Annotated in this window: 52 protein-coding genes and 1 pseudogene; 21 read left to right on the forward strand and 32 right to left on the reverse strand. The window is 73.8% G+C overall.

Features of this window, described 5'->3' with window-relative positions; translation table 11 throughout:
- Positions 1-78 precede the first annotated feature (78 nt).
- From ACFVUY_RS40290 to ACFVUY_RS40350, 13 genes are all read right to left on the reverse strand, one after another.
- Entirely contained in the window at positions 79-873 is a 795-nt protein-coding gene (locus ACFVUY_RS40290; RefSeq protein ID WP_387690676.1) for an MBL fold metallo-hydrolase, read from the reverse strand.
- A 209-nt stretch (positions 874-1,082) separates the two neighbouring features.
- The gene (locus ACFVUY_RS40295) at positions 1,083-2,045 is read right to left on the reverse strand and encodes an alpha/beta hydrolase (protein ID WP_387737003.1); all 963 of its coding nucleotides are present in this window, start codon (positions 2,043-2,045) and stop codon (positions 1,083-1,085) included.
- Complete coding sequence (locus ACFVUY_RS40300) at positions 2,042-2,743, reverse strand: indole-3-glycerol-phosphate synthase (RefSeq protein WP_380546407.1); 702 nt, start codon at positions 2,741-2,743, stop codon at positions 2,042-2,044. The genes ACFVUY_RS40295 and ACFVUY_RS40300 overlap by 4 nt, the downstream gene beginning before the upstream one ends.
- Positions 2,740-3,477, reverse strand: a complete 738-nt coding sequence (locus ACFVUY_RS40305) for an N-(5'-phosphoribosyl)anthranilate isomerase (RefSeq protein ID WP_387690680.1) — start codon at positions 3,475-3,477, stop codon at positions 2,740-2,742. The genes ACFVUY_RS40300 and ACFVUY_RS40305 overlap by 4 nt, the downstream gene beginning before the upstream one ends.
- Positions 3,474-4,619 carry an acyl-CoA dehydrogenase family protein gene (locus ACFVUY_RS40310; RefSeq protein ID WP_359911892.1) on the reverse strand — a complete coding sequence of 382 codons (1,146 nt, stop codon included), beginning with the start codon at positions 4,617-4,619 and terminating at the stop codon, positions 3,474-3,476. The genes ACFVUY_RS40305 and ACFVUY_RS40310 overlap by 4 nt, the downstream gene beginning before the upstream one ends.
- Positions 4,620-4,809: 190 nt before the next feature.
- Positions 4,810-5,184, reverse strand: coding sequence for an ectoine synthase (locus ACFVUY_RS40315; protein ID WP_387690682.1), 375 nt, complete (start codon positions 5,182-5,184; stop codon positions 4,810-4,812).
- Positions 5,178-6,062 (reverse strand): tryptophan synthase subunit alpha, encoded by an 885-nt coding sequence (gene trpA, locus ACFVUY_RS40320; RefSeq protein ID WP_387737004.1) that lies wholly within the window; start codon positions 6,060-6,062, stop codon positions 5,178-5,180. The genes ACFVUY_RS40315 and trpA overlap by 7 nt, the downstream gene beginning before the upstream one ends.
- Positions 6,055-7,167: a hypothetical protein gene (locus ACFVUY_RS40325; RefSeq protein ID WP_387737005.1), complete on the reverse strand. Its 1,113-nt coding sequence runs from the start codon at positions 7,165-7,167 to the stop codon at positions 6,055-6,057. The genes trpA and ACFVUY_RS40325 overlap by 8 nt, the downstream gene beginning before the upstream one ends.
- A 5-nt stretch (positions 7,168-7,172) precedes the next feature.
- A complete protein-coding gene (locus ACFVUY_RS40330; RefSeq protein ID WP_387690687.1) occupies positions 7,173-7,454 on the reverse strand; it encodes an acyl carrier protein in 282 nt (93 codons plus the stop codon).
- Positions 7,455-7,535: 81 nt separating this feature from the next.
- Positions 7,536-9,065 carry an AMP-binding protein gene (locus ACFVUY_RS40335; RefSeq protein WP_387737006.1) on the reverse strand — a complete coding sequence of 510 codons (1,530 nt, stop codon included), beginning with the start codon at positions 9,063-9,065 and terminating at the stop codon, positions 7,536-7,538.
- 5 nt (positions 9,066-9,070) lie between these two features.
- On the reverse strand, positions 9,071-9,931 hold the full coding sequence (locus ACFVUY_RS40340; RefSeq protein WP_387737007.1) for a MaoC/PaaZ C-terminal domain-containing protein: 861 nt from the start codon (positions 9,929-9,931) through the stop codon (positions 9,071-9,073).
- Entirely contained in the window at positions 9,928-11,163 is a 1,236-nt protein-coding gene (locus tag ACFVUY_RS40345; protein ID WP_387690693.1) for a beta-ketoacyl-[acyl-carrier-protein] synthase family protein, read from the reverse strand. Before ACFVUY_RS40345 ends, ACFVUY_RS40340 begins: the two co-directional genes overlap by 4 nt.
- Before the next feature lie 73 nt (positions 11,164-11,236).
- Positions 11,237-12,448 (reverse strand): aminotransferase class I/II-fold pyridoxal phosphate-dependent enzyme, encoded by a 1,212-nt coding sequence (locus ACFVUY_RS40350; RefSeq protein ID WP_387737008.1) that lies wholly within the window; start codon positions 12,446-12,448, stop codon positions 11,237-11,239.
- Between the two features lie 468 nt (positions 12,449-12,916).
- Here ACFVUY_RS40350 and ACFVUY_RS40355 point away from each other — a divergent pair, with 468 nt between their 5' ends.
- From ACFVUY_RS40355 to ACFVUY_RS40365, 3 genes are all read left to right on the forward strand, one after another.
- On the forward strand, positions 12,917-13,789 hold the full coding sequence (locus ACFVUY_RS40355; protein WP_387690744.1) for a BTAD domain-containing putative transcriptional regulator: 873 nt from the start codon (positions 12,917-12,919) through the stop codon (positions 13,787-13,789).
- A gap of 443 nt (positions 13,790-14,232) precedes the next feature.
- Positions 14,233-14,604 (forward strand): helix-turn-helix transcriptional regulator, encoded by a 372-nt coding sequence (locus ACFVUY_RS40360; protein ID WP_359911921.1) that lies wholly within the window; start codon positions 14,233-14,235, stop codon positions 14,602-14,604.
- A gap of 227 nt (positions 14,605-14,831) precedes the next feature.
- Entirely contained in the window at positions 14,832-15,800 is a 969-nt protein-coding gene (locus ACFVUY_RS40365) for a phosphotransferase family protein (protein ID WP_387737009.1), read from the forward strand.
- Positions 15,801-15,948: 148 nt separating this feature from the next.
- On the opposite strand, the gene ACFVUY_RS40370 is transcribed toward ACFVUY_RS40365, so the two are convergent.
- A complete protein-coding gene (locus tag ACFVUY_RS40370) occupies positions 15,949-16,596 on the reverse strand; it encodes an NADPH-dependent F420 reductase (protein ID WP_387690699.1) in 648 nt (215 codons plus the stop codon).
- Positions 16,597-16,674: 78 nt separating this feature from the next.
- Between ACFVUY_RS40370 and ACFVUY_RS40375 the strand changes: the two genes are divergently transcribed.
- Together ACFVUY_RS40375 and ACFVUY_RS40380 are read left to right on the forward strand one after the other, a co-directional pair.
- Positions 16,675-17,028: a winged helix-turn-helix transcriptional regulator gene (locus tag ACFVUY_RS40375; protein ID WP_387737010.1), complete on the forward strand. Its 354-nt coding sequence runs from the start codon at positions 16,675-16,677 to the stop codon at positions 17,026-17,028.
- Positions 17,029-17,231: 203 nt separating this feature from the next.
- On the forward strand, positions 17,232-17,684 hold the full coding sequence (locus tag ACFVUY_RS40380) for a hypothetical protein (protein WP_387737011.1): 453 nt from the start codon (positions 17,232-17,234) through the stop codon (positions 17,682-17,684).
- Positions 17,685-18,078: 394 nt separating this feature from the next.
- Here the strand turns inward: ACFVUY_RS40380 and ACFVUY_RS40385 are convergent, their stop codons facing one another.
- Both ACFVUY_RS40385 and ACFVUY_RS40390 read right to left on the reverse strand, forming a co-directional pair.
- On the reverse strand, positions 18,079-19,299 hold the full coding sequence (locus tag ACFVUY_RS40385; RefSeq protein ID WP_387737012.1) for an MFS transporter: 1,221 nt from the start codon (positions 19,297-19,299) through the stop codon (positions 18,079-18,081).
- 163 nt (positions 19,300-19,462) lie between these two features.
- Positions 19,463-19,780: an ArsR/SmtB family transcription factor gene (locus ACFVUY_RS40390; protein WP_387690705.1), complete on the reverse strand. Its 318-nt coding sequence runs from the start codon at positions 19,778-19,780 to the stop codon at positions 19,463-19,465.
- A gap of 276 nt (positions 19,781-20,056) precedes the next feature.
- Between ACFVUY_RS40390 and ACFVUY_RS40395 the strand changes: the two genes are divergently transcribed.
- Entirely contained in the window at positions 20,057-20,419 is a 363-nt protein-coding gene (locus ACFVUY_RS40395; RefSeq protein ID WP_387690707.1) for a hypothetical protein, read from the forward strand.
- A 147-nt stretch (positions 20,420-20,566) separates the two neighbouring features.
- On the opposite strand, the gene ACFVUY_RS40400 is transcribed toward ACFVUY_RS40395, so the two are convergent.
- Together ACFVUY_RS40400 and ACFVUY_RS40405 are read right to left on the reverse strand one after the other, a co-directional pair.
- Entirely contained in the window at positions 20,567-21,088 is a 522-nt protein-coding gene (locus ACFVUY_RS40400) for a hypothetical protein (RefSeq protein ID WP_387737013.1), read from the reverse strand.
- Between the two features lie 134 nt (positions 21,089-21,222).
- On the reverse strand, positions 21,223-21,942 hold the full coding sequence (locus ACFVUY_RS40405; protein WP_387737014.1) for a TetR family transcriptional regulator: 720 nt from the start codon (positions 21,940-21,942) through the stop codon (positions 21,223-21,225).
- 82 nt (positions 21,943-22,024) lie between these two features.
- Here ACFVUY_RS40405 and ACFVUY_RS40410 point away from each other — a divergent pair, with 82 nt between their 5' ends.
- The 4 genes from ACFVUY_RS40410 to ACFVUY_RS40425 all read left to right on the forward strand — a co-directional run bounded on the left by ACFVUY_RS40410 (position 22,025) and on the right by ACFVUY_RS40425 (position 25,328).
- Entirely contained in the window at positions 22,025-22,963 is a 939-nt protein-coding gene (locus tag ACFVUY_RS40410; RefSeq protein WP_387737015.1) for an oxidoreductase, read from the forward strand.
- 182 nt (positions 22,964-23,145) lie between these two features.
- On the forward strand, positions 23,146-23,646 hold the full coding sequence (gene tpx, locus ACFVUY_RS40415; protein WP_387690714.1) for a thiol peroxidase: 501 nt from the start codon (positions 23,146-23,148) through the stop codon (positions 23,644-23,646).
- A 341-nt stretch (positions 23,647-23,987) separates the two neighbouring features.
- The gene (locus ACFVUY_RS40420) at positions 23,988-24,716 is read left to right on the forward strand and encodes an SDR family oxidoreductase (RefSeq protein WP_387737016.1); all 729 of its coding nucleotides are present in this window, start codon (positions 23,988-23,990) and stop codon (positions 24,714-24,716) included.
- A gap of 240 nt (positions 24,717-24,956) precedes the next feature.
- Positions 24,957-25,328 (forward strand): DUF6193 family natural product biosynthesis protein, encoded by a 372-nt coding sequence (locus ACFVUY_RS40425; RefSeq protein ID WP_387737017.1) that lies wholly within the window; start codon positions 24,957-24,959, stop codon positions 25,326-25,328.
- A 424-nt stretch (positions 25,329-25,752) separates the two neighbouring features.
- Here the strand turns inward: ACFVUY_RS40425 and ACFVUY_RS40430 are convergent, their stop codons facing one another.
- The 6 genes from ACFVUY_RS40430 to ACFVUY_RS40455 all read right to left on the reverse strand — a co-directional run bounded on the left by ACFVUY_RS40430 (position 25,753) and on the right by ACFVUY_RS40455 (position 30,405).
- Positions 25,753-26,085 (reverse strand): DUF6191 domain-containing protein, encoded by a 333-nt coding sequence (locus ACFVUY_RS40430; protein WP_387737018.1) that lies wholly within the window; start codon positions 26,083-26,085, stop codon positions 25,753-25,755.
- Positions 26,086-26,196: 111 nt separating this feature from the next.
- Positions 26,197-26,508, reverse strand: a complete 312-nt coding sequence (locus ACFVUY_RS40435) for a hypothetical protein (protein WP_387737019.1) — start codon at positions 26,506-26,508, stop codon at positions 26,197-26,199.
- 678 nt (positions 26,509-27,186) lie between these two features.
- Positions 27,187-27,951, reverse strand: coding sequence for a TIGR04222 domain-containing membrane protein (locus ACFVUY_RS40440; protein WP_387737020.1), 765 nt, complete (start codon positions 27,949-27,951; stop codon positions 27,187-27,189).
- Between the two features lie 411 nt (positions 27,952-28,362).
- Positions 28,363-29,118 (reverse strand): SDR family NAD(P)-dependent oxidoreductase, encoded by a 756-nt coding sequence (locus ACFVUY_RS40445; RefSeq protein WP_387687838.1) that lies wholly within the window; start codon positions 29,116-29,118, stop codon positions 28,363-28,365.
- Complete coding sequence (locus ACFVUY_RS40450; protein ID WP_387737021.1) at positions 29,115-30,104, reverse strand: 3-oxoacyl-ACP synthase III family protein; 990 nt, start codon at positions 30,102-30,104, stop codon at positions 29,115-29,117. The genes ACFVUY_RS40445 and ACFVUY_RS40450 overlap by 4 nt, the downstream gene beginning before the upstream one ends.
- A 40-nt stretch (positions 30,105-30,144) precedes the next feature.
- Positions 30,145-30,405, reverse strand: a complete 261-nt coding sequence (locus ACFVUY_RS40455) for a hypothetical protein (protein ID WP_224279085.1) — start codon at positions 30,403-30,405, stop codon at positions 30,145-30,147.
- A gap of 1,834 nt (positions 30,406-32,239) precedes the next feature.
- Between ACFVUY_RS40455 and ACFVUY_RS40460 the strand changes: the two genes are divergently transcribed.
- From ACFVUY_RS40460 to ACFVUY_RS40485, 6 genes are all read left to right on the forward strand, one after another.
- Positions 32,240-33,133, forward strand: coding sequence for a class I SAM-dependent methyltransferase (locus ACFVUY_RS40460; RefSeq protein WP_387687832.1), 894 nt, complete (start codon positions 32,240-32,242; stop codon positions 33,131-33,133).
- A 44-nt stretch (positions 33,134-33,177) separates the two neighbouring features.
- Entirely contained in the window at positions 33,178-34,944 is a 1,767-nt protein-coding gene (locus tag ACFVUY_RS40465) for a flavin-containing monooxygenase (protein ID WP_387737022.1), read from the forward strand.
- A gap of 663 nt (positions 34,945-35,607) precedes the next feature.
- On the forward strand, positions 35,608-37,086 hold the full coding sequence (locus ACFVUY_RS40470; RefSeq protein ID WP_387687827.1) for an FAD-binding protein: 1,479 nt from the start codon (positions 35,608-35,610) through the stop codon (positions 37,084-37,086).
- Between the two features lie 745 nt (positions 37,087-37,831).
- Entirely contained in the window at positions 37,832-38,356 is a 525-nt protein-coding gene (locus ACFVUY_RS40475; RefSeq protein ID WP_387690374.1) for a hypothetical protein, read from the forward strand.
- A 509-nt stretch (positions 38,357-38,865) separates the two neighbouring features.
- A complete protein-coding gene (locus ACFVUY_RS40480; protein WP_387690372.1) occupies positions 38,866-39,414 on the forward strand; it encodes a SixA phosphatase family protein in 549 nt (182 codons plus the stop codon).
- Between the two features lie 1,235 nt (positions 39,415-40,649).
- Entirely contained in the window at positions 40,650-43,244 is a 2,595-nt protein-coding gene (locus ACFVUY_RS40485) for a collagenase (RefSeq protein WP_387737023.1), read from the forward strand.
- A 176-nt stretch (positions 43,245-43,420) separates the two neighbouring features.
- On the opposite strand, the gene ACFVUY_RS40490 is transcribed toward ACFVUY_RS40485, so the two are convergent.
- Positions 43,421-44,065 (reverse strand): LuxR C-terminal-related transcriptional regulator, encoded by a 645-nt coding sequence (locus ACFVUY_RS40490; protein WP_387737024.1) that lies wholly within the window; start codon positions 44,063-44,065, stop codon positions 43,421-43,423.
- The gene (locus tag ACFVUY_RS40495; protein WP_387737025.1) at positions 44,053-45,222 is read right to left on the reverse strand and encodes a histidine kinase; all 1,170 of its coding nucleotides are present in this window, start codon (positions 45,220-45,222) and stop codon (positions 44,053-44,055) included. Before ACFVUY_RS40495 ends, ACFVUY_RS40490 begins: the two co-directional genes overlap by 13 nt.
- A 193-nt stretch (positions 45,223-45,415) precedes the next feature.
- Between ACFVUY_RS40495 and ACFVUY_RS40500 the strand changes: the two genes are divergently transcribed.
- On the forward strand, positions 45,416-46,570 hold the full coding sequence (locus tag ACFVUY_RS40500; RefSeq protein ID WP_387737026.1) for a serine hydrolase domain-containing protein: 1,155 nt from the start codon (positions 45,416-45,418) through the stop codon (positions 46,568-46,570).
- Positions 46,571-46,639: 69 nt separating this feature from the next.
- Here ACFVUY_RS40500 and ACFVUY_RS40505 read toward each other — a convergent pair whose 3' ends face one another.
- Positions 46,640-47,863: an FAD-dependent monooxygenase gene (locus tag ACFVUY_RS40505; protein WP_387690362.1), complete on the reverse strand. Its 1,224-nt coding sequence runs from the start codon at positions 47,861-47,863 to the stop codon at positions 46,640-46,642.
- Between the two features lie 173 nt (positions 47,864-48,036).
- Here ACFVUY_RS40505 and ACFVUY_RS40510 point away from each other — a divergent pair, with 173 nt between their 5' ends.
- The 4 genes from ACFVUY_RS40510 (at position 48,037) to ACFVUY_RS40525 (ending at position 51,284) form a co-directional block, all read left to right on the forward strand.
- A complete protein-coding gene (locus tag ACFVUY_RS40510; RefSeq protein WP_387737027.1) occupies positions 48,037-48,564 on the forward strand; it encodes a MarR family winged helix-turn-helix transcriptional regulator in 528 nt (175 codons plus the stop codon).
- A gap of 82 nt (positions 48,565-48,646) precedes the next feature.
- Entirely contained in the window at positions 48,647-49,015 is a 369-nt protein-coding gene (locus ACFVUY_RS40515; RefSeq protein ID WP_387737028.1) for a hypothetical protein, read from the forward strand.
- Between the two features lie 68 nt (positions 49,016-49,083).
- Complete coding sequence (locus ACFVUY_RS40520; RefSeq protein WP_387737029.1) at positions 49,084-50,391, forward strand: M64 family metallopeptidase; 1,308 nt, start codon at positions 49,084-49,086, stop codon at positions 50,389-50,391.
- Positions 50,392-50,627: 236 nt separating this feature from the next.
- Complete coding sequence (locus ACFVUY_RS40525) at positions 50,628-51,284, forward strand: hypothetical protein (RefSeq protein ID WP_387737030.1); 657 nt, start codon at positions 50,628-50,630, stop codon at positions 51,282-51,284.
- Positions 51,285-51,398: 114 nt separating this feature from the next.
- Here ACFVUY_RS40525 and ACFVUY_RS40530 read toward each other — a convergent pair whose 3' ends face one another.
- The 5 genes and pseudogenes from ACFVUY_RS40530 to ACFVUY_RS40550 form a co-directional block, all read right to left on the reverse strand.
- The gene (locus ACFVUY_RS40530; RefSeq protein WP_387737031.1) at positions 51,399-53,795 is read right to left on the reverse strand and encodes a lamin tail domain-containing protein; all 2,397 of its coding nucleotides are present in this window, start codon (positions 53,793-53,795) and stop codon (positions 51,399-51,401) included.
- A 296-nt stretch (positions 53,796-54,091) separates the two neighbouring features.
- Entirely contained in the window at positions 54,092-54,475 is a 384-nt protein-coding gene (locus ACFVUY_RS40535; protein WP_359915173.1) for a hypothetical protein, read from the reverse strand.
- Positions 54,476-54,764: 289 nt separating this feature from the next.
- On the reverse strand, positions 54,765-55,280 hold the full coding sequence (locus ACFVUY_RS40540) for an anthrone oxygenase family protein (protein WP_359915175.1): 516 nt from the start codon (positions 55,278-55,280) through the stop codon (positions 54,765-54,767).
- Positions 55,281-55,578: 298 nt separating this feature from the next.
- On the reverse strand, positions 55,579-56,226 hold the full coding sequence (locus ACFVUY_RS40545; RefSeq protein WP_387737032.1) for a hemerythrin domain-containing protein: 648 nt from the start codon (positions 56,224-56,226) through the stop codon (positions 55,579-55,581).
- An 83-nt stretch (positions 56,227-56,309) separates the two neighbouring features.
- Positions 56,310-56,593 (reverse strand): annotated as a pseudogene (locus ACFVUY_RS40550) (NmrA family transcriptional regulator); the annotation flags it as partial.

Below are 56,593 nucleotides of genomic sequence, written 5' to 3' on the forward strand. Positions count from 1 at the left end.
CGCCCGGACGGCACCGGCGCGCGGGCCGGTGCCGTCCGGGCGGTGGCGGGGCCGCGGGGGGCCGCGGGCGGGCGGGGTTCAGACGGCGACGAAGCGGCGGTGGCCGTCGGCGGCGAGGACGCGGCCGAAGCGCATGCCGGGGAAGTGGGCGGCGACGAGGAGGTCGTCGGTGTCGGCGGCCCGGTCGGCGATGCGGTTGCGCGCGGCGGAGGCGGCGGCGGGGTCGATGTCCCAGACGACCTGCCAGTCGCGTTCGGCGAGTTGGACGACGGAGTGGACGACGTCGCCGAGCAGCAGGGCGCGTCGGCCGCCGGAGGAGAGCACGTAGACGGTGGTGCCGGGGGTGTGGCCGGGGGTGTGGAGGGCGTCGATGCCGGGGGCGAGGGTGGTGTCGGCGTCGAAGAGTTCGAGTTGTGCCTCGACGGGGGCGAGTTTGGCGACGGCCTCGGGGGGTGCGCAGTCGCCGGTGACGAAGTGCTGCCAGTCGGCGCGGTGGGCGCGGTAGGTGGCGTTGGGGAAGACGGGCCGGCCGTCGACGGAGGCCCAGCCGACGTGGTCGAAGTGGAGGTGGGTGAACAGGACGTCGGTGATGTCGGCGGGGGTGGCGCCGTGGGCGGCGAGCGAGTCGAGGAGTGCGCCGCCGCGGTACTTGCCGTCGTCGTGGGGGCCGACTCCGGCGTCGACGAGGACGGTGCGCTGTCCGCTGCGCACGAGGAAGCCGCCCAGGGGCAGGGTGAGGGTGCCGTCGGGTTCGAGGTGGTGGCGGTGGCAGGCCCAGGGGTCGTCGGTGCCGGGGCGGGTGAGGATGTCGGCGGCCTTCTCGGTGCCGGTTCCGTCGGTGATCGCCTGGACGTCGATGTCGCCGATCCTCATGTGTGTGCCCTCCTGTGGCCGGTTGTCGGTGTGCCCGTGGCGGACCGGGGTCCGTTCGTGGGCTGTCGACTGCAACCTGCCCGGTCGGCACGGGATTCCCGTGCCCGGCGCGCGCGGGGGGGCGCGGGGGCGGGCCCCGCCGTCCCCTTGCCCGGGGGGGACGGCGGGGCTTTCCTGCCACCCTGCGCCAGGTGGTCGGTGGGTCCTCGTCAGACGGTGGCGAGGGCGGGGGCCGGCGCGGCGGAGGGCGCACCGGCGGCCGGCACGGCGGGTGCGGCGGGTGCGGCGGGTGCGGCGGGTGCGGCGGTGGCGGTGGCGGTGCGGGTGAGGCAGTCGTCGGTGAAGGCGAGGGCGCGCAGGTGGTAGGGGCGGGCGGCGTGGCCCAGGGAGAGGTTGTGTCCGGCGCGGTGGGCGGTGACCAGGTGGGCCAGGCCGGTGGGGAAGGCGGTGGTCAGGGCGGTGCGGGAGGCTTCGTCCAGGCGCCACCAGTGTTCGTGTTCGGCGAGGGTCAGGCGCACGGGGACGCGTACGCGGGCGGCGAGGGCGCTGTAGCGGGCGGGCCAGGTGGCCAGTTCGCGGGATTCGAGGGCGGGGACGGGGGTGAGCAGGGTGCGGGCGGCGTGGAAGGTGCCGGGCGGGTAGAGGTTGAGGGGGCCCCAGTTGAGGCGGCCGCCGCCGGCGAGGTCGTCGGGGCGCTCCCAGGCGCCGGGGGCGTAGTGCTGGGCGAGGCCGGAGATGTCGCAGCCGAGCAGGGGCAGGCGGGGGTCGTCGGGCCAGTGGGCGGCGAGTTGGAGGGCGATCTTGCCGCCGAAGGAGTGGGCGAGGAGTTGGACGCCGGCGCCGGTGTCGTGGGCGCGGGCGTAGTCGGTGAGGGCGGCGTGGAGGGTGGCGGCCTGGTCGGCGATGAGCTGGCCGGCCGGCAGGCGGTGGGCGGAGGCGCCGTGGCCGGGGCGGTCGACGGCGAGGACGGTGTAGCCGAGGTCGGCGGCGAGGGTGAGCAGGCTGGTGTCGGGGTGGGCGGGGCCGGCGAAGTAGGCGGCGCGCATGCCGCGGCCGTGGACGGCGAGGACGACGGCTTTGGGGGCGCGGTCCTCGGGTTCGGCGACCAGGGCGGACAGCGGGATGCCGGCGGCGTCCAGGACCAGGGAGCGGGTGCGCAGGTCGGTTCTCACGCGGCGACTCCGGTGCGGGCGTTGTCGAGGTCGGCGAGCCAGCCGGTGAGGTCGGGGTTGCGCATGAGGGAGGTGCCGATGAGCAGGGCGGCGTAGCCGGCGTCCAGGAGGCGGGCGGCGTCGGCGGGGTCGGTGATGGCGGAGGCGGAGACGGGGGCGCGGCAGCCGGCCGCGCGCAGGGCGGGCAGCAGGCGCAGGCTGCGGCCGAGGTCGCCGCGGTCGCGTTCGCGGGTGCGGATGTCCTTGTTGTTGACGGCGACGACGCAGTCGGCGATGCGGGGCAGGGTGTCGAGTTCGCGTTCGTCGGTGATCTCGACGAAGGGGGTCAGGCCGAGGTCGAGGGCGCTGGTGACCAGGCGGGCGAGGGAGGTGGCGGGCAGCAGGGCGGCGGTGAGCAGGACGGCGGAGGCGCCGAGTGCGCGGGCGGCTTCGAGTTGGGCGGGGCGGGTGAGGAAGTCCTTCTGCAGGACGGGCAGTTCGGTGGCGGCGGTGACCTCGCGCAGCAGGCGGGGGGTGCCGCCGAACCAGCGGCCGGTGACGACGGACAGGCAGGGGGCGCCGGCCTGTTCGTAGCGGGTGACGAGGTCGGTGACGGTGCGCGGGCCCAGGAGGTCGGTGCCGTGGGGGTCGCGGAGTTTGACTTCCATGACCAGGGGGCGGGCGGCGGTGAGCAGCGCGTCGATGAAGCTCGGGCTCATGCGGTCGTCTCCTGGAGGCGCGGGTGCCAGGCGCGGGTGAGGGCGGTGACGTTCTCGTGGGTGAAGCGGCCGGTGCGGTCGCGGGCGGCGGAGTCGATGTCGGCGCCGGCGTAGAGGGGGTGGTCGGTGATGGTGCGGTAGGTGTCGCGGTTGGTGGTGCTGAGGCCGCCGGCGAGGAGGAAGGGGATGGTGAGGCGGGGCAGCAGGGCGTGGACGTGGGCGGGGTCCAGGGGTTGGCCGGTGGAGCCGACGCGGCCGTCGTCGGTGACGGTGTCGAGGAGGAACAGGTCGCAGCCGGCGCGGGCGAAGGCGCCGGTGAAGGCGCGCTCGAGGCAGCGTCCTCGGGAGAGGTGGAGGACTTTGACGAGGACGGCGTAGGGCAGGTGTTCGCGCAGTTCGGCGACGAGGGCGGGGCTCTGGTAGGCGTGGAGCTGGATCCAGCGGATGCCGGTGGCGCGGGCGAGGGCGGCGAGGGTGGGGGCGTGGTCGAGGAAGGTGACGAGGACGGGTTCCAGGCCCAGGCGGATGGCGGTGGCGGCGAGGTCGGCGAGGCGGTCGGCCTCGAGTTCGGCGGGGCCGCCGGGGATGCCGTGCCACAGGCCGACCAGGGTGGGGCCGGTGTCGGCGAGGAGGGTGAGGTCGGCGCGGGTGCGGGCGCCGCAGACCTTGAGGTGGCCGCTGCGGGTGGGGGCGAGCGGGGCGGCGGGGGTGAACGGGGCGGCGGGGGCGGTCATTTGCCGAGTCCGAGCATGGCGGCGATGCGGTTGTACTGGATCTCGTTGCTGCCGGAGTAGATGGTGCCGGCGACGGCGTTGCGCACGTCCTTCTCCAGTCCGTATTCGGACATGTAGCCGTTGCCGCCGAAGACCTGGACGGCGGCCAGGGAGGTGGCGAGGTTGGATTCGCTGGTGAGGAGTTTGGCGATGGCCATGTCGACGGTGACGTTGTCGCCGGCTTCCAGTCGCTGGGCGGTGTCGTACAGCCACTTGCGGGCGGTTTCCAGGCGGATCTTGGTGTCGACGATCTTGTTGGCGACGGACTGGTAGGAGCCGATGGGTTTGCCGAAGGACATGCGGGTCTTGGCGTAGTCGAGGCAGCGGGCGAGGCGGTGCTGCATCTCGCCGGTGTTGACGATGAAGGTGTAGAGGATCTCGCGTTTCATGACGTGGTCGAGGACGAGGAAGCCGCCGCCGACGCGGCCCAGGACGCGGTCGGCGCCGACGCGGACGTCGTCGAGGTAGAGCTCGGAGAGGGGGGAGGTGCGCAGGCCCATCTTCTTGACGGGGTTTCCGGTGGTGAGGCCGGGGGTGTCGGCGTCGACGAGGAAGGCGGTGACGCCGAGGGCTCCGCCCTGGGGGTGGGTGCGGGCGTAGACGACGACGACGTCGGCGACGGGGCCGTTGGAGACGAAGGTCTTGGAGCCGTTGAGGACGAAGTGGTCGCCGTCGCGGACGGCGCGGGTGCGCATCTGCATGGCGTCGGAGCCGGATTCGGACTCGGTGATGGCGTGGGCGCCGATGGCGTCGCCGGAGGCGATGCGGGGCAGGTAGGCGTCTTTGAGGGCGGGTGAGCCGAAGGCCTGGAGGGGGACGCCGGTGGAGGCCATGGAGGTGGTGACGGAGAAGTTGAGGCCGCCGTCGCGGCAGGTCTGGCCGAGGCCTTCGAGGACGTACATGGTGGTGAGCAGGGACTGGCCCAGGCCGCCGTGGCGTTCGTCGAAGGGCAGGGAGAGGATGCCGGTCTTCTGGATCAGGCGCCACTTGTCGTGGGAGAAGGCGGCCTGTTCGTCGCCTTCGATGTGGCCGGCGCTGAGGTCGTCGCCGAAGCGGGCCAGGCCCTCGCGCAGGGCCGTCTGGTCGGCGTTCCAGCGGATCATCGGGGTGCCGCCTTCCTCCCGGGCCGTCGGGGCCCGGGGTGGCAGGCCGGCGCCCGGTGGCGCCGGCTCACGTCGGTTCCAGGGCCCGTGCGGGGGCCCGGGCCCCCGGGCGGTGGGTGGGGGCGGCGGGCCCCGGTGGGGCGCGGGGTGCCTGGCGGGGGTGCCTGGCCGCGGGTGCCTGGCGGGGTGGCTAGTAGGCGGAGGAGGAGTGGGCGTCGAGCTGGTGGACCTCGTCGCCGCGCAGGGCCGGGGAGAAGACGCAGACCAGGCGCAGGTCCTCGTGGGGGCCGGCGATCAGGTAGTGGGCGTCGTGCTCGTCGAGGGCGTAGAGGCGTCCGGGGGTGATGGGGTGGGAGTTGCCGTCCATGTCGACGACCTCGCCGGAGCCGGCGATGCAGTAGCAGGCCTCCAGGTGGTTGCGGTACTCCAGGCGGGACTTGGTGCCGGCGTTGACGATGGTGTCGGTGAGGCTGTAGCCGAGGTTGTCGCTCTCGACGAGGAAGCGGCGGGACAGGCCGTTGCCCCACTCGACGGTCTTCACGTCGGCCAGGTCGCGGATCAGCATGCGGGTTGTTCCTCTCGGGTGGTGGTGCCGGGGGTGGTGGGGGTGTGCGCGGTGGTGCGGGGTCCGCCTCCTGCGTCCGGGTGAGGGGGGCGGGCGGGGCGGAGGTCGGTGAGGAAGGCGCGCAGTTCGGTGACGGCGTCCAGGCCGTGGGCGGCTGCGTGTTCCAGGCGGGCGACGGCGGCGGAGCCGACGATGGCGGCGTCGGCGCCGGCGGCGGTGACGGCGTCCAGGTCGGCGGCGGTCCTGACGCCGAAGCCGATGGCGACGGGGGTCGCGGGGGCGGCGGTGCGCAGGGTGGCGACGGTGGTGGCCAGGGCGCGGTGGCCGGTGGTGGGGGTGGTGCCGGAGCGGCCGTAGTGGGCGACGAGGTAGACGTAGGCGCCGGTGGCGTCGCGGGCGGCGGCGGCGAGGACGTCGGGGGCGGAGGCGGGGTAGCAGGTGGTGACCTGCGGGAGGCCTTCGTCGCGCAGGGCCTGCTGCCAGGCGGGGCGCAGGCGTGGGGGCAGGGCGTGGACGAGCAGGGCGCGGGCTCCGGCGGCGGTGGCGGCGCGCGCGGTGGCGGCGGGGTCGCGGTGGCGCAGGCTGTGGCTCCAGTCGGCGAGCAGGACGACCTTGAGGTGGCGCAGCCGGGGGGTGAGGTCGGTGAGGTCGGCGAGGACGGTGTCCCAGGTGGTGCCGGCGTGCAGGGCGCGGGCGGCGGAGCGGCGGATGACGGGGCCGTCGGTGGGCGAGTCGGGGAAGGGGACGGCGAGTTCGAGGACGTCGACGCGCTGCTCGTCGAGCATGAGGGCGAGGTCGGTGAGGCGGTCGGCGGGGTCGCCGGCGTTGAGGAACAGGGCGAGGCCGGGGCGGTTCCGGGGGAAGAGGGGTTCAGGCACGGGTGGCCTCCGGTCGGCGGGCCGCGGGGTCCGGGGCGGCGGTCCCGGCGGCCGGCGGCGCGGGCGGCGCGGGTGGCGCGGGGCGGGCGGGGCGGGCGGGTGCGGTGGCGAGGCGTTCGGCCAGGGCGCGGGGGGTGCCGTCGGCGAGGGCGTCCAGGGCGGCGGTGTAGGCGGTGTTCCAGTGGGTGTGGCGGCCGGAGGCCAGGGCGAGGGCGGCGGCGTTGAGGGCGATGGTGCGGGTGGCGGTGGTGCCGGCCTGTCCGGCGAGGGCGCGCAGGAAGTGGCCGGTGAGGTCGTCGGGGTGGGGGGCGAGGTCGGCGAGGGTGCCGGTGTCGGGGGCGACGCAGCCGGCGGGCAGGTGGACGGTGCCGGTGGGGGTGTGCAGGGTGTTGTCGGCGAAGGGCAGGAGTTCGTCGGCGCCGGTGCGGTTGTGGGCCAGCCACACGGTGCGTCCGGGCAGGCGGGCGGCCAGGGGGCGCAGGGCGTCGAGGGCGGCGGGGGTGGAGACGCCGGTGAGCTGGGCGGTGACGGGGACGGTGGCGAGCAGGGGGCCGAGGGTGTTGAGGAAGGCGCCGAAGGGTTTGAGGGTGAGGGGGTAGAGGGTGCGGGCCAGGCGGGTCAGGGGCGGCGGGTAGACGTGGGGGCCGGCGAAGGCGATGTTGTGGCGGGCGAGGTGGTCGGCGGTGGCGGCGTGGCCGGAGGTGAGGGTGATGCCCAGGCGTTCCAGGAGGTCGACGGAGCCGGCGGCGCTGGTGTAGGCGCGGGAGCCGGTCTTGACGACGGGGATGCCGATGGCGGCGGCGGTGAGGGCGGCGGCGGTGGAGAGGTTGAAGGTGGCCGGTCCGCCGCCGGTGCCGACGATGTTGACGCTGCGGGGGTGGGCGGGGCCGGGGTGGGGGGTGCGTTCGGTGAGCGTGGTGACCAGGGCGGCGAGGGTGTCGGGGTCGGGCAGGCGGGTGGTGAGGCCGGCCAGCAGGGCCGCCGCCTGGGCCCGGTCGGTGTCGGCCGGGCCCAGGGTGCGGTGTTCGAGCTGGTCCCACCACGAGTGCCAGGCCTCGGCGTCGACGGGGCGGGCGGCGAGGAGCGCGGTGAGGGCCGGGTGCACGGGTGTCAGCCGCCCACGGTGGCCGTGGCGGCGGCGGTGGCGGCGGTGCGGCGTTCGGTGATGAAGGCGTCGATGGCGGCGACCGAGCGGAAGTTGTTGGGGTCGAGGTCGGTGTCGTCGACGGGCAGGGCGAAGTGGTCCTCGACCCAGGCGATGAGCTTGAGGACGCCGAGGCTGTCGATGACGCCGTCGGAGAGCAGGTCGTGGTCGTCGGCGAGCTGGTCGGGGGTGATGTCGGGCAGGAACTCCTCGATGAGGAACCGCTTGATCCGGTCGATGTTGCTCATGGCGGGCAACTCCCTTGCGTGGATGGGTGGTCGGTGTTCGGTGGCGCGGGGCGCGGGGCGCGGGGCGCGGGGTGCGGGGTTTCAGGGGGCGGGCAGGACGGCTTTGCGGTCGACCTTGCCGGTGGCGGTCTTGGGCAGGGGGGTGTCGTGGATGGCGAGCTTCTCGGGGACGGCGGCGCGCGGCAGGTTGCGGGCCAGGTGCTCGCGCAGGACGAGGCTGTTGAGGGTGGAGCCGGGGGCGCGCCTCACGGCGGCGTGCAGGCGTTTGCCGGTGAGCGGGTCGCTCGCGGCGGCGACGGCGGCCTCCTGCACGTCGGGGTGGGCGAGCAGGACGCGTTCGATCTCGGCGGTGTTGACGGCGACGCCGCGGACCTTGACCTGGAAGTCGGCGCGGCCGGTGAGGTGGATGCGGCCGCTGTCGTCGCGGGTGACGAGGTCGCCGGTGCGGAACCAGCGCCGTCCCTCGCCGGCGCCCTCGGGGCGGGTGGTGAAGCGTCCGGTGTCGCGGGAGCGGTCGAGGTAGCCGGCGGCCTGGAAGGGGGTGGAGACGTGGAGTTCGCCGCTGCCGGGGCCGGTGAGGGGGGTGCCGTCGTCGGTGGTGATGAGGGTGCGCACGCCGGGCAGGGGCTCGCCGATGGGCACGGGCAGGGCGGCCGCGGCGTCCAGGCGGTCCAGGCGGTGCAGGAAGCTGTCGTTGGTCTCGGTGCAGCCGTAGATGTTGTACAGGTGGGCGTTCGGCAGCAGGGCGGGCAGCGCGGCCAGGGTGCGGGCGTCGATGGCGTCGCCGGTGAACGCGGCGTGCTCGACGCTGTCCAGCACGGCGGCGCCGGGGCCGGCGGCCTGGGCGAGCAGGGCGTAGGCCAGGGGGACGGCCTGCAGCACGTGGGGGCGGTGGCGGGTGAGCCGGGTGAGCAGGTGGCGGGCGTTGAGGGCGTGGGCGGGGTCGATGAGCAGGCAGGTGCCGCCGGCGGCGAGGGTGGCCCACACGTCGAGCAGGGCGAGGTCGAAGTTGAGGGGCGCGTAGTTGGCGACGACGCGTCCGGGCCCGAGGTCGAAGGTGTCGTGGGCCCAGGCGGTGAAGCGGTCCACGGCCGACTGGGCGAGGGGGACGATCTTGGGCAGGTCGGTGGAGCCGGAGGTGGTGAGCATGAAGGAGGTGCCGGCCGCGAGGGTGGGCACCGGTGCGGGGTGGGGCAGGGCGGGCAGGGCGGGGGTGTCCTGGCCGAGGGGGGCGAGCAGGCGCCGGGCGCCGGCCTGGGCGAAGAGGGCGGCCAGCAGGGCGGGGGCGAGCTGCGGGGAGGGCAGCAGGAAGGGCCGGCGTTCCATCAGGCAGGCCAGCACCAGGGCGATCGCGCCGGGCGACTTGACGGCGTACAGGCCCACCGGCTCCCCCGGCGCCAGCGGCAGGGTCCTCAGGCGGGCGCGTTCGGCCTCGGCGGCCTCGGCGAGCTCGCCGTAGGTGACGGTGTCCTCGTGCCACAGCAGGGCCGGGGCGGTGGGGCGGGTGCGGGCGTGGGCGGTGAACGCGTCGGGCAGCGCCAGCGGCGCCGGCGGCGCGCCCGTCGCGCCGGTGGCGGTCGCGGGGTTCGCGGCGGTGGGGTTCGTGGTCACGGGGTTCACTCCCCCGCCGGTGCGATGCGCGCCCAGCCGGCCTTGACGGCGGTGCCGGTGTCGGTGGCGACGGTGAAGCGCACCACCGTGCCCCGGTCGTGGGGCTGCAGGGTCAGGCGCAGTTCGGTGCCGGGCACGGTAGGGGCGGCGAAGCGGGCGCCGAGCGCGGTGACGCGGGCGGGGTCGCCGTCGGCGTGCAGGTCGGTGATCCGTTCGGCGGCCAGGGCGACGAGGTGCATGCCGTGGGCGATGGCGGTGGGGAAGCCGGCCGCCCTGGCGGCGTCCTCGTCGAGGTGGATGGGGTTGAGGTCGCCGGAGGCGTGGGCGTAGGCGGTGGTGTCGGCGGCGCTCAGGACGTGGGTGGAGAGGTGGCCGGTGCCGTCGGGGGCGGTGCCGGGGTGGGCGGCGGCGGGCAGGGTGCCGTGGGGTTCGGTGCGGGTGGCGCCCAGCAGGAGGGCGGCGGTGGCGAGGTCGGCGACGGGGGCGCCGGTGGCGGCGTCGGTGAGGCGGGTGGTCAGGGCCAGGCGGGTGCCGCGGGCCTCGCGGCGCACCGCGGTGACCTCGACGGTGATGTCGAGGTCACCGGGGGTGAGGGGGGCGTGGGTGCGGATCTCCTGGGCGAGGTGGACCACGCCGGTGAAGCCCGGGTCGCCGGCGGTCAGGGCGGTGACGGTGTGCTGGGCGAGGGCGTGGGCGGCGACGAAGGGGTGGGCGGGGCTGGCCCCGTCGCGCCGCGGGGCGCCCAGGTGGGCGCGGGCGGCGGCGCGGTAGGCCGTCAGGTCCTGCGCGCGGATGTGCAGGCGGGTGCGCGAGACGGGTCCCACCGCCGCGCAGGGGGCGGCGGGTGCGGTCGTGGGCGGGGTCATAGCGGGGTCACCACCAGGGTCGTGTTGTGGCCGCCGAAGCCGAACGAGTTGGACAGGGCCGCGCCGGCGCGGATCGGGCGCGGCGCGGTGTGCACGACGTCGAGGTCCAGGCCCTCTTCGGTCTTCTCGTGGTTGGCGGTGGGAGGGACGGTGCGCTCGTTCATGGCTTCGATGGCGGTGATCAGCTCGACGGCTCCGGCGGCGCCGATCAGGTGGCCGATGGCGCCCTTGGTGGAGGTGACCGGCACGCCGTGGGGGCCGAACACGGCGCGCAGGGCGGCGGCCTCGGCCCGGTCGTTGTGCACGGTGGAGGTGCCGTGGGCGTTGACGTGGGCGATGTCGCCGGGGGCCAGGCCCGCGTCGGCGAGGGCGGCGCGCATCGCGGCGACGGCGCCGGCGCCGTCGGGGCGCGGGTTGGACAGGTGGTAGGCGTCCGCGCTCGCCCCGTACCCGGCGAGCAGCGCGTAGGGGGTGCGGCGGCGGGCGCGGGCGTCGTCCAGGCGTTCCAGGACGAGGAAGCCGGCGCCCTCGCCCATCACGAAGCCGTCGCGGTCGGCGTCGAAGGGCCGTGAGGCGCGGGCGGGTTCGTCGTTGCGCAGGGAGTGCGCGCCGAGGTTGCCGAACGCGGCCAGGGTGACGGGGGTCAAGGTGGCCTCGCAGCCGCCGGCGATCACCACGTCGGCGCGTCCGCTCTCCAGCAGCAGTGCCGCGTGGCCGATCGCGTCCGCGCTGGAGGCGCAGGTGGTGGCGATGGTCAGTGCCGGGCCGCTCCAGTGCAGGCGCATGGCGATCTGGGCGGCGGCGGCGTTGGGCATGGTGACCAGCGGCATCAGCGGGGAGACGCGCAGCGGGCCGTGCCGGGTGTACAGCGCGGACTCGCGGTCGCTGGTGGTGCGTCCGCCCACCGCGGTGCCGACCACGACGGCGCTGCGCCCGGGTTCGGGCTCGGGGTGGCCGGCGTCGGCGTGGGCGGCGAGTGCGGCGAGGGTGCCGTAGCGGGCGAAGGGGTCCAGGCGGCGGGCGTCCTTGGCGGGCAGCTGGTCGGTGTCGGGCGGGTCGGTGACGCGGCAGCCCAGGCGTACCCGGTGGCGGGCCAGGGCGGGGTCGGTCAGGGCGGTGGCGGTGGAGCGTCCGGAGGCGACGGTGCGCCACAGGTCCTCGACGCTGTGGCCGGCGGGGCTGACCACGCCGAGGCCGGTGACGGCGATCGGGGGCCGGTGGTGGGGGGCCATGGCTTCGTCTCCTTCGCGCTGCACGCGGGCGGCCCGGCGGTGGGGGAAATGGGGGGTGTGGGGGCGGGGCCGGTCAGATCAGGCCGGTCTGGGCGGCGGCGGTCAGGAACGCCTCGGCGGCGAAGTCGATGTCGGCGGCGGTGTGGCGGGCGGTGACCGCGATGCGCAGCCGGGCGAGGTCGTTGGGGACGGCGGGGGTGACGACGGGCAGGCCGATGACGCCGGCCTTGCGGCAGGCGGTGGCGTAGTCGTAGGCGGCGTCGTCGCTGCCGGCGATGACGGGCAGGACGGCGGTGGTGGAGTGCATGGTGGAGATGCCGGCGTCGTTGAGGCGCTTGCGCAGGCGCCGGGCCTGGGTCTGGGTGTGGGTGACGCGTTCGGGCTCGCGGCGCAGGATGCGCAGGGATTCCAGGGCGGCGCCGGTCTGGGCGGGGCCGAGGGCGGCGGAGAACAGGAACGGGCGGGCGGCGTAGCGCAGGTGGCCGATGAGGTCGTGGCTGCCGGCGACCCAGCCGCCCATGGAGGGGATGGCCTTGGAGAGGGTGCCGAGTTTGACGTCGACGCGGACCTTGTGGTCGAAGTGTTCCTCGATGCCGCCGCCGGTTTTGCCGATGACGCCCAGGGCGTGGGCCTCGTCGACCATGAGCAGGGCGTCGTAGCGGTCGCAGACCTCGCGCAGTTCGGGCAGCGGGGCGATGTCGCCGTCCATGGAGTAGACGCTGTCGACGATGACCAGGCGTACGCCGGTGGGGGCGGCGGCCTTGAGGCGGCGTTCGAGGTGGTCGACGTCGTTGTGGCGGAAGCGGGTGACGGTGGCGCCGGAGAGGCGGCAGCCGTCGACGATGGAGGCGTGGTCGTACTTGTCGATCAGGACGGTGTCGCCGGCGCCGACGAGGGCGCCGACGGTGCCGACGTTGGCGGCGTAGCCGGAGCCGAAGACGAGGGCGCGTTCGCGGCGGGCGAAGCGGGCGACCTCGGCCTCCAGTTCCTCGTGCAGGGGGATGGTGCCGGCCAGGGCCCGTACGCCGTGGTTGCCGGTGCCGTAGACGTCGACGGCGGCCTTGGCGGCGGCCACGACGCGTTCGTCGCCGGCCAGGCCGAGGTAGCTGTAGCCGGACATCATGAGCAGGCGCTCGCCGTCGAGGTCGCAGTAGGCGCTGTCGCGTTCCATGGTGTAGGCGACGAAGCTGTTGCGCCGGGAGGGGTCGGACTCCAGTGCGGCCACGCGGGCGTTGGTTGCGGCGAGCTTCGGCTCCAGGCGGTTCCATGCTCCGGTGGCGTTCACGGGCGTTTCTCCTTCACGGCGTCACGGTTTTCACGGCTTTCGCGGGCATTCGGCTTCCCGTCCGCGGGGGCGGGGGCCCGGGGTTGCTGCGGGGGTGTTTTCTCGAAGCCTTCACGCGGGGTGCTCAAGGATGGCTACATTTCTACGGCAGGATGCGCAAGGCGTCCGCAATAGCTGCTTTCCTGGCCTGCGGGAACGCTCTGACGTGCAGAAACCTTGCGTCCACGACGCATTGACCGGCCGGTGGGTATGTTTTCCCGGCCGGTGTTGACACCGCGCGATGCGGCGAATGTATGGTCGAAATCCGCTGAAACCGAACGGCTGGTCGGCGGTTTATTGTTCCGATCCGCGATTTCCCGCGCCGACGGCCGATACGGGCCGTCACTTCTGCTTTGACTCAAGGGGGTTGGAGCTCGTGTCGAAAGGCTTCAGGGAAGACGGTCCGTCCGGCAGATCGGGGGCGTCCGCATGCTGATCCGCCTCACCGGTCTGGTGGCCGTCGAGCACCAGGACGGCGCCCCGCAGCACCTGTCCAGCGCCCAGGCCCAGGTGGCGTTCGCCCGCCTGGTGCTGGAGCGTTCCAGCGGTACCAGCCGCGACCAGCTGGCCGACACCATCTGGCCCGACGGCCTGCCCGACACCTGGGCCTCCGCGCTGCGCAGCGTGGTCTCCCGGGTGCGGGCCTTCGTCACCGCGCCGGGTCAGGGCCCGGGTGCGACCCCGTTGATCGCCCAGGGCGGGCGGTACGTGCTGCGGCTGCCCGCGGACGCGGCCGTGGACCTGGAGGCGGCGGCCTCGGCGGTGGGCGAGGCCGGGGAGGCGCTGGCGGCGGGCGGCCACGCGGTGGCCCAGCAGCTGGCCGCGGGGGCGCTGTCGAACCTGCGCGGGGCGTTCTTGCCCGATCACGAGGGCGAGTGGGCGCAGGGGGTGCGCGAGCACGTGGAGGAGTTGCGCATCGGTGCGCTGGAGACGGCGAGTCTGGCTGCCTCCGCGCTCGGTGAGGAGCACCACGCGCTGCGCTGGGCCGACGAGGCGGTGCGCCGGGCCCCGTTCCGTGAGAGCGCCTACCGCTGCCGGATGGAGGCGCTGGCCGCCGCCGGGAACCGGGCCGAGGCGCTGCGCTGCTACCAGCAGTTGCGTCAGGTGCTGGCGGAGGAGTTGGGCATCGACCCGGCCGCCGAGACCCAGGAGCTCTACCTCGCGCTGCTGCGCACCCCGGCCCCCGCGGCGCCCGCTCCGGCGGCGGTGCGGGCGGTGGACCCGGTGCTGATGGGGATCTTCGAGCCGCTGGCGCTGGCCCGCCTGGCCCGTCCGGCGCCCGCGCCGGTGCGGGCCGCCTGAGGCCCGCCCGCCCCTCCCCTCCCCTCTTCTTCCCTCCGCCGCCCGGTGCCCGGTGCCCGGCGCCGTCCGGCCCGGCCGGCGCGCCCGGCCCGTGCGCCGTGTCCGCCGTGTTCCGCCGCCCCGCCGGTCCCCCCGTCCGGCGGGGCGCGCGCGTGCCGCCCGGTCGCGGCCCACCGGCGGCCCGCCGGTGTCCCGGGGGCGCGGGGCCTGCGGCGATGCCCGTCGCCGGTGCCTCCCGTGCCGGCGCCGTGTCCGGGCGGCGCGGCGGCCGTTGCGCGGTCGCGGCGCCGGGCCGCCCGGCCCGGGGGCGTGTTGCGCGGCTGTTGCGGTGAGCGTGGCGGCCGGGTCGGGCATAGTAGCGTCGTGTACGTGAAGTCGCGCACACGGCGCGGTCTTTGGCCATCGAACGGACGGGGGTCGAGTGTTGGGAAGGGGTGGTGGGTGTGGGACGGGCACGCGTGGCGGCGCGGGTGATCGTGCACCCTGGTGTGGAGGACGTGAGCGTCCAGCAGGTGCTGGAGGCGCTCGCTGATCCGGCCCGCAGGACGGTGGTGCGCACGCTCGCGCACTCGGGAGCCGATCTGAGCTGCGGTTCCTTCGACCTGCCGGTGGGGCGTTCGACCTCCAGCCACCACTTCGGTGTGCTGCGCGAGGCGGGGCTGCTGCGCCAGTACTACGTGGGCACCACCAAGATGAACGCGCTGCGCAGCGAGGAGCTGGAGCGGCGGTTCCCGGGGCTGCTGGCGGCGGTGGTGGCGGCCGCGGACGCGGAGGCCGGGCAGGGCGGCGGGGTGTGCGCGGGGCCGGGGGTGTGAGGGCGGGCCGGCCGGGCCGGTGGTGACGAACGCGCGGGCGCGGCGCGGGCGTTCGTCGTCGCGGGCCGCCGGGCCCCGCCTCCGGGCGTGTGCCTCCCGTCGAACTTCGACAGGCGCCGGAACAAGGGGGTCGGGGCCCCGGCCGCACGGGGGTCGGGCGTGCGTCGGCCGGCTCCGGCACCCCGCGGGGGCGGGGCGGGCGGGGGCGGGGCGTAGGCTTGCCGCCCATGATCGACAGCGACGTCCCCGGCCGGGGACGGGACGGCACGCGCCGGTGGGTCCAGGGACACCTCGGGCCCGGTGAACGCGTCACCGCGGTGACCGCGCTCAAGGGCGGCTGGACCTCGCGGATGCGCCGCCTGGACGTCGAACGCCCCGGCGGCGCGGACCCGTACGCGCTGGTGCTGCGCTCCTTCGTCAAGCCGTTCTACCGCCGCCACGCCCCGGGGCTGCTGGCCCGCGAGGCCGCCGTGCTGCGCCTGCTGGAGGGCAGCGGCGTCCCGGCGGCGCGGCTGGTCGCGGTGGACGCGGCGGGGGCGGTGTGCGAGCACCCGTCGCTGGTGATGACCCACCTGCCCGGCAGCGTGCGCCTGGCCGAGGACGGTGACGCGCCCGCCCGCGCCGACCTGCTGGCGGCCCAGCTGGCCGCCGTGCACGCCCTGGCGGTCGGCGAGCGGGAGCGGCCGCGCGCCTGGCAGGCGTGGACGGCCCCCGACCGGGTCGCCGTGCCCGCGCACACCGCCCGTACCGGCCTGTGGGAGCGGGCGGTGGAGGTGATCGGCGGCGAGGTGCCCGCGCACCGCGCCTGCTTCCTGCACCGCGACTTCCACCCCGGCAACGTGCTGTTCACCGGCACGGGCACCGGCCTCGCGGTCGCCGGGGTCGTCGACTGGGTGGAGACCTCCTGGGGCCCGGCCGACCTGGACGTCGCCCACTGCGCCACCGCCCTGGCCCTGCTGCACGGCCCCCGGGCGGGCCTGGCCTTCGCCGACCGCTACACCGCCGCCGGCGGCCGCGAACTCGCCGAGGGCCGCGCGCACCTGTACTGGCGGCTGCTGGACGCCCTCGCCTTCGCCCCCGACGCGCAGAAGGTCGCCGAGCCCTGGCGGGAACTGGGCCGCACCGACCTGACACCCGCCGTGCTGACCGGGCGCCTGGAGGACTACCTCCAGGGCCTGTTCGACCGCTACGCCTGAGGGGCCCGGGCGGTTCGGGCCACGGGCGGTTCGGGCCGCAGCGGGTTCGGGCCCCGGGCGGTTCGGCCGCGGCGGGTTCGGGCCCCGGGCGGTTCGGGCGGGTGCGGGGGCCGCAGGCGCGGGCGGCGGTCAGGCGTGGGCGGGGCGGTCAGGCGTGAGGGCCGGCGTGGGCGAGCGGCGGGGCGATGGCCTGGGCGTCGGCGCCCTGGCCCACCCACAGACCGATCAGCAGCGCCGCCGTCGCCTCCAGCAGGTGGGCGCGCTCCAGCGGCCCGGCCGTCAGCGGCTCGCAGCCCGTGTCCCGGACCAGGGCCGCGACAATGGCCAGCGCCCCCTCGTCGTCCCCGCACAGCGGCACCGCCAGCGCCCGCCCGTCGAAGACCGGCGGGCGCAGGTCCCACACGCTCGCGTGGCAGAGGTTGAACGCCTTGACCACCCGCGCCCCGGGGGCGGCGGCCGCGATCCGCTCGGCCGCCGAGGGCCCCCGTCCGGTGGTCAGGGCGAAGCCCTCGCCCACCGGGTTGGAGCAGTCCACCACGGTGCGCCCCGCCAGCGCGAGCGCGTGCGCGCCGGCGACGGCGGGCGCGGCCCGGTGCGGGACGGCCAGCAGCACCGCGTCCCGCCCGTGCGCCACCGCCTGCCCGACCCCGCCCCACCGGGCACCGCCCGCGTCCCCCGCCGCACCGGCCGCCCGGCCCTCGTCGCGCCCGCCCACCAGCACCTCGTGCCCGGCCCGCACCCACGCGCCGCCCAGCGCCCGCGCCATCGCCCCGGTACCGACGATCCCGATCCTCATGCCACAACTCCCCTGTCCCCTGCGGCCCGTACGGCCCTCGCCACGACAGTAGGCGCCGGATCGGGCACCATCCGGTACATGACCGACCACCAGGACCTTCTCGCCGACTGCCCCGCCCGCCTCGCCTTCGACCTGCTCGCCCACACCTGGGACCCGGTCGTCCTGTGGGCGCTGCGCCACGGCCCCGTGCGCCCGCACCAACTGGTGCGGCGCATCGGCGGGATCAGCCCCAAGGTCCTCAACCAGTGCCTGCACCGCCTGCGCGACGCCGGCCTCGTCGAACGCCTCCCCCGCCCCGGCACGCCCCCGCACGTCGACTACGCCCTCACACCCCTGGGCCGCACCCTGCTCGACCCCCTCACCGCCCTCGGCGCCTGGGCCGCCGACCACGGCGACGCCGTCACCACCGCCCGCACCCGAGCCACCGGCTGACCACCCCTCGACCGCCCCGGCACGGACGCCCCGGGGGCGCGGCGAAGTGCCGCCCCCGCACGGACGGCCCGGGGGCGCGGCACAGGGAGACCGGGTGGGGCGGCGCGGAGAAGGTGATCCACCCCGTTGATCCGCGACGGTACGCGGGGCCGCCTTCCCCGGGGGCCGGTCCCGGACCGTGCGCCGCCGCAGTTCGGCGGTTCATGCCGGTGTTCGGCCGGCGGGATCGGATCGAGGGAACACCACCGGAGGCCGGACAGGAATATCGCGACCTGCTCCAGGGCGAGATCTGCGCGGACTGCGGGCTCGCGCGGGACGTGCCGCCGGCTCCGGTCTCGGTGAACGACGACGGATCGGTGGGGATCTTCATGATCCCGCCCGGGGCCGGTCCCGGGCGGTTCTTCTGGGTCGGCAACGGCGACCGGGCGTTCTTCCCGACATTCCGGGAGATCTTCGAGTGCGCGGTCGAGCCCCAACGCCGGCGGAACTACGCCGTCGGACAGGTCACCGGAGACCTGGCCCGTGTTCCGGCTCACCCGCTACCGCAGAGCCGGCTGCCGGCCCGGGACCGACGGATCGGCACGGCGATCCCGCCGGATCCTCTCGAACAGCAACTCGCGCGGCAGAGCCACCCCGGCCTCCTGCCATCACCGTGATCAAGGACCACGGTCCGACAGCGGCCGACCGGAGCAGTTGATCGCCGTCCTCCGAACGCGGCGTGCCGCACCCGTACCCGGGGTGGCTCCCGATCTCGGTGTCCGAACCAGTGGTTCCCGATCCCACCGCCCGACCGGCTCTCGGAACACCTGCCCGATACGGGCGCGGCATCCCCCGGACCCGCAGCCCCGCAGCCCCGCCGGACCCGCAGCCCCGCGCCGCCCTCCCGGGGGTGGCGCACCGGGAGGCGCACGCGCCGCGCCGCGCCCCGCGCGGGATCGGCGGGGCGCGGCGCGCGGCCGGTGGTCTCCGGGGGCCGGCCGGGGCCGGGGCTGACGGCAGGTCAGGGGCTGTGGCCGGTGCTCCTCGGGGCGGGGCCGGTGCGGGTGCGGGTCAGGGGGTCGGGGCGGGGTGCGCCCGCTCCGGCCGCTCCGAGGGGTCCTGGCGGTCCTGGCCGGGGTCGAGGCGGCGACGCAGGAGGACGGCGGTGAGGGCGGCCGCGGCGAGGGCGGCGCCGGCCAGGGGCAGGTGGCGGGGGCCGGCGGTGGTGACGACGGCTCCGCCGAGGGTGGTGCCCAGGGTGATGCCGAGGTTGGAGAAGGAGATGAAGAGGCTGTTGCCGAACTCGGGGGCGTCGGTGGCGTCGCGGGCGAGCCAGGCCTGGGTCACGGCCAGGCCGCCGGAGTGGACGGCGCCCCAGAGCAGGACGGCGGCGAGCATGGGGGCGGGGTGGGGGCCGGCGGCGTCGAGGAGGAGGTAGAGGGCGAGGTAGAGGATCGGGTAGGCGGTGACGGTGCGCAGGGGGGAGCGTTCCAGCAGGCGGCCGAAGACGAGGTTGCCGGCGGTCATGACGACGCCGAAGGCCATCAGGGCGGGGCCGGTGAGGGAGGTGTCGAGGCCGGTGACGTTCTGGAGGTATTCGGCGATGTAGCCGTAGCCGCTGAACATCGCGGCGAACACCAGGGTGACGGCGGCGACGGCCAGCCACAGCCGGCCCCGGCGCAGGATGCCCAGCTGGCCGCCGTAGGTGGGGCGCTGGGTGTCGGGCAGGTCGGGGAAGAAGGCGAGGACGCCGGCGCAGGCGATCAGGTTGAGGGCGGCGGCGCTCCAGAACGCGGCGGGCAGGCAGAGGTGGTCGGCGAGGTAGGAGGTGAGGGGGACGCCGAACGCGAAGCCGGCGCTGACGCCCGCGAAGACGGTGGTGGCGGCGCGCGCGGCTTTTCCGGGCGCGGCGAGGCGGGTGGCGGCGGTGAGGGCGAGGGCGAAGAAGACGGGGTGGAACAGGGCGGGCAGGATCCGCAGGGCGAGGACGAGGGGGAAGGAGTCGCTGAGCGCGTAGAGCGCGTTGGAGCCGGCGAAGACGGCAAGTGCCGTGGCCAGCACGGTCTTTCGGCGCAGGCGCGAGGCGAGCAGGACGCCGGCGGGGCCGGTGGCGGCGACGGTGAGGGCGAAGGCGCCGACGAGCCATCCGGCGGTGGCGGGGGCCACGTGCAGGCGTTCGGCCAGGGCGGGCAGGACGCCGACGACGCCCATCTCGGTGGTGATGATGCCGAACACGCCCAGAGCCAGGACCGGGACGGCCAGGGCGTTTCGGGCGGGAGCGGTGCGGTGCACGACAGCCTCCAATGGATACACAAATCTAGATAGTTGGATGCGTAAGGGCCGAAGAAAAGGGGGCGCCGACCGGGCGCCCCCGCCAGGAGGGGGGTGCGGTGCGCACGTGTGTGCGTGCGGGTGTGTACGCGCGGGTGTTGTGCGTGGGCGCCGTGCGCGGGTGTCAGAGTTCGTCGCGCACGTAGGCGGCGAAGGCGGCGATGGTCTCCTCGTTTCGCCGGTAGAAGGTCCACTTGCCGACGCGCTCGGACACCAGCAGTCCGGCCTCGCGCAGGATCTGGAGGTAGCCGGAGACCACCGACTGGGCCAGCCCCGAGCGTTCCTGGATGTCGGTGACGCACACGCCGATGTGGAAGCCGACGCCGCGCTCGCGGTAGTACGGCTCGTCGAAGTAGCGCTCGGGCGTCTTGAGCCAGCGCAGGAAGTCCGCGCGCGCCGGGTTCGCGAGCGCCTTGTGCACGGCCAGCGGGTCCAGCTCCACCGCACACCCTCCTTCCCGTCGCCCGGCCCCTCGCCGGACGTATCTAATATTCTGGATACGACCTTGAGGTGTCAAGGCGGGCCCCCCGGGCCGGGGCCGGCGGGCGGGGTGGGTGCGCGCCGGGTGGCGTGCGACCTCGGACCAGGGCGGCGCGGGTGGTGCGGCGGCGCGCCGGTGCTTCACCCCCACGAGTGATTGTGACGCTGTGCGCAGCGACGGACACTCTGGGTATCCGGAGGGCTCGTGGGGGGCTCTCCCGGCGCGAGGAGAGCCGTCATGGCCGCAAGCGAACCCACCGCCTCCCAGGTCCCGCAGATCACGGGCCACCTGCAGTCCGCCGGCGGGGAGCAGCGCCTCGCGGACGTCGGTGGCAACGTCGGTGCCGTGTGGCGGGGGTGGGTGATGTGGGGCCCGGGCAACGGGACGTTCAACCTGCAGATCCCGTGGAACGTGATCGGGATCGACTCGACGGTGGTCATCACGGCTTCCGAGACCGATTCCAACGGGAACCGGTTCGTCGGTGCCGCGCCCTTCCAGGTGTCGAGCATCGCCCCCGGGAACGGGGTGGTGACCTTCAAGATCAGTATCGGCTGGAACAGCCCGCTGACGATGCGCACCGACATCGTGGTCCTCAACTGACCCGGCCTGCCGGGCCGGTGGCCGCAGCCTCGCGGTGACGGACCGGTGCCCCTCGCCCCGTCGCGTTCGCGGATCCCCCCGCGGACGCCGCGGGGTGAGCGCCTTTCCGGGCGACGCGCGCCGGGCGCGGGGGGTGTCCGGGGCGGGTCAGTCGTCGGCGGCGACCAGGAGGGTGACGGTGTCCGTGGCGCGGTCGACGAGGACGAGTTCGTGGAAGTCGGTGTGGACGGGGCCGTAGTCGTGGCGGGCGTCCTCGGGAGGGTGCACGAGCAGGTAGCGGGCGTGGGCCCGGCGGGCGGGGGCGTGGACCTCCCGTTCCAGCCGTGCGAGGAGCGCCGGCGGCACCGGGCCGTGCTGCAGCGTCCAGGCCTCGAGGAGGTCGACCGCCGCCTGCGCCGGTACGGGCGCGTAGCTGTCGGGCGTGATCCGCTCCACCCACCACTGCCCGTGCCGCGGCCAGTCCCGGGCCCCGGCCCCGTCGTAGGTGTCCCGGAACTGCGGGTGCGCGATCAGTGCGGCCAGTACGTCCCGGTCGTGCGTCCCGGCGCCGCCCAGCCCGAAGCGCTTGATGTCGACCCACCGGAAGGCGTGCCGGTTCCCCTCGAAGCCGAAGTCCCCGAAGTCGACCAGTGTCCGCTCCAGGTGGACGAGTTCCGCCGTGGTCTCCATGCCCCGCATCGTAGGGGGTTCGCGCGCTTGCGCGCCTCCCTCCCCGCCCGCTCCGTCCCCCGGGCCCCGCCCGGCCCCTCCCCCGGGACCGGGGTGACGGGCCCGGGCCGTGGCGGGCCCGGGCCGTGGCGGGCTCAGGCCGTGGCTCGGGCCCCGCCGGGGGCGGGGGTGCGCACGACGGCGTCCAGGGCCGGGGCGATGACGGCGAAGCAGTTCTCCGTCAGCACCGCGATGTCCACCCCGCCGCCGTCCCCGCCCGCGCCCTCGCCGTCGTCGGCGCCCTCACCGCTGCCGACGCCCTCACCGTTGCCGGCGGCGGCGTCGGCGGTGCTCCAGCGCTGCAGGACGGTGTGGAAGGCCGCCAGCGCCATGTCCGCGGCCAGCCGCGGGTAGAGCTCGCGCGCGGCGTCCAGGCCCAGGCGGCGGGCGAGCTGCGCGGCGAGCTCGTCGCGCCACTGCGCCTGGCGTTCCAGGAAGCGGGCGAGCAGGGCGGGGGTGGTGAGGATCAGCCGCACCACCCTGCGGGCGCGTTCCTCGTGCCCGGCGCAGTCCTCCACGCAGCGCCACACCGCGTGCCGCAGCGCGACCGAGGGCGTCTCCTGGGCCGGGCGGGCGGCCAGTTCCTCGCGCATGGCGGTGCCGAGCGCGGCCAGGAACTGGACGACCACGTCCTCCTTGGACGCGAAGTAGCGGAAGAAGGTGCGCTTGGACACCCCCGCGGCGGTGGCGATCTCGTCCACCGTGACGGCGTCGAACCCGCCGCCGGCCAGCAGGTCCAGGGCCGCGCGGGTCAGCTCGTCGGCGACGAGCTGGCGCTTGCGCTGGGCCAGGGTGGCGGCGGGTCGGGAGGTCACCGCCCCATCCTAGCCCCCACGCCATTCACGTCATCGAACGTCAGTCTTGACACTTGGTGACATGCAGGGCAGCGTGAGCCGTATGACACCGAGCAACCGGACCCCCGACCCCGCCCCGGACCTCAGCGGGCGGGTGTTCGTCGTCACCGGCGCCGCCGGCGGCCTGGGCCTGGCCACCACCACCGCCCTCGCCCGCCGCGGCGCCCATGTCGTCCTCGCCGTACGCGACGAGGCCAAGGGCCACCGCGCCACCGCCCACCTGAACACGCAACGCGGCGGCGCCCGCCTGGACGTACGCCGCCTGGACCTCGCCGACCCCGACAGCGTGCGCGCCTTCGCCCGGCGCCTGCGCGAGGACGGCGTGCACCCCGACGTCCTGGTCAACAACGCCGGCGTCATGGCACCCCCGCGCACCCTCACCCCCCACGGCCACGAACTCCAGCTCGCCGTCAACCACCTCGGCCACTTCGCCCTCACCGCCCACCTCATCGACCTGCTCGCCCGCGGCCGCGACCCCCGCGTGGTCACCGTCACCTCCGCCAACCACCGCCGCGCCCGCATCGACTTCGACGACCTGAACGGCGAACACGCCTACTCCCCCATGGGCCACTACAACCAGTCCAAACTCGCCAACGCCGTCTTCGCCCTCGAACTGCACCGCCGCCTGAACGCCGCCCGCAGCCCCGTGCGCAGCGTGCTCGCCCACCCCGGCTACGCCGCCACCGCCCTGCCCCGCGCCGGCACCGTCGCCGGGGTGCGGCTGCTGTTCGGACACCTGCTGCGCCCGCTCGCGCAGTCCCCCGCCCGCGGGGCGCTGGCCCAGCTGCACGCGGCGACCGCGCCGCAGGTGCGCGGCGGGGAACTGTACGGACCGAGCGGCATCGGCGAACTGCGCGGAACGCCCGCGCTCACCTCGCCGGCGCCCCGCGCGCGGGACGAGGCGGTGGGGCGGCGGCTGTGGGAGGTGTCGCAGGACCTGACCGGGGTGACCTTCACCGTCCCCGGGACCGACGGCGCCTGACCCCGCGCCCGCGCCGGGGTGCCGGGCCGGGTGCGGGGCCGGGGCCGGGGCGGGGACGGGTGCGGGGCCGGGCGGGGTGTCCGGTCGGTGGCCGGTCGGTGGCCGCCCCCTGGCGGCGGCCGGGGCGGGCAGTAGGATCGGCGACGTTGCATCCCGTACACACCGCTGGTAGGAGGCTTTTCATGGCTCAGGTCACGCTGAAGGGGAACCCGGTGCAGGTCGGTGGCGCGCTGCCCGCCGCCGGCAGCCAGGCGCCCGCGTTCACGCTGGTCGGCGAGGGGCTCGCGGACGTGTCCCTGAAGGACTTCGCGGGCAGGCGCAAGGTCCTGAACATCTTCCCCAGCGTCGACACCCCCACCTGCGCGACCTCGGTGCGCACGTTCAACGCCAAGGCCGGTTCGCTGGACAACACCGTGGTGCTGTGCGTGTCGGCCGACCTGCCGTTCGCGCAGGCCCGGTTCTGCGGCGCCGAGGGCCTGGAGAACGTCAAGACCCTCTCCACCCTGCGCGGTCGGGACTTCCACGACGTGTACGGCGTGGCGATCGCCGACGGCCCGCTGGCCGGCCTGACCGCCCGCGCCGTCGTCGTCCTGGACGAGAACGACACCGTCCTGCACACCGAGCTGGTCGCGGAGATCGCCGACGAGCCGAACTACGAGGCCGCGCTCGCCGCCCTCAACTGACCCGCCCGGCACCGCACATCCCCGGTGCCGCCCCGCGGTCCGCGGACCGTGTCCGCGGACGCGTCCGTGACGGCCCGCCCCGCCCCTCCCCCGCCCCGAAGGCGGCGGGCAGGGACGGCGGCGGGCCGCCGCACACCCACCCCCGGCCCGCACCCCCCGGCCCGCCCACCCGGCCGCCCGCCCCGGGACGCTGCCCGGCCCCCACCCTCCGGGAGGCGGCGCGGCGGACCTCCCCGCCCGCGACGGCGCCGGGGCAGGGACCCGGCGGCGCCGACGCCGCGGCCGCCCGGCCGCCCTCACCGTGACACGACCGGCACAGCCCGGTCGAAGGAGCAGCACGCATGGATCTCACCGGGAAGACCGTGGTGGTCACCGGCGCCGGACGCGGCTTCGGCAGGGCCCTGGCCCTGCACGCCGGCCGCAGCGGCGCGCGCCTGTTCCTCTCCGCCCGCACCGCGGCCGCAGCCCACGGCACCGCCCGCGAGGTGACGGCCGACAGCGGCGCGCACGTGGACGCGTTCGCCTGCGACCTCGCCGACCCGGCCACCGTACGGGACTTCGCCCAGGCCGTCGCCGCCCGCACCGACCGGGTGGACGTGCTCGTCAACAACGGCGCCCGCTACCTGCACGGCCCCGACCTGTGGGACGCCGACGACGAGGCGATCACCGACACCGTCGCCTCCGCCGCCACCGGCACCCTGCTGACCGTCAAGCACTTCCTGCCCCTGCTGCGCGCCTCCGCCGGCGCCGACGTCGTCAACCTGGTCTCCTCCGCCGCCGAGACCCGCGACCACCGCTCCGAGGCCCACCCCGCGTTCTACGCCGCCAAGGCCGCCCAGGCCGGCTTCGCCGACGTCCTGTCCCACCGGCTGCGCCCCGAGGGCATCCGGGTCATCTCGCTCTACCCGCCGGACTTCACGGACGGCGACCCCCTCCACCCCGACTGGGACCACGCCCCCCGCACCGCGCACGACCCGCTGAGCGCCCGGTCCGTCCTCGACTGCGTCCTGTTCGCGATCGGCCAGCCCCGCGACTGCTTCATCCGCTCCTTCCACTTCGAGCAGCTGTAACCCCCGGCCCCCGGCGCCGGCCCCCGGGCGCCGGGCGCAGCAGCGGGAGGCGAGGGCGGTGCCGGCCGCGTCGGGACGGTCCGGGTGGTGGCGGCGTCGGGAGGGTCCGGGTGGTGGCGGCGTTCGGCCGAACGCCGCCGTGCCTGCCGCGCGTTCGCGCCCCGCACCGGCCCGCACGCGCGGCCGGGCCGCCCCGGCACCCCCTTCCGGGAAGCCGGACCGCCACGACACAATCGGCGCATGAGCGATCCTCTGAGCCAGGCGTGGGACTTCCAGCTCCGGGCCGCGGCGGACCAGGACGAGTACTGCCGCGTTCCCGGCCGGTCCTGGATCCCGCCCATCCTCGAGGACCTGGTCCTCGCCGCGCGAAACACCCCGCTGAGCCGCTACTACCCCTTCACCAGCCATGCGTCGCTGCGCTTCAGCACAGGGCCCCGCTGGTGGCTCGGCGACGGCGAGGTCCTGGCCCACGCGATCGCCCTCGTCCCCGAAGGCCACTACCTCGTCCACACCCAGGCCTCGCCCGACCGGCCGCCCACGGTGGAACTCGAAACCGCCAGCGCCGAGGAGGCACTGGCCAGGCTCGCGGAACTGGCCTCCTCCTCCTCCTGAACCCCGCCCACCCTCCCACCGGCCCGAGCGCCCGAGCGCCCGGGGGCTCAGGGGCTCAGGGGCTCAGGAAGGACCGGTCCCGGGGGCGGCGGGGGTGCGACGGCGCACCGGACGGGCCCGGCGTCACGTGAGCCGGGGCCGTCACGGGGATCCCGGGCGTCACGAGCGTCGCGGGGGCCGGCCGGTCGAAGCGGCCGGCCGGCCAGGGCCTCCTGCAGGCGGACCACGAACGCCGGCGCGTCCGGCGGCACGGCCCCCGAGGGCCTTGCCGCTCACCTCCACGGCGTTGTTCCCGACCGTGCCCTCCCCGACCCCGCGGTCGCAGGACACGATGTCGTCGTGCAGGCCCACCGCGTCCACGAACGCGTTCACCGCGGCGCGCAGCGCCCGGTCGTGACCACGTGCCGCTGCTCGCCGCCCCCTGTCACACCGTCCTCTCCCGCTGTCGGACGACGGCGGTGCCGCCGGCCAGGTCGACACCCGTACGCGGCGGGGCACCGGCGTGGTCGTCGTCCCGCACGACCAGTTGAGTGCGCCGCTGCTCGATCTGCACGCGCTTGTTGGCGTTGAAGAAGGCGTGCAACTCCTCGGTCGCGGTGGCGCCGAGGCCGAGCCCGCCGCTTCGCGGCCGCGTGGTCAGGCGGCGGCACAGCCATCCCGGACGGCCGGATCGCACCACGAGATACCGGATCGAGGCCAGTGTGAAAGGCACGATCACCAGCACTGCCATGAAAAGCAGACCCGCCGTCATCACCATGGCGGCCCAACGCGCGAAGGCGACACATCCGTTCCCGGCCGGTGCCGCCCGTCGAAGCGGCGCCCGTCGAAGCGGCGCCCGTCGAAGCGGCGCCCGTCGGAGCGGCGCCGGTCAGGGCCATTCGCCGATCGCGGCGACCGGCACCGTCGTTTCGCAGCGGACAGCGAGCCTGTCGCACCGTGCGGCCGTCGCGCGGTTTCGCTTCAGCCGGTCACTCCCGCGCTCCACCACGCGGCACTGCTCGCGGACGTCCTCGTCGAACTCCGGCGGCCGGCCACCGCGGGAGCCGCGCTTCTCGCGGTCGGCGGACCGCTCGCGCTTGTCCGGGCCCGTGCACCGGATGCCACGCCCGCGCCACACGCCACACGCAGCCCGCAGCAGGCGCCGGAGCACCGCACGCAGGTCGCGGGCGGTACGCACCACGCGTGGACAGAGGGCCTCGACCGAAGCGAGCGGTGACCAGGAACGCCACCGCCGGACAGGAGCCGGGCCACGCCCGCCGCGCCGACAGCAGGACCCCGCTCATGCCCGCACCCCCCGCACCCCACCGCGCCCTGCTCTGCTCTGCTCTGCGACGTCGGAGTCCGACAGGACGGAAGGACGGAAGGACATTCCGAACGGCCGGGCCCCACAGGCCCCGTCGGACCCCGAGGGGAGGGGACGACGCCCTGTCGGGACGGCTCCCGCGGCACCGGCACCGGTACCGCGCAGGCACCGGCACCACCCACAGGTCGGCCCCGGCACGGGACGGGCACCGCACCGCTGCGGCCCCGGCCACGGCCAGGGCCGGGGCCGCGAACAGCGGCGACCTCACCGGCCACCACCGGCCGGGACCCGGCCCGACCGGCGAGACCGCGCACGAGCCGGACGGGACACGGCGGACACGGGTACGCCCCCTCGGGATCCCCCGGGCACAGCACCCGACGGGACCGAAGGAGGGCGTGTGGCCTTCGGAGCGGGCCCGGCGGACGGGCCCCCGGCCCCGGCCCCGCCGACCCGAACACGAGCCCCGAAGCGGCCCGGGCCCGGCCGGCACCGGTCCGTCACTCACTCACTCACTCACTGCGCTGGATGCGCCCGGAGAGCTTCGGCGGCGGCCTCTCAGATTCCGTCGCCGCTACCGGAATGGGCGCTGGAGCCGTGCGAGTCGCCCTCGGATCGGGCGACGCTCTCCCTGGTGGCACGGCCACCGAGCATGCCGGCGCGGGCGGCGAACTCCGGCACCAGCACACGCAGCGCCCGGCGTCCGTGCAGCGCGACAAGGAGCCCGGTGTGCCCCGGCCCGGCCGGGGCGGCAGCGGGAAGGGGATGCAGGCGGCGCATCTCGCGCAACAGCCGGTACCCGGCCGGCGTCCGTGCCGGGGCGCACAGGACGGTGAGCGAGAGCACGGCCAGGGGCAGACCCGTCCAGAGGGCTCCCCGCGCCGCGACGGCCACGGCCGCACCGCCTGCCGCAAGGGCCGGCAGGGCGGCAGCGGTCAGCCTGGCCCGGCCGCACCGCAGGCCACGCCCGGCCAGTTCGGCGCGCACCTGCTCCCGGGCCCGCCGCACAGCCGGAGCGGCGGCGGCGTCGGCCAACGACAGCTCCCGGCCCAACGCCGTCCACACGGCCCGGTGCAGGGGGGTCGCGTCACGTCCGGGTCCGGTATGCACCACCCGCCGCAGCAGGCCACGCCGGCCGACATCGACCGCCCCCGCGAGGTGGAGTTCCACCACGGCCACCGTCAGCGCGGCCTTCGAACCGCCCCGCACCGCCGCGACGCCGGCCGCCGTCAGGCCGTCCGCCCGCCCCCCGGCGGGCAGCCACCGCAACAGCCCCGCACCGACGAGCCCGGCCACCACCCACACGAGACCGATCGATCCCATCACGCCCCCCGTCAACGGACGGCAGGCCCTCCCCGGCCTGCCCCCGGAAGAATGACACGGCCCGATGACCGCCGCTCGGCGGTCGGGCCCGGCCCTGCGTCCGCCGCAGGCCACCGGCAGATCGCAGGGACCACCGTCCGCCACCACCGACCACGCGACAAAAACCTCAGCGGCCGCCAACCGTGGGAGCCGCGCTCCTCACCGTCGGCGGACCGCGCCGGCACGAGCGCGCCGGTACGGAGCCGGCCGGTACGGAGCCGGCCGGTACGGAGCCGGCCGCCCCGGACACGGGCGTGCCACCCCGGACACGGGGTGGCACAGGCCCGGGGCGGCCGGCGGGCGGCGGCCGGGGGCGGGTGGCCGGGGGGCGGGTGGCCGGCGGCCGGCGGCCGGCCGCCCCCCGGGTGGTGTTCAGGTGATGGAGGCCCCGGAGTCGATGCTGATGACCTGACCGGTCATGCAGTCCTGGTCGAGGAACAGGGTGATCGAGCGGGCGACCTCGCGCGGGGTGACGAACCGCGGCACCGGGACCTTCTCGCGCATGCCCGCCACGACGTGCTCGGGCAGGGTGTCCGTCATCCCGGTGATCATGAAGCCGGGTGACAGCGCGTTGACGGTCACCCCCCTGCGCCCGCACTCCGCCGCGAGGGTACGGGTCAGCCCGATCAGCCCGGCCTTGGACGCCGAGTAGGCGGTCTGCCCGGCGGTGGCGATCAGCGCCGACGGGGAGACGATGTTGACCACCCGCCCCCAGCGCGCCCGCAGCATCGCCGGCACGCACGCGCGCGCGGTGTGGAAGGAGCCGACGAGGTTGGTGTCGATCACCTGCCGCCACTGCGCCGGGTCCTGCATCGCCATCAGCGCGTCCTTGCGGATCGCCCCGTTGTTGACGAGCACGTCCACCGGCCCCAGCGCCGCCCTGATCTCCTCGTACATCGCACCGACCGCGTCCCAGTCCGCGACCGAGCCGGTGACCAGCACGTGCTCGTTGACGAGCCGGGCCGCGACCTTCTCCGCGCCCTCGCGCGAGCTGTTGTAGTGCACCGCGACCCGGCAGCCCGCCGCGTCCAGGGCCAGCGCCAGCTCACTGCCCAGCCCCCCGGAGGCACCGGTGACCAGCGCCACCGGCGACGGCGGCCGCACACCGAAGACGTCCCTGCCGCTCACCGCGCCACCCCTCCCCACGTCAGCAGGACCGAACCCCACGTCATGCCCGCGCCGAACCCGGCCAGCAGCACCGTGTCACCGTCCTTGATCCGCCCCGCGTCCAGCGCCTCCGCCAACGCGATCGGGATCGACCCCGACGCGGTGTTGCCGTAGCGCTCCAGGTTCGTCACCAGCCGGTCGGCCGGGATACCGGTGTGGGAGAGCACCGAGTTGATGATCCGGATGTTCGCCTGGTGCGGCACCACGTGGTCGACCTGCTCCGGCGTGATCTTCGCCTGCTCCAGCGTCTCGCGGATCGTGCGCACCGTGTAGCGCACCGCGTTCAGGTAGATCTCGTTGCCGTTGATCTGCGCGTAGTGCAGGCCCCGGGCGACGGTGTCCGCGGTGGTCGGCATCCGCGAACCCCCCGCCAGGACCTTCAGGCTGTCCTTGCACGAGCCGTCCGCGCCCAGGTTCCACGCCCGGATCCGGTCCACCGCGCCCGGCCGCAGGACCACCGCCCCCGCGCCGTCGCCCACCAGGATCGACAGGTCCCGGTCGGCGGGGTTCGCGGTCAGCGTGTGCGTGTCCGAGCCGATCACCAGGATCGGACGCGGATCCATCCGCAACAGGCCCGCCGCCGTCACCAGCGCGTACACGAACCCGGCGCACTCGGAGTTCACGTCGTGCGCGCTGCCCGCGATCGCGAGCTCGTCGTGGACGAACGCCGACGTCGCCGGCGAGGGCTGCTCCGGCGTCGCCGTCGCCACGATCAGATGCGCGATGTCCGCACCCGTCAGCCCCGCGCGTTCCAGCGCCCGGCGCCCGGCCTCCACGGCCATCGACGCCGTGGTCTGCCCCCGGCCCACGGCCCTGCGTTCACGGATCCCGCACCGCGAGACGATCCAGTGCTCGTCCACACCGAAACGCTGCGCGAGTTCGGCACTGGTCACCACCCGTTCGGGAACCGACATCCCCCAGCCGGTGACGTCGAAACCGCTCACCACGCGACCCCTCTCCCTCTCCCGGTCCGCCGCTCGCCCGGACTCAGTTACCGGCGGCCGGCACGAGCGCCAGGATCCGCTCGTGGACCACGCGCAGCGTCGTGGTGTCGTCGATGTCCGCGAACAGCGACTCGTCCGCCGGGATGTGCGGGTACTGGTTCTGGAAGCCGTACAGCCACTCCATCAGGTCCAGCGAATCGACGTCCGCGATGTGCTGCAACGCCGCGTCCGCGTCGATCTCCTGGGCACCGGAGACCGCCTGGAGCTGCTGGGCCAGGTCCTCGATCGTGGGGATCTGAGACATCAGTGATCGTTCCTCTCCACGCCCACCACACGGTGGACGCCGTCAACGCATCGAAAGAAGCAGGACAGAAAACACCGCCGACACACCACCACCCCCGGCCCGCACCCGCCGCCCGCGCCGCCGCCCGCCACGGGCCCCGCCCGCCCCCGCACCCCCGGCCCCGGCACTCCCCGCACCCCGGCCCCCGGGAACACACCACACACAACCGACAACCGAAGAACCGGGGGCAGGAACGAACAGGAACACCGACAACAGGCCGGCCGACAGACACGAACACAACACACGGACAAGCGGGACAAGCGAACGAACAGACGGGACGGACGGACGAGCGGACGAGCGGACGGACGGGCGAACAGGCGGGACGGACAGGCAGGCGGGCGGGACGGGCAGGCGGGACAGCCGGCACCGACAACACCGGGAACACAACGGCGACAGCGCCCACAACCCCCGTACCAGCGCACAACACGCCGACCGGGAACCGAAGCACCCCCCGGGGACGAACCCCGGAAGCCGTGCGTCTTGCCGAAACCGCATGAAACCCGCTCCCACGCAACCGGCCCGCAACCCACCCGGCCCCCACTGCCTTGCGCACCGCTTGCGAGACACACGCTTACCTGACCCACAACACACCGCACCCGCACGCAACCACCCGCCCCCGGTCAGCACCCGGCCACCCGCAACCACAAACACCACGGCCCGCGGCCCGGGCCACCGCCCGAACAGCACCAACCACCCGCCACCACCACCCGGTCCGGCCGGCACACCCCATCACGGACACCACCCGGCCACCCACAACAACGGCCGACCGAACACCCCACCCCGTCCGGACAACCGACCCACCCCACCGACCGCACCGACCGTGCCGGGCAGCACCCAGCCACCCGGCACGACAGGCACCCAACACACCGAACACAGCAGAGCCGCCGGCCCCGGGAACCAACCACCCAGGGCAGCAGCCCGGTCCGACCGGAAACACCGCACCACGGGCGGCACCCAACCGCCCGAACACAGCAGAGCCGCCGGCCCCGGGAACCAACCACCCGGGGCAGCAGCCCGGTTCGACCGGAAACACCGCACCACGGACGGCACCCAACCGCCCGAAACGGCACGGCACGACAAGGCACCGGGGCGGCTGCCCGGGACGGCCGTCCACCCCGGACAGCGTCAAACCCCGGGAACCTCGGCCCGGCCCGGCCGGCACACCGCCCACCGGTCGGCACCCAACCACCCGCCCGCGCCGGAAGCCGGGTTCAACCGGCACACCGCACCACGGACGGCACCCGGCCGCCCGGCACGGCAGGCACCGAGGGCAGCGGCCCGGCCGGGCCCGATCACCGCCGCACCGCGCTCCCCGCGCGGCGCCGAGGACCACCCACCGCGTACCGGGCACCGCACGCCGGGCCACCCGCGGCCCGGCCCCGGCACAGAACACCGCCCGACCGGCCGCACCACAACCGGCCCCACGGCGGCCCGAGCGGCACCGAGGACCACGCACCGGCCATCGGGCACCACGCACCAGGCACCACGCGCGGCGCCGAGAACCAAGCACCACGCACCGCGTACCACGCACCACGCGCGGCGCCGAGAACCAAGCACCACGCACCGCGTACCACGCACCACGCGCGGCGCCGAGAACCAAGCACCACGCACCGCGTACCACGCACCATGCCCGGCGCCGAGAACCACGCACCAAGCACCACGCACCGCGCCGCGCACCGGCCTTCGGGCACCGCAGGCCGGTCCACCCACCACCGGGCACCGGGCGCCGGCCCCGCCGCCGCCCACCCGTCGTCCCGTCCGATACCCACCACCGTCAACCGAGGGGCCCCATCCCATGACCACCGTCGAAGCCCGCTCCATCAACCCCGACGTCGAGGCCATCCGCCACCACTACGAGGTCCCCAACGAGCTCTACCGGCTCATCCTGGGCCCCACCATGATGTACTCCGGCGGCTACTGGGAGGACGGCGAGGACCTCGTCGCCGTCCTCGACGAGGCCCAGGAACGCAAGCTCGACGCCTTCACCGACCTCGCCCGCGCCGCCCACACCGACACCGTCCTGGACATCGGCTGCGGCTGGGGCACCATGCTCAACCGCCTCACCACCGTCCACGGCGTCAAGAAGGCCGTCGGCGTCACCCTCTCCCGCACCCAGGCCGACTTCGTCGACGCCCTCGCCAACCCCGCCATCGAAGCCCGCGTCGAAAGCTGGGAGGACCACCGCCTCGCCGACGGCCAGGCCCCCTACGACGCCGCGTTCTGCATCAACGCACTCGAACACTTCGTGCTCTCCTCCCTCACCCCCAAGGAGCGCACCCAGCGCTACCGCGTCTTCTTCAAGCAGGTCCACTCCCTCCTCAAGCCCGGCGCCCGCTTCGTCCTGCACACCATGACCGTCGAGAACCCCCCGCTGCGCCGCCAGCTCCTGGACGACCTGAAATTCCTCCAGCGCGAGGAGTTCGAGGGCTGCCACATCCCGCGCCTGCCCGAACTCGCCGCCGGCCTCGACGGCCTCTTCGAGGTCACCGAGATCCGCAACGAACCCGAGTCCTTCGCCCGCGCCTGCCGCGCCTGGCTCCAACTCCTCGCCGCCCGCCGCGACGAGGCCGTCGCCATGACCGACGAAACCACCGTCGCCCGCTTCGAGCGCTACCTCGACATCTTCGCCTACACCCTCGAAGACCACATCTTCAACAACTTCCGCGTCACCCTCACCCGCCGCGCCTGACCCCCGGGCCCACCCAGGACACCCGAGAAGAGGACACCGACGCCATGACCACCACCCCCGCCCCCGACCGCACCACCACCAACACCCCCACCGCCACCCCGGCGGCACCCCCCACAACCCCGGCGGCGGGGGTGACCCCCACCCCCAACACCACCACCACCGACGCCGCCGGCACCGGCACCGGCACCGGCAGCACCACGGCCGCCACCGCCGCGGGCACCGGCACCACCACCGCCGGCACGGCCGTCGGCGCGGGCACGGCCGCCACCGCCACGGACACCCGCCCGGACACATCCCCCACCACCGCCACCGCCACCGCCGCGGGCACCGCCGGCGACCTCGCCGTCCGCCACCTCGAAGTCGCGATCATCGGCGCCGGCATCTCCGGCCTCGGCACCGCCATCGGCCTCCTCAAGGCCGGCATCGACGACTTCCTCGTCTTCGAACGCGCCCACGACCTCGGCGGCACCTGGCGCGACAACACCTACCCCGGCTGCGCCTGCGACGTCCAGGCCCACCTCTACTCCTTCTCCTTCGCCCGCAACCCCGAATGGAAATCCACCTTCGCCACCCGCACCGAGGTCCACACCTACCTCAAGAACTGCGCCACCCGCTACGGCGTCGACCCCCACCTGCGCTACGACCACGAACTCCTGAACGCCACCTGGAACGACACCCACCACCACTGGGACATCCGCACCAAACACGGCCGCTACACCGCCCAGGTCCTCGTCACCGGCACCGGCTACCTCTCCGACCCCGCCGTCCCCGACCTGCCCGGCCTCGACACCTTCACCGGCACCGTCTTCCACTCCTCCCGCTGGCGCCACGACCACGACCTCACCGGCCGCAACATCGCCGTCATCGGCACCGGCGCCTCCGCCATCCAGTTCGTCCCCGCCATCCAGCCCCACGCCGCACACATCGACCTCTACCAGCGCACACCCCCCTGGGTCGCCGCCAAACCCGACAAACCCAACACCCCCCGCCACACCTGGATGCTGCGCCACCTCCCCGGCTACCAGCGCTTCCGCCGCGCCTTCAACAAACACGGCCGCGAAATCGTCGCGTTCTTCATGTCCCGCCCCTCCCGCACCACCGGCATGAAGAACATGGCCGCCGGCCACCTCAAAAAATCCGTCCCCGACCCCGCCCTGCGCGCCCGCCTCACCCCCGACTACACCGTCGGCTGCAAACGCCTCCTCTTCTCCAACACCTGGTACCCCGCCATCCAGCAACCCAACGTCGACATCGTCTCCGACACCATCACCCACATCGGCCCCACCCACATCACCACCACCGACGGCACCCGACGCCACATCGACACCATCATCCTCGCCACCGGCTTCACCGCCACCGACCGCCCCGTCGCCCACCTCATCCGAGGCCGCCACGGACACACCCTCCACGACACCTGGAACCGCGACGGCATGACCGCCCACCGCGGCACCACCATCCACGGCTTCCCCAACCTCTTCATGCTCCTGGGCCCCAACACCACCCTCGGCCACTCCTCCCAGACCGTCATGATCGAAGCCCAGATCACCTACATCCTCGCCGCCCTCAAAACCCTGCGCACCCACCACCTCACCACCCTCGACGTCCACCCCCACGCCCAGACCACCTACAACACCACCCTCCAGAACCGCCTCAAGAACACCGTCTGGAACACCGGCGGCTGCACCAGCTGGTACACCGACACCCACGGCAACAACCCCAGCATCTGGCCCACCTACACCTGGCGCTTCCACCGCCAGACCCGCACCTTCGACCTCACCAACTACCGAACCACCACCCACACCAACCCCTAACACCCCACCCGCACCCAGCCCCCGACGGCACCCAGCCCCCAGCCCCCGGCCCCCGGCCCCCGGCACACCGCACCACCGGGACAGGCCGGCCCGCACCACAGGCCGGCCCACCCGAACACCACCACACCGCACACAGCACCACCACCACCGGCAAAACCCGCAGAACCGGCAGGACCTCTCAGGCCGACAGGAGCGGCACGGCCGGAACGGCCGGGGGGAACGGTGCGGCCGGTACAGCCGGGAGGAACGGTGCGGCCGACCCACCACGCCACCGCACCAGTCGGGACCGGAAGAGCCGCCGCGAACGGCAGGCAAAGCAACCGGCCCCCGTACCAACACAACAAGCAGGACCAACAGGTCAGTTGCAGGCGGCCGGAACCCCTACGGCACACACGACCGGAACACCCGGCCCAGCACACAGGACCAGCAGACGGGGCCGGCAGGCAAAGGAACCGGCCCCGCACCAGCACCAGCACCAGCACAACAAGCAGGACCAGCACAGCAGTTGCAGAACGCAGGAACACCCCTGCACGCACGACCGCAACGGCCGACAGAACCAGCAGGACCGGAACCACCGACCGGCGCCCACCACCCACCGCACACCACCGGCACCCGCACCCGCGCCCGCCCGGCCCGCCCACCACCCCGAGGAGACCACCGCGCATGAACCGAACCCCCCTGTCCAGGCGCACCCTGCTCACCGGCGCCGCCGCCACCGTCATCGGCTACAACACCACCACCCGCACCTGGGCCACCACCGACACCCCCACCCGCGGCCGCATCACCCCCCTGCCCCCCATCCAAGGCACCCTCACCACCAACCCCACCACCCGCAACACCCACGCCCACGACTTCGGCCGCCTCACCACCAACACCCCCTACGCCGTCCTCCACCCCGCCGGTGCCCCCGACATCGCCACCATCATCGACTTCGCCCGCCGCAACAACCTCAAAGTCGCCATGAACGGCCAGAGCGGCACCGGAAACGACCTCGAATCACACTCCAACTACGGCCAGGCCGGCGTCGCCGGCGGCATCAGCATCAACGCCCGCGCCCTCAACCGCATCCACACCATCACCCCCACCAACGCCACCGTCGACACCGGCGTCACCTGGGCCCAACTCACCGAAGCCACCCTCGCCCAGAACCTCACACCCCCCGCCCTCACCGACTACCTCCACCTCTCCATCGGCGGCACCATCAGCATCGGCGGCATCGGCTCCACCGTCCACAAACACGGCCTCCAGGCCGACACCGTCGAAGCCATCGAAATCGTCACCGGCACCGGCCGCATCCTCACCGCCACCCCCACCCGAAACCCCGACCTCTTCCACACCGCCCTCGCCGGCGCCGGACAGGTCGGCATCATCACCAAAGCCACCCTCAAACTCGTCCCCGCCCCCCAAAACGCCCGCGTCCTCACCCTCACCTACACCGACCAACACACCTTCCTCACCGACCAACAAACCATCCTCAACGACGGCCGCTTCCCCTCCCAAGTCGGCGAAATCCTCATCCAACCCAACGGACAACCCCCCCACTACAAAATCGAAGCCGTCACCCACTACAACGGCACCACACCCCCCGACCCCACCCCCCTCCTCACCGACCTCAACCCCACCACCACCACCATCACCGACCAGACCTACCGCGAATACACCTACCGCGCCGACACCTTCGCCGACACCATCAAAAACCTCGGCTACTGGAACACCCCCAAACCCTGGCTCTCCCTCTTCCTCCCCGCCACCACCACCCCCACCTTCCTCAACCACACCCTCCCCCAACTCACCCCCGACGACATCGGCCCCGGCCTCCTCCTCTGCTACCCCTTCCACACCAACAAACTCACCCACCCCCTCGCCATCACCCCAAACGAACCCACCGCCTACCTCTTCGACCTCCTCGCCTTCCCCAACCCCACCACCACCAACCCCACCACCCACCTCACCCGCAACCGCAACCTCTACAACACCGCCACCCAACTCGGCGCCAAACGCTACCTCGTCGGCGCCATCCCCCACATGACCCCCACCGACTGGCAACACCACTACGGCCCCCACTGGACCACCCTCACCAACGCCAAAAACACCTACGACCCCACCCACACCCTCACCCCCGGCCACAACATCTTCCCCTAACCCCAAAAACACTCCACTCACCGCAATGGAAAACATCAAGCACGAATCCCGGGATCGGAAACACGGATACCGTTCACCGATCGTGGAACCGAGCCGGAGCCCGGGCACCAATGACCAGAACCGCCAATTGAATGAAAAGCCAATGCAAAAGCCGCCAATGAGCCGGGCATGATCAGATGCTTGCGGCTCATCGCGCTGTCCGCCCGAATCCTGGGCGCACTCCGGGAACCGAGCGCCAACTCCCACGACCCACCAGCGGGACCGCTGCTCGTCACCCCAGCCCGCGTCGTCGTCGCTGGAATTGCCCTGAGCATTGCTGGGCGTGGAACTCCGTCCAGGACGGTGTCGTTCAGAGGTGCTGCCCAGTTGAATACCGGTTCAGGCCCCGTGCAGGGCTGATGCGTTCTCAGGAGATGGGACGTGACGGTTCACCAGCTTCGGGGTGAGGTGTCCGAGCAGAAACGAACGACGCGACGCCAGATGATCAAGGTTGCTGACACCGAAGATCGACCTGGAGTCGCGTCCGCGTGCCATCCTCAGGTTCGGGCGCAGGTCTGTGTGGTTCAAGCGCGACGGGTCGGCGGCCCTCTCGCCGCTCTGTTCCCCGAGGACCGGACGCCGAAGGCCCTCCCGCCCCCGGTCGCCCCTGCGCCACCCGCACGAAGGCTTCGCCGACGGGCGGCGCCGGACCCGACCGCGTGATATCCGCCGACCGACCGTCGGAGGGCCGTGGCATCATGCCGCCATGACGACGAGCGAAGCCCCCGCGACGGCGGCCGAGGCGGTGCAGGAACTTCGGGAGATCGCCCACGGGTGGGTCAACGGCCGACGCGCTGAACCGGATCTTCTGATCCGGGCCGCGCTCCGCGTCCTGGTCGCCGGCGTGGACACCCCGTCGCTGGTCCTCCTCGCCGCGCTCTTTCGCGGTGAGGAGGACAAGGCCCCGGAGCTGTTCGACCAGGTGATGGACGAGCTCGGCTTCGGCTTCCACTCGCCCGAGGACTACTGGGAGGGGCGGCTGGCGCTCGCCCGCTGGTGGGCCGCCGAGATCGTCGACGGGTGGCTCGACCCCGTCGAGGGCGCCTCACTCATCGTCGAGGATGTGGCCGAAGCCTACGGGAAATGCGAGGAGTTGGCACCCATGGTCGATGCGATGGTGGCGCTCATGGACCCCGCCGGCGCCGCATACCCGGACGATGTTCCCGCACATCTGACCCGGGCCGCCCACGAACTCCTGGCCCGCATCCCGCCCCCGTCCACCCCTCTCTGACAGCATGAGGGCGCCGTGTCCGTCGGAGGTCGGCTTTCGCCCGAGCGTTCGATGCACATGGTTTGGGGGCCGGTCACCCTGGAAGCTGTCTACGCGGCCCCGATCCGGCACCCGGTCGTACCAATGCCACCGAGAGCGCACAGCGCGGGGTCTCCTGCACCAGGCGCGTGAAGTCGGTGAACCGTGGGTCCGCGGCGTGGACGGACACATCGTCCGGCAGCCCTTGCAGTCCCAGATGCCGGTTCTGGCCTGGTCCCGATGCTCACGCACAACTGACGACGGATCTCCAGCGCGGGACCTTGCTGATCGCTTCAGAATGAATCGAGTCACAGGTCTTGCGTTCGGCGATCTTGGTCGGCAGGGCGTCCGGGTGCGTGGTGATCTTGTTCTGGACGGCCCGGGGAAGCACGTGGCTCCGCTGCTGCCACCCGTGCCGGGTAGTGTGCGGATACAAAGGATCAAGTGATTCCGCGGGCCGCACCACGGCCCGCGGACATGGGGAGGTCAACGTGATCGTGGGTACCGGCCGGAGGCTCGTCCTGATCCGTCATGCGCAGGCCGAACGGGCGACGGCGGTCGACAAGGAACGGCGTCTCGACGAGCGGGGGCGGGCGGAGGCGTCCCGGACCGGACGATGGCTCGCGGGTTCCGGTATCACGCCCGATCTCGCGCGGGTGTCCGGCGCCCGCCGGACCAGGGAGACCTGGGAACGCGTGGGCGCCGCGTTGCCGCGGCTCTCCGAGACGGTCCACGAGCAGCGGCTCTACGACCTCAGTGTGGGGATCCATCGGGGAGAAGCGGGAATCGGCGAGCTGGTCGCGATGGTGCGGGAGACTTCGGACGACGTGGGCGACCTGGTCGTCGTCGGACACAATCCGAGCCTGCCCGAGCTGGTCCGGCTCCTTGTCGGTACGACCGACGGCGACCTCTCGCGGCGGGTGGAGGAGTCCGGGTTCCCGACCGCCTCCGTGGCCGTCCTCGAGTTCGACGGTTCCTGGCAGAGGATCGGGCCCGGAGCAGCGAGGATCACCGCGTTCTGGACGCCGTCGCAGGGTTGAGACGGTGCACCCCGGGGCGTCGGCGCGTCCGACCCCCACGCGCCACCATCATGGCCGGCCCCACCAGCGACTGAAGGTCTACCGGTTCCAGACCGCCCGGCGACATCATCGCCGACGACATCCGGCGGTCGATGTCTGTCCGATGAGGTGTTCAGCTGGTCATTTTGCCGGTCACGCGGGGCGCCAGGAGGCGCCAGCCGGGCCTGCGACCTGGCCCGTGGCAGCCAGGTGTCCACCCGTGCCGCCGCATCGGTCCGGACACCGTCCAGGTCACGGACGTACGGACCGGGCGTATCGGACGGGACGGCCCGTCACGATCCATGATGAACTTCCGCCAGGAGCGACCTCACGCGGGCGTCCGCGTCGCCAACGGTCGCCGGAAGCCGGGTGCGGCGGCGGCGTCCCACCTGGCATCATGACTCCCGTGATCATGTGTCGAAAGGCCGATGCCGCGTAGGCGTCCACGCGCGCTGCGCGCTGAGCGACCGGTCCCCCGCATCTGGGGGCCGGCCCCGCCGTTCCGGATTCACGGGCTCTCCGCCGGGGCGAGCCGGGCGGTGTACCGGGTCGAGCGCCTGAGCGCCGGCTTCTACCTGCGCCCGGGGGCCACTGACCGGGCGTTGCGGCGATACCGCGAGTTCCTGCATCCGCCGGGGAGGCGTCCGCTGTACCCGCGGGAGTCGTCCTGCTCGTGCTCGGGGTGTTCCTTCGAGGACGTCAGGCACGCACGTGACGTGCTGGAGGAGGTCCTGGAGAGACTGCCGGGACGGGCGCGCGCCGAGCTCGGCCGACTCGTGAAGCCGCTGGATGCGGTGTTCCTGCGCCGCACTCTCCCCGACCCGTTTCGCTCACCGGCGCCGGTGGCGCACGGAGTTCTGGTGGGATCGCCGTCTGGCCGAGCGGTCGGAGTGGGGGTGAAGGGGCCCGCGGCCCGGTGGGGGCGGAGATCGGCCACTCCGGGTGGCCCGTCGGCCCGGGCGGCCTCGGGCAAATCTCCCGGCTCGTGACCTGCCGGGCCTCCGGCGCCCGTCCGTTGCGCCGCCCCCGGCCGCGGCCATCGCAGGTCAGCCACGTGTCGGGGTGTGGTGGGCGCGACGTGGCTGAAAATCGTGTGCCATATAACCTGTGACATTGTTCTGATGGCCGGTCGGTGACAGGATCCACGCCAATCTCCTCATCTCCTTCACTCAGTCCGACCCCACGTCGGGCTGCCCCCACTCGAAGAAGGACTCGGCGTGCTCCTGCGCACAAGACTCTCCACGCTCGCGGCCGGCGTCGTCGCCTGTTGTGCCACGGCCACCGCCGTGCTGCCGGCCCAGGCCTTCGCGGCACCCGCCGCCGTCACCGCCGGCCCGGCCCTGACCGCGGCCGCCACGAACCCGACCTCGACCAAGACCGACCCGAACGCGCCCGCCGCACCCGCCGCGCCCACGGCCGGCGCGACGACGGGCTCCGAGGAGCCCGCCGCACCCGCGGCCCCGCTGCCGCCGGCGCTGATCGGCGAGCGACTCATGGGCGGGCCGGCCACCACGGCCGCGACGGCCGCCCCCGTCGCGCCCAAGTCCCTTGCCCCGCAGGCCCTGTCCGGCGCGGACGCGGCCGCTGCCGCCGCGCAGGCCTGCACCCCGGCCGACTTCGCCGCCCGCACCGGGGCCGACCTGGTCGCGTTCATCAGGAGCTCGACCCCGGAGTGCATCCGGGGTCTGTACAGCAGCGGTGGCGCCGACCCGACCATCTTCCGGCAGTCCCGGATGCTGTCCGTCGCGGCCGCCTTCAAGGACCTGGCGGCCGGCTACACCGGCGACAACTCGGCCGGCATCCAGCAGCTGGCGCTCTACCTGCAGGTGGGCTACTACATCCAGTTCTACTACCCCGACGCGGCCGGCCCGTACACCGGCGAGCTCACCACCGCCGTCCGGGCCGCCCTGGACGCGTTCTTCGCCGGCGCCCGCTGGCACGACGTCACCGAGGGCAACGGCACCGTGCTCAGGGACGTGGTGTGGCTCACCGACAGCGCCAACGTCCAGGCCGGCTACCTGGGCGTCTACAAGCGGATACTGGACGACTACAACAACTCTTACAACGCGGTCCCGAAGATGGTCGGCGCGGTCAACTCCGTGCTGCAGTACCCGCTCTGGCGGGGCAACTCGAACCAGGACTTCGTCAGGGCGGTCGCCGCCGACCCGAGCCTCGCCGTCTCCCTCGCCGACTTCGCGATCAACCACAAGGACCTGATCGGCGGACCCAACGAGGTCCTCGACACCAACGCGGGCAACGACCTGGCGCGGATGGCCGGGAGCGGCCCCGCCGTCGAGGCCGTGGTCAAGCCACTGGTCAGGAAGGTGCTGGACGCCGCCCCGCTGCTGACGCCGGCGGCGCCGCTGTACGTGCACACGGCCGTCCAGGCCGCGTACTACAACAGCGGCCAGTGCTCGTACTACGACATCTGCAACCTGCCCGCCAAGCTCACCTCGGTGGTCCTGCCGCACCAGTTGGTCTGCGACAACCGGACCATCCAGGCCCAGGCGCTGTCGGCCGAGGAACTGGCCACCGTCTGCGCCAGCCTGCGCAACCAGGACGCCTTCTTCCACGGCGTGGTCAAGGACAACGGGCCGATCCCGAACCAGTACGCCCAGAACGTCACCTTCGGGATCTTCGCCAACAAGACCGACTACACCACCTACTCGTGGGCGATCTTCGGCAACGACACCGACAACGGCGGCCAGACCGTCATGGACGCGACCGACCCGAACAAGCCGGCCGCGACCGTGATGTACCAGAAGACCTGGAACAACAACGACCCGGCCCGGGTGTGGAACCTCAACCACGAGTACACCCACTACCTCGACAGCATCTACGACCTCAAGGGCAACTACCGCACCCAGATGTCCGTCCCGGACATCTGGTGGGTCGAGGGCCTCGCCGAGTACGTCTCGCACAGCTACCGCGGCGCCACCGACACCGACGCGATGGCGCAGGCCGCCAAGCACACCTACAAGCTCAGCACCCTCTTCCAGAGCACCCCCGGCAACTCGGACTCGACCCGCGTCTACCCGTGGGGCTACCTGGCCACCCGGTACATGGTGGAGAAGCACCCGGCCGACGTCCAGGCCATGCTGGCCCGGTTCCGCGTCGGTGACTACCCCGGCGGCTACGCGGTCTACAACAGCCTCGGCACCTCCTACGACGCCGACTTCGACGCCTGGCTCGACGCCTGCGCCGGCGGCGCCTGCTACAACCCCGGCCCGACCGCCCTGTTCGACACCTCGGTGAACGGCGCGACCGTCAGCGTGAACGACCGGTCGGTGCAGACCGGTTCCGGCCGGATCACCGCCTGGCACTGGACCTTCGGTGACGGCACCTCCTCGGACGAGCGCAACCCGAGCCACACCTACGCGGCGGCCGGCAGCTACACCGTCGCCCTGACCACCACCGACGACACCGGCCGGATCTCCACCACCCCGGCCACCGTCACCGTGACCGCCGCCCCGGTCGTCCTGCCGGCCTGCACCGAGCAGCGCGCCGACGCGATGGGCCGGAACTGCTCCCGCGGCGGCCGCGCCGCGACCGCCGGCAACCTCGACTACCTGTACGTCTACCTGCCGGCCGGAACGACCACGCTGAAGGTCACCACCTCCGGCGGCACCGGCACCGCGCACCTCTACTACAACGCGGACACCTGGGCCTCGCCGAAGGCCTTCACCGCCTCCTCCACCGGCACCGGCACCACCCAGTCCCTCACCGTCACCAACCCCACCGCCGGCTACCGCTACCTCAGCCTGTACGCCGTCACCGACTTCAGCGGCGTCACGGTCAGCACCCAGTTCTGACCCCGACCCACACACCTGAGCGGAGCGCCCGGCCGGGCTTCCCGGCCTGGCGTTCCGCGTGGGCGTTTCGCGTGGGCGTTTCGGACGGGCGGTCCGGACCGGCGTTCCGGATGGGCGTTCCACCGGGCCGACGGACGGGACGGCGTACGGGACGACCGGCCGGGCGTGCGAGCTCCTCAGCGGCGGCTGAGGTAGGTGAGGACGGCGAGGACGCGGCGGTGGCCGCTGTCGGCCGGCGAGAGGCCGAGCTTGGCGAAGATGTGGCCGATGTGCTTGTGGACGGCGTTGTCGGTGATGACGAGCCGGGTGGCGATGGTGGTGTTGTCCTTCCCTTCGGCCATCAGGGCGAGGACCTCGCGTTCGCGCGGCGTGAGGGCGGCTATCGGGTCGCGGGCGGGCCGGGTGAGGAGCTGGCCGATCACCTCGGGGTCCATGACGGTGCCGCCGGCGGCGACCCGCCGCAGTGCGTCGGTGAACTCGCTCACCCGGCTCACCCGGTCCTTGAGGAGGTAGCCGACGCCGCCGCGGCCGTCGGAGATCAGCTCGCCGGCGTACTGCTGCTCGACGTACTGGGAGAGGACGAGCACGGGCAGGCCGGGGTGCAGGCGGCGGGCGCGGATCGCGGCGTGGATGCCTTCGTCGCGGAAGCCGGGCGGCAGCCGTACATCGACGATGGCGACGTCCGGGCGGTGTTCGGTGACGGCGGCGACGAAGCCGGGGGCGTCCGGGGTGATCGCGGCGACCTCGAAGCCCGTGGCGGTCAGCAGGAGTTCCAGCCCGTTGGCCAGCAGGACGTTGTCCTCGGCGATCACGACGCGCACGGCAGGCTCACGGTGATCGTGGTCGGGCCACCGCCGGGGCTGTGGAGGTGGACGGTGCCGTCGAGCGCCAGGACGCGGTGGCGGATTCCGGTGATGCCGGTGCCCAGCGTCTCGTCGGCGCCGCCGACGCCGTCGTCGGTGACCTCGATCGCCAGCCGGTCGCCGTCGCGTGCGACGCGGACGGCGGTCCGGGTGGCCCGGCTGTGCTTGGCGGCGTTGGTGAGCGCCTCGGCGATCGTGAAGTAGGCGACGGCCTCGACCGCGGCGGGGACCGTGTCGAGGTCGCCGGAGCCACCGGAGCCGATGTCGAGGGTGGTGTCGATCGCCGATCGGGACGCCAGCGCGGTCAGCGCCCCGGCGAGGCCGCGGTCGGCGAGGATCGGCGGGTAGATCGTCCGGATCACCGCCCTCAGCTCCGTCATGGCCTCCTCGGTGTTCTCGTGCGCCTCCTCCAGGAGCGCGGCCACCAGCCGGGGGTCGTCGCTCAGCAGCTCCCGGGCCACGCCCAGCCGCATCGCGATGGCGACCAGCCGGGCCTGGGTGCCGTCGTGCAGGTCGCGTTCGATCCGGCGGAGTTCCGCGCCGTGCGCGGTCATGGCGTGTGCCCGCGTCTCGGTCAGGGTCTCCACCCGCTGTGCCAGCCGCGCGGCGGTCGAGGGGGACAGCAGCGCGACGCAGGTCCGGGCGTGCAGGCGGGCCAGCCGGGGAGCCAGCCAGTAGGTCAGGGCCGCGAAGGCGACGGCTTGTGCGGTCCCGAGGGTCAGCGCCGTGCCCCACCCGGTCAGGGGGACACCGGCGGCGAAGCCGCCCGCCCGGGTGCCGGCGGGCAGCGCCCACCACAGGGGCACCGTGACGGCCGTGGTCACGGCGTTGCTGGCGCACAGCAGCAGGACGAGGCCGAACGCCAGGGCGGTCACGGTGCAGGCGCAGAGCCAGCCGAGGACCCGCCACGGGCCGACCCGGAGCGGGCCGGAGCGCGGAGAGCCCAGCAGCCGGTCGGCGCGGCGGCGATGCCAGGACGCCCAGGAGCGGGCCGTGACCGGGACGGCGAGTACGGGCAGCGCCAGCACGGCGACCGCAGCGGTGAACAGGCTCCCCAGCAGGTAGCCCAGACCGCGCCACATCTCCGAAAGCCGACCGGCCCCATGGTGCTTCATCCGCACCAGTCTGGACCATGGGGGCCGGGCCTGGCATTACAGCCCACTACCCTCTTTTCAGACGGGTGAGCGGTATCGTCCGGCCTCCCCACCCGACCTAGCGTCAACGCCCATGACGACTTCACCGATTCGTGCCCCGCGGCGGCATCACCGATCCGTCCGACGGAACGTCACGCTGGCCGCCGTCGCGGCCGTGACCCTTTCCACCGGTGCGCCCTCGGCGCCGGCCGCCCCGCAGCACGACGACCGGCTCCGGATCCGGCTCCAGCGCGACGCCGACGCGCTCATCGCGGTCGGCGCCACCGGAGTCCAGGCCCGCGTGGTCACCTCCGACGGCCGGAACCTGACCGCCGCCGGCGGCGTCGCCGATCTGACGGGACGCCGGCCGGTGCCCCGGAACGGCTACTTCAGGATCGCCAGCATCACCAAGACGTTCGTGGCCACCGTGACCCTGCAGCTCGCCGGCGAGAACAGGCTCTCCCTGGACGACCCGGTCGATCGATGGCTGCCCGGCGTGGTGTCCGGAAACGGCAACGACGGTCGCGCGATCACTGTCCGCCAGCTGCTCCAGCACACCAGCGGCATCCATGACGACTACCCGGACTACACCTCGGCGGAGGACTTCCAGGAGCACCGGTCGGACGCGTACACACCCGGGCAGATCGTCGCCCGGGCGATGGCCCACCGCCCGGACTTCGACCCCGACACGGGCTGGAACTACAGCAACACCGGTTACGTCCTGCTCGGGATGATCATCGAGCGGGTCACCGGGCACCTCTGGCACGAGGAGGTGAGGGACCGGATCGTCCGGCCACTGGGCCTCGATCACACCTTCCACCCGGGAACGTCGCCCACCCTGCCCCGGCCGCACGCCGAGACCTACCAGAGGTTCGCGGCCGGCGAGCCGTTCGTGGACGTCACCGAGCAGATCGGCTCGGGCACCAACGGCGAGGCCGGGCTCGTCTCCACCACCGCCGACCTCGACCGGTTCTTCGGCGCCCTGCTCGGCGGCCGGCTCCTGGCACCGACGCAGCTGGCGGAGATGACCCGGACCGTCGAGGTCAGCGAGAAGTTCGAGCGGTTCATGCCGGGCGCCCGGGCCGGGCTGGGGATCTTCTCGCGTCGGCTGTCCTGCGGCGGGGAGTACTGGGGCCACGAGGGCGGTGACGCCGGGTGGATCAGCACTACCGACGTCACCGCCGACGGCCGGCGCGGCGTCACGGTCTCGCTGTCGGGCGTCCAGGCCGCCACCGACGGGGACGTCCTGCGGGTGGCGGAGGCGGAGAACAGGCTGGTCGACGACGCGCTGTGCACGAGTCCGAACGCGGGCGGCCGCCAAGAGCGGTGAGCCTCGCCGCGCCGCGAACGGCCCGCTTGAGGACAGGCCTGCGGACAGGTTCGAGGGCGCGCCGGGGCGTCACAGCGCCCCGGCGTACTCCGGCAGCCGCAGGTCCGAGTGCGCGGCCCGGCCCGCCTGCGCGCGCCCCGTCGCCAGCTCCTTCCCGACGGACTCCGGATCGCGCACCAGGGCGTTGCGGGCCTCCAGTTGTTCCCGCGTGGTCGGTGTCACCGCGGTGCCACCGCTGGTGGCCAGCGCCTGGTTGCGTTCGGCGAAGGGGCGCATCCGGCGCTCGTAGGCCGCGAAGGCGGCGCTGTGGTCGGGGTGGGTGGCCAGTTCGCCGGCCAGGACGTACGCGCCGACCAGGGCGACGCTCGACCCCTGGCCGGACAGGAAGGAGGTGGCGTGCGCGGCGTCGCCCGCGAGGGCCACCCGCCCGCGCGACCAGGCCGGCAGGTGGATCTGGCTGACGATGTCGAAGAAGAGGTCGTCGGCGTCCCGCATCGCCTCGACGAGGCGGGGAACGTGCCAGGCCCGGTCCGGGAAGCGGGCGGCAACCAGTTCGCGCTGGGCCCGCGGGTCGCGGAAGGCCTCGAAGGGCGGGATGTCGCGGGTGAAGGTGAGGAATCCGTGGACCCGGTCGGCGGGCGCGTGCGCGTTGAGGACCGCGCCGCGCCCGACCTCGCTCCAGATGACCGCCTCACGCGCGAGACCGAACTCGTTCGGGAGGGTGAAGCCGGCGAAGACGTGGCCGAGGTAGCGGTGGAAGGGCTCCTCGGGGCCGAACACCAGCCGGCGCGTGTTCGAGTGCAGGCCGTCCGCGCCGAGCACGAGGTCGAAGGTCCGGCGGGCGCCGCTGTCGAACAGCACGTGGACGGCGTTCCCGTCGTCGTCCAGGGCGGCGATCGAGTCCCCGAAGAGGAACTCGACCCGGTCGCCCAGCAGTTCCTGGAGGGCGTAGGCCAGGTCCCCGCGCCGGACCTCCAGGTCGAGGCCGGCCTCGCCGCCGGTCAGCTGTTCCGGGCGCAGCGAGCCGATGCTCCGCCCGGCGGGATCGATGAAGGTGATCCGCCGGCTGTCGACGTGGGCGGCGCGCAGGCGCGGGAGCAGTCCCATGCGCCGCACGACCTCGCGGGCGGTGCCGCGGATGTCGATGGCGTAGCCGCCTCCGCGTACGGCAGCGGCCTTCTCGACGACGGTCACCTCGAAGCCGTACCGGTCGAGCCAGTACGCGAGCGCGGGGCCCGCGATGCTCGCTCCGGAGATCAGGACGCGACGGGCGGGGCGTGACACGGTGTTCATGGCTCTCATTTCCCCCGGCGGGCTGTCCCCGCCGGCACGTCGGTGGTACGCACCGGACGAGCAAAAGATACGTACCTCAGGTATCTTTATGGAGGCCATACGTCGCCCTCGCGGGCGGCGGCCACCCCCCCACGATACAGATACCTAACTTAGGTAGGCAAATGGAGGCGTCCATGTCCGCCGAGGCCCCCGCACCGGACGGTCCGCGCCCCGACCTCCTCTCCGCGCTGACCCGGATCAGCCGCCTCGGCGCCGCCCTCAACCGGGGCCGGCTCGTCGAGCGTGCCGCCGAGGACGCCGGACTGGGCCGCGACCGCGCCGCGGTGAGCGTGCTCGTCACCCTGCGCACAGCCAACAAGCCCCTGCGGATCGGCGAGATCGCCGAGCGGATGCAGGTCGTGGGCCCGCACATCACCCGCCAGGTCCAGGTCCTGGAAAAGCGCGGCCTCGCCCGCCGCATCCCCGACCCGCACGACGCCCGGGCCCGCCTCATCGAACCCACCGGCGCCGGAGCCGAGGCCACCGACCGCTATCTCGCCTTCCTGCTCGGCTGGTTCACCGACACCCTCGCCGACTGGCCCCGCCAGGACCGCGACGACCTCACCCGTCTCCTGGCCCGCTTCGCCGACGACGTGACGGCCCGGCTCTCCGGGCTCGACGACCTCGACGACCTCGACGACCTCGACGACGAGGAGAGCTGAGGCTCCGCCCCCGCCCGCCACTGCGCGGACCCGTCCCCCGAGGCCCCCGGAACGGCGTTCCACCGGGCTGGTACCGTCCGGCATGGACTTCTCCTCCGCCGGAACGGACGGGCCGCGCCTGGACCCCGCCGCCCTGGCCCGCATCGAACTCGCCAACAACGTCCGGGGATCGCTGCCCTCGGCGGCGGACGCGGGACGGGCGGCCGCGCGCTTCCGCACCGCCGGGTGGCGGGTCCGGCGGTCGGGGTGGACCGAGTTCGAGGTGGAGAACGCGTTCGCCGAGCTGGAGCTCCTGCCGCTGGAGCCCGTGACGTTCACCGGGTTCGTGGACCCCGACCGGATCGACGTCCTTCTCGCGGCGCTGGCGGAGGCGGGCCTGTCCTTCGAGATCGAGTTCACCGACGCGGACGGACGCGAGCACCTCCATCGCTCGGCCGACTATCCGGCATGACAAATGATTGTCAGGTTATCGACATGGGAAGGGGGCTGGCCACAGACCGCACCTCCGGAAGGACACCCGTGCACCGCACCACCCTCAGGACCACCACCGCCCTGCTCGCCACCGTACTCGCCGGAACGGTACTGGGGGCCGCACCGGCCTGGAGCCGCCCCGCGGACGGCACCCCGCCGACCCGTCAGGTGGAGGTGTTCGCCGAGGACGGCGGCATCTCCCGCGCCCAGGCCCCGGCCGCCTCCCCCTACCTCGCCGGCCACCCCCAGGGCCTGGCACCCGTGCAGGGGGACGGCGAGGTCACGGCACTGGTCCACAACGGCGAACCGGCCACCAAGCTGGACGTGGTGGTGATCGGCGACGGGTACACGGCGCAGGAGCAGGACAAGTTCCGTGCGGACGCGGACCAGAAGTGGCGCGAGATGACCTCCGTCGAGCCCTACGCCACCTACCGCTCACTGTTCAACGTCTGGACGGTGAACGCCGTTTCCCCCGAGTCGGGCGTGACCGGGGACCCGGACCGGGCGACGGTGCGGCACACCGCGCTGGGCTCGTACTTCTGGTGCGACGGCGTGGAGCGGCTGCTCTGCGTCGACGAGAAGGCCGTCGAGTCGTACGCGGCGAAGGCCCCGCAGGCGGACCTGGTGCTCGTGGTGGCCAACACCGCCAAGTACGGCGGCGCCGGCTACAACGACGTCAAGTCCTCGGTCGGCTACGAGGGCATCGCCACCGTGGCGGGCAGCAATGCGAAGTCCGGGCAGATCGCGGTGCACGAGACCGGGCACTCGCTGGGCAAGCTGGCCGACGAGTACGCCTACGACGGCCAGGGGACGTACCAGGGCGACGAACCCGCCGAGGCCAACATCAGCACCCTGACCGCCGACCGGATGCGCGGCCAGGGCACCAAGTGGTCGCGCTGGCTGGGACAGGCCTCGCCGGACGGCGGCACGGTCGGCACGTACGAGGGCGGCGGCTACTACCCCACCGGGCTCTACCGGCCGACCGAGAACTCGATCATGCGCTCGCTCGGACGCGAGTTCAACCTGCCCGGGCGTGAAGCGATGATCGCGGGCTTCTACCGCCACGCCACCCCGCTCACCAGCCCCACCCCCGGCGGCAGTCGGCTCACCCCCGCGGACCGCCTCACCGTCGACCTGCCGGTGCCCGCCACCCGGCTCCGCTGGTACCTGGACGGGCGCGAGCTGCCCCGGCTGAGCGGCCGCACCGCGCTGGACCTGGCCGAGCTCAAGCTGACCGGGCCGCGCTCCCGGCCGCACACCCTCACCGCCGTCGCCACCGACCCGACCCCGGCCGTCGCGGACCCGGCGCTGCGCGCGAAGCTGACCGCGAGCCTGTCCTGGGTGGTCACGCGCTGAGGCGAGTCCTGACCTGCCGTTCGACCGGACCGGCACCCGACGGAACCCCGCCCCGGCCCCTGGAACTCAAGGGGTCGGGGCGGGGTTCCGTCGGCGCGGGGTTCCGGGCGGGCGGGGTTCCGGTCAGGGCTTCACAACATCCACCCAAGTTGAGCGGTTCGTGAGGCAGCCGTGACGACACCGTGCTAAAACCTTCGGCGGGCCGCAACTCCCGTTGTCGGCCCGCACGGTACCGCATGTCCCGTTGTTCCCGCGCCGGACCCCGGGTCCGGCCACGACCCTGGGAGAACCATGCCCACCGCACACGCGCACACCCGCTTCGCCCGCCTGCTGCTCGCCGCACTGGCCGCCTCGCCCTCCTGCTCTCGGGCGCGGTCGGCGCGACCCCCGCGAAGGCCACCACCACCGGCCTCGACGGCTCCTGGGCCTGCGAGGTCCCGGCCGGGTACGTCTACGACCAGGTGTCGATGAACCGCAGCTGCAGCGGCGGCGGCAGCTGGAACTCACCGCAGTTCCACCTGCGGACCCCCTACGACGGCCTGACGGCCTGTCGGAGCACGCCCGGCTTCGTCTACGACAACATCACCTGGGGTCTTGCCTGCAGCCAGATCAGCGGCGTGCAGTCCAACCAGTACCACCTGCGCAAGCCGGTCGACGGCCTGGTCGCCTGCATGGGCACCCCGGAGTTCACCTACGACTACCTCGTCTGGGGCACCGCCTGCAACCTCACCACGGGCGGCGGCCAGTCCAACGCGTTCCACCTCCGCAAGCCGTACAGCGGCCTCTGGGCCTGTGACGTCCCCTACGGCTTCACGTACAGCACGACCACCCAGAACACCGACTGCAGCACCTACCGGAACACCCCGTCCACCAAGTTCCTGCTGCTCGGCTGACCGGTCCCGCTCCGAAGGAAGGGAGCAGGAAGTCGGCCGGGCCGACTTCCTGCTCCCTTCCTTGTGCCGGTCTCCCCCACGTGCTGGGGAGACCGGCACCGTGGGCCGGGCCCGCTACGGCAGCGGGATCCGCACCACCTGCGGGTCGTGGTCGCTGAGCTGCGTGCTGAACTCGCTGTTGATGTGCACGATGTCGTAGCTGTACGCGGTGGCCGCGAGCGCGCCGGAGATCAGGATGTGGTCCAGCACCTGCGAGTTGCCCTCGTACACGTAGGTGTAGCGCTCGGGCAGCGGCAGGGTGCGCGGCAGGTCGGTGAGCGAGCCGCCGGCGGTGAGGATGTCGGCGGTCTGCGAGAACTCGAAGTCGTTGAGGTCGCCGAGCACGATGACCGAGGCCTTCGGGTCCACGGCCAGGATCCGGTCGGTGAAGTCCTTCACCACGGTCGCCTGGTCGTGGCGCTGGCTCTCCGAGGGGTGGGCCGGCTGCTGGTAGCGGCCGAAGAGGGGCTGGTCGCCGCCCTTGGAGTTGAAGTGGTTGGCGATCACGAAGACCGGCTTGCCGTTCCAGCGGAACTCACCGGCCAGCGGCTTGCGGCTGGAGTTGAACGCCGCGTTGGCCGGGTCGATCCGTCCCGGCGAGTAGGCCAGCTGCGGCGTGCCGCCCGCGTTCACCACGGAGTCGGCGGTGGTGGAGCCGGCGCCGGGGCGGTCGGTGAAGGAGAGCCCGCGGTCGGTGCGGTACAGGAAGACCTGGCGGATGTTGCCGCCGGGCTGCCCGCCGTCCTGGCCGTCCACCGGGTCGATCTCGCGGTAGGAGTAGGAGGGCCCGCCGGCCGCGGTGACGGCCGCGGTGAGCTTGGCCAGGGTCTGGGTGGCGCTCACCGTGCCGTCGCTGGTGGCGCCGCTGTTGTCCTGGATCTCCTCCAGGGCGACCAGGTCGGGCGAGCGCAGGTTGGTGACGATGCCCGCCGCGAGGCCGTCGAACTTGCTCTGCGGGTCGGACGGGGCGAGGTTCTCCACGTTGAAGGTCGCGACGGCGAGCTGGCCGGCCGTCGGCGCGGCGGTGACCTCGGGGGTGGTGGTGCCGGGGGTGACCGTCGGGGTCGCGGTGACCTGGAGGGTGAAGTTGCCGAAGGCGTAGTCGAGCACGCCGACGGTGGCGCCGGTAAGGGTGTCGCCGACGTTGGCGGTCGGGGTGGGGGCGAGCGCCTTCCCGAGGACGACCCGCTCCGGGTTGCCGTCGTTCGCCTGCAGCAGGATGCCGCCCCGGTTGGTGCGGGTGCCGCTGCCCTGCGGGACGACGGGGAGCTCGCCGTACTTGTTGGTCGGGCCGACCACGGCCGCGTCGTCGATCTCGACCCGCATGCCCTCCAGGGACTCCCAGAAGTCCAGGCCGTCGGTGGCGGGCTGGTAGTTCCCCGCGGTCTCGACGTCGCCGGAGGTGACGCCGGAGATGACCGCGGACGGGGGCACCCGCCCGCCCTGGCCGACCAGGGTGGCGGCGGGCAGCGGCGCGTTGTGGGCGACCACCGTGACGGCGGGCGCGGTCAGTTCGGTGATCGACAGGTTGGTGGTGCCGCCGGTGCCGCCCGGGCGGAACTGGCTGACGGTGGCGCTCACCGTGACCGAGTCGCCGACCGCGACCGAGGGCGCGCCGGAGGTGTAGACGTAGATGCCCTCGCTGGTGCCGGGGTCGTTGTCGGGCTGCGGGTCCTGGTACCAGAAGCCGTTGGGGCCGACGGCCGTCACCACGCCGGGCACGGCGCTGACCGCGCTGCCGGCCAGCGGGGAGACCCGGGCGGCGCCCTGGATGTCGTGGATGCGGGTGCCGCCGGGGTTTCCGCCCCCGCCGGTGGAGGAGTTGCGCGGCGCGGGCGAGCCGATCGCGAAGTCCGTCGCGTTGTTGTCGGTGTCGGTGGCGCCGCCGCCCGTGCGCAGGGCCGCGGTGCCGTTCGACAGGTTGCCGGTCGGCGAGCCCTCGGCGGAGCCGGCGCTGGTGCCGTAGCCGACGAAGTCCTTCACCCCGGCCTGGGTCGCGCAGCCGGTGGAGCAGGTCAGCGCCGTGCCGTTGGTGACGAGGGCGATCTTGCCGGAGGTCGCGGACATCGCGATCGTGCCGGTGGCGTCCGCCGTCGGCAGCGCGGCGCCGGTGCCGGCCCCGGCGGCCTCCTGGACGAGGAAGTAGTGGCCGGGCGCGATCGTCCCGGAGAGGGTGGTCCGCGACCAGCTGGACCCGGTGGCCGAGGCGTACTGCACCGTCCAGCCGGTGACCGACACCGGCGTGGTGCCGCGGTTGTACAGCTCGACGAAGTCGTTGGCGTACGGGGCACCGGAGTTGCCGCCGCCGCCGTACACCTGGCTGATCACGATGTCGGGCGAGGCCGCCTGCGCCACGCCGCCGGGCAGCGCCACCAGCGCCGCCACCACGGCCGCGGCGGAGGCCGCCGCCGACGTCCGGCGCCGCACTCGCGCCGCTCCCGGGGTGATCCGGGGGTTCAAGGTGCTCCGCATGAGGCTTCCTCCTGACCACCGTCCGGGCTCGTGGCCCGGCGGTGTGACCACGGACAAGAAAGGTCGGGCGCTGCGGTTCTAACAGCGCCACCAGATCCCTACCGGGCGCATCGGGCAACGGCCAGACATACGGCGGAAGAACGTTTCTACGCGCGACAAGTGGGAGGGCGAACTCCGGATGGCCGGAGGCGACTTCCGCTCCCCACGGCGCCTCCGGCCCGACCGGGACAGCACGGAGCCCGGGCCCGGCAGCGCCTCCGCCGCCGGACCCGGGCCGGTTCCCGCCCGCCGGGTGGTCAGCCCGGACGGTGCTGCCGCGGCGGCGTCACCGTCGGCGTCGCCCGGGGCGGGCGCAGCCGCAGCGGCGCGAGTTCGCGTTCCAGGGCCCGCACGTCCAGCGCTATCCGGGACGCGATCTCGCGCGGGCCGGTGCCGGCGGGCAGCCGGCGCGACCAGGAGCGGGGCTTGGCCGGGCCGTCCTGGACCATGTCGAAGTTGAGCCGCACCACGTCGGCGACGTCGACCAGGCTCACCAGGATCCTGGTGTCCGCGAGGTCGATGCTGACTTCGTTCCCGATGCACGAGCAGGCCACCAGGCCCTCGATGTCCGCCTCCGCCAGGTATCTGGCCAGGGGGACCGCCTTCCCCCGGACCAGAAACGGACGTTCCGCCGGATTCACCGGAACCGCCTCCTCCCCCAGCAGTCGAACGGTGCCTCGGCCGCGGCGCAAGCGCACCGCAACAGACCGGGCCCGGCCTATGCTCCACCACATCCGGTCGGTTCGCCAACTCGGGGTCTCACCAACTGAATTGGGAGAACGCACCGACCCGGCGCACCGGCGCACGCCCCCGCGCACCGATCGGGTCCGACGGCCCGTGGGCAGGGGCGGTCGCACGGCCCGGGAACGCGCGTGTGCCCGCCCGCACGAGGCGGACGGGCACAGCGGCGGTACGCGGGACGGGCGTGGCTCAGCGGCCGCCGCGGCCGTTCAGCACCAGGGAGCGGGTCAGGGCGAGCAGCCCGCCGGTGCAGAGCGCCGTGCGGAGCATGTTCGCCGGCACCCAGCTGTCCGCGAACCTGGCCCGCACGGCGGCGAAGTCGTGGATCTGCGACGGGTCGCCGGCCGCCGCCAGCTCGTTGTTGAGCGGGATGTTGACGCCCATGGTGACGATCAGCGCCACCACGTACAGCGCCGTCGCCAGGGCCGCCCACAGCGCCGCCCGGCGCCGGCCGGCCTTGTGCAGCAGCCAGGCCGCCAGGCCGGTCGCCGCGAAGGCGCCGACGAAGACCAGGCCGAACAGCCCGTTCTCGATCGACTTGTTGATGTGCTGCATCGCCGTCACGTAGGTACGGTCGTCCCCGGCCGCCAGGCCCGGCATCACCGACACGTCGAAGGCGAAAAACAGCCCGGCCATCAGGCCCATCGCGACGGTGGCACCCACCAGCAGCGGACCCGCGGCCCTGCTCTGTCCGACGCTCTGCACGGAACTCCCCATCCCCACACCCCCGATGGTCGACGGCGCCGTGTACGACAGCGGAACCGCGGTCTGATCCGAACGCATCCCAGGACCCTCTCACTCTTCCGGCTCCGCGCAGTGCGGCGCCGGCGAACGTGGAACACTCGACACCGCCCACCGTGCGGCGAGCCGCGCAACGAAACCGCGACAACCGGAACCCGGTTCCCCGGCAGGGCACGCGCCGCGGTGGCGCGTGCCGCGGTGCCGCGCCCGGGGCCGGGGCCGGGGCCGGGGCCGGGTCCGGGGGGCGAGGTTCCCGGCCTCGTCAGAGCACCGGGTCCAGGCCGCGCCGGTACCGCCGGTCCAGGACCGTCCGCCCGAGCAGCCGCACCGGGGCCGGGATGGTCGCCGAGACCGCCCGGACCGAGGCCGCGTCCGCGCCGTCGAACATCCAGGGCTGGAGGTAGGTCATCACCTGGGTCGGCGCGCTCCCGATGATCCGGCGCTCGACCCGCAGGTACTCGTCCACCGACAGGCCGGCCAGCGCCGGGAAGACCACCGGCTCCTCGTGCCGCAGGTGCTCGCGCACCAGGCTCTCGAACGCCCGGGCCACCTCGGGGAGTTCGGCCCGCAGGCCGGAGCCCAGCACCCCGGCCACCCGCCGCATCGAGGCGTCCAGCGCCTCGTGGTCCTCCTCCAGGACCCCGCTGCCGTCGAAGCCCGCCACCCGGCCGCGCAGGTACGGCCAGAGGATCTCGTCCTCGCTGTGGTGGTGCCAGTCGATCACCGAGCGCAGCCGCCCGAACCACTCCGCGAGCGCCGCGGAGGAGCCCGCCGCGCCGCGCTGCGCCACGGCGGTCAGCCGTGCCGCGTCCCGGCGCATCGCGACGTGCATCAGGCCGAAGCCCTTGAGCTGCTCGGGCAGGGCGCGGAGCCCGTGCTCGGTCGACCAGATCGTCGTACCGTCCGTCATGACCAGACCTCCAGAGTCCGTTCGGATTTATCGACCAACGCCCGCCCGCAGGCGGCCGGTCGGAGCCGCCCGGACGGGTCGGCTCACGCGTTCCACACGCCGGAGGCGGCGGCCTCGCGGGCGTAGTCGGCGAAGTCCCGCGGCTCGCGCCCCAGCGCCCGCCGCACACCGTCGCCCAGCGAGGCGTTGCGGCCGTCCAGGATCACCGAGAACAGCTCCGCGAAGTCCGCCGGCAGCCCCGCCGCCTCCAGCACCCCCCGGTACGCCTCCTCCGAGACCGCCTCGAACCGCACCTCACGCCCCGTCGCCCCCGACAACTCCACCGCCACGTCCGCGAACGACAGCAGCCGCGGCCCCGTCACCTCGT

The organism is Kitasatospora sp. NPDC058063, from assembly GCF_042885395.1.
Lineage (GTDB): Bacteria > Actinomycetota > Actinomycetes > Streptomycetales > Streptomycetaceae > Kitasatospora > Kitasatospora lactacystinica.

What these genes read in the sequence shown, in the direction of transcription:
- ACFVUY_RS40290 (WP_387690676.1), bottom strand. Translation starts at nt 873, where the DNA reads ATGAGGATCGGCGACATCGACGTCCAGGCGATCACCGACGGAACCGGC.
- ACFVUY_RS40300 (WP_380546407.1), bottom strand. Translation starts at nt 2,743, where the DNA reads ATGAGCCCGAGCTTCATCGACGCGCTGCTCACCGCCGCCCGCCCCCTG.
- ACFVUY_RS40305 (WP_387690680.1), bottom strand. Translation starts at nt 3,477, where the DNA reads ATGACCGCCCCCGCCGCCCCGTTCACCCCCGCCGCCCCGCTCGCCCCC.
- ACFVUY_RS40310 (WP_359911892.1), bottom strand. Translation starts at nt 4,619, where the DNA reads ATGATCCGCTGGAACGCCGACCAGACGGCCCTGCGCGAGGGCCTGGCC.
- ACFVUY_RS40315 (WP_387690682.1), bottom strand. Translation starts at nt 5,184, where the DNA reads ATGCTGATCCGCGACCTGGCCGACGTGAAGACCGTCGAGTGGGGCAAC.
- ACFVUY_RS40330 (WP_387690687.1), bottom strand. Translation starts at nt 7,454, where the DNA reads ATGAGCAACATCGACCGGATCAAGCGGTTCCTCATCGAGGAGTTCCTG.
- ACFVUY_RS40340 (WP_387737007.1), bottom strand. Translation starts at nt 9,931, where the DNA reads ATGACCCCGCCCACGACCGCACCCGCCGCCCCCTGCGCGGCGGTGGGA.
- ACFVUY_RS40345 (WP_387690693.1), bottom strand. Translation starts at nt 11,163, where the DNA reads ATGGCCCCCCACCACCGGCCCCCGATCGCCGTCACCGGCCTCGGCGTG.
- ACFVUY_RS40355 (WP_387690744.1), top strand. Translation starts at nt 12,917, where the DNA reads ATGCTGATCCGCCTCACCGGTCTGGTGGCCGTCGAGCACCAGGACGGC.
- ACFVUY_RS40365 (WP_387737009.1), top strand. Translation starts at nt 14,832, where the DNA reads ATGATCGACAGCGACGTCCCCGGCCGGGGACGGGACGGCACGCGCCGG.
- ACFVUY_RS40370 (WP_387690699.1), bottom strand. Translation starts at nt 16,596, where the DNA reads ATGAGGATCGGGATCGTCGGTACCGGGGCGATGGCGCGGGCGCTGGGC.
- ACFVUY_RS40375 (WP_387737010.1), top strand. Translation starts at nt 16,675, where the DNA reads ATGACCGACCACCAGGACCTTCTCGCCGACTGCCCCGCCCGCCTCGCC.
- ACFVUY_RS40380 (WP_387737011.1), top strand. Translation starts at nt 17,232, where the DNA reads ATGCCGGTGTTCGGCCGGCGGGATCGGATCGAGGGAACACCACCGGAG.
- ACFVUY_RS40395 (WP_387690707.1), top strand. Translation starts at nt 20,057, where the DNA reads ATGGCCGCAAGCGAACCCACCGCCTCCCAGGTCCCGCAGATCACGGGC.
- ACFVUY_RS40400 (WP_387737013.1), bottom strand. Translation starts at nt 21,088, where the DNA reads ATGGAGACCACGGCGGAACTCGTCCACCTGGAGCGGACACTGGTCGAC.
- ACFVUY_RS40410 (WP_387737015.1), top strand. Translation starts at nt 22,025, where the DNA reads ATGACACCGAGCAACCGGACCCCCGACCCCGCCCCGGACCTCAGCGGG.
- tpx (WP_387690714.1), top strand. Translation starts at nt 23,146, where the DNA reads ATGGCTCAGGTCACGCTGAAGGGGAACCCGGTGCAGGTCGGTGGCGCG.
- ACFVUY_RS40420 (WP_387737016.1), top strand. Translation starts at nt 23,988, where the DNA reads ATGGATCTCACCGGGAAGACCGTGGTGGTCACCGGCGCCGGACGCGGC.
- ACFVUY_RS40425 (WP_387737017.1), top strand. Translation starts at nt 24,957, where the DNA reads ATGAGCGATCCTCTGAGCCAGGCGTGGGACTTCCAGCTCCGGGCCGCG.
- ACFVUY_RS40430 (WP_387737018.1), bottom strand. Translation starts at nt 26,085, where the DNA reads ATGGTGATGACGGCGGGTCTGCTTTTCATGGCAGTGCTGGTGATCGTG.
- ACFVUY_RS40440 (WP_387737020.1), bottom strand. Translation starts at nt 27,951, where the DNA reads ATGGGATCGATCGGTCTCGTGTGGGTGGTGGCCGGGCTCGTCGGTGCG.
- ACFVUY_RS40455 (WP_224279085.1), bottom strand. Translation starts at nt 30,405, where the DNA reads ATGTCTCAGATCCCCACGATCGAGGACCTGGCCCAGCAGCTCCAGGCG.
- ACFVUY_RS40460 (WP_387687832.1), top strand. Translation starts at nt 32,240, where the DNA reads ATGACCACCGTCGAAGCCCGCTCCATCAACCCCGACGTCGAGGCCATC.
- ACFVUY_RS40465 (WP_387737022.1), top strand. Translation starts at nt 33,178, where the DNA reads ATGACCACCACCCCCGCCCCCGACCGCACCACCACCAACACCCCCACC.
- ACFVUY_RS40470 (WP_387687827.1), top strand. Translation starts at nt 35,608, where the DNA reads ATGAACCGAACCCCCCTGTCCAGGCGCACCCTGCTCACCGGCGCCGCC.
- ACFVUY_RS40475 (WP_387690374.1), top strand. Translation starts at nt 37,832, where the DNA reads ATGACGACGAGCGAAGCCCCCGCGACGGCGGCCGAGGCGGTGCAGGAA.
- ACFVUY_RS40495 (WP_387737025.1), bottom strand. Translation starts at nt 45,222, where the DNA reads ATGAAGCACCATGGGGCCGGTCGGCTTTCGGAGATGTGGCGCGGTCTG.
- ACFVUY_RS40505 (WP_387690362.1), bottom strand. Translation starts at nt 47,863, where the DNA reads ATGAACACCGTGTCACGCCCCGCCCGTCGCGTCCTGATCTCCGGAGCG.
- ACFVUY_RS40510 (WP_387737027.1), top strand. Translation starts at nt 48,037, where the DNA reads ATGTCCGCCGAGGCCCCCGCACCGGACGGTCCGCGCCCCGACCTCCTC.
- ACFVUY_RS40515 (WP_387737028.1), top strand. Translation starts at nt 48,647, where the DNA reads ATGGACTTCTCCTCCGCCGGAACGGACGGGCCGCGCCTGGACCCCGCC.
- ACFVUY_RS40525 (WP_387737030.1), top strand. Translation starts at nt 50,628, where the DNA reads ATGTCCCGTTGTTCCCGCGCCGGACCCCGGGTCCGGCCACGACCCTGG.
- ACFVUY_RS40530 (WP_387737031.1), bottom strand. Translation starts at nt 53,795, where the DNA reads ATGCGGAGCACCTTGAACCCCCGGATCACCCCGGGAGCGGCGCGAGTG.
- ACFVUY_RS40545 (WP_387737032.1), bottom strand. Translation starts at nt 56,226, where the DNA reads ATGACGGACGGTACGACGATCTGGTCGACCGAGCACGGGCTCCGCGCC.